Origin of the sequence: Brachybacterium muris (genome assembly GCF_016907455.1) — a bacterium.
GTDB classification, from domain to species: Bacteria; Actinomycetota; Actinomycetes; order Actinomycetales; family Dermabacteraceae; genus Brachybacterium; species Brachybacterium muris.
In genome coordinates, this window is the sequence record NZ_JAFBCB010000001.1 from 2343634 (window position 1) to 2400249 (window position 56616).

Annotated in this window: 54 protein-coding genes and 3 tRNA genes (2 of these 57 cut by a window edge); 19 read left to right on the forward strand and 38 right to left on the reverse strand. The window is 69.6% G+C overall.

Annotated features, from left to right (window positions below; translation table 11 throughout):
* The 7 genes from JOD52_RS10870 to JOD52_RS10900 form a co-directional block, all read left to right on the forward strand.
* On the forward strand, positions 1–262 hold the 3' end of the coding sequence (locus JOD52_RS10870; protein WP_204409946.1) for a TenA family protein. Its footprint begins 395 nt before the window's first position; 262 of the gene's 657 nt are visible here — the last part of the coding sequence; the start codon falls outside the window, past its left edge; it ends in the stop codon at positions 260–262.
* Between the two features lie 28 nt (positions 263–290).
* The gene (thiM, locus tag JOD52_RS10875; protein WP_204409948.1) at positions 291–1097 is read left to right on the forward strand and encodes a hydroxyethylthiazole kinase; all 807 of its coding nucleotides are present in this window, start codon (positions 291–293) and stop codon (positions 1095–1097) included.
* Positions 1094–1816 (forward strand): thiamine phosphate synthase, encoded by a 723-nt coding sequence (locus tag JOD52_RS10880; RefSeq protein ID WP_204409950.1) that lies wholly within the window; start codon positions 1094–1096, stop codon positions 1814–1816. The genes thiM and JOD52_RS10880 overlap by 4 nt, the downstream gene beginning before the upstream one ends.
* Positions 1813–2715, forward strand: coding sequence for a bifunctional hydroxymethylpyrimidine kinase/phosphomethylpyrimidine kinase (thiD, locus tag JOD52_RS10885; protein ID WP_204409952.1), 903 nt, complete (start codon positions 1813–1815; stop codon positions 2713–2715). The genes JOD52_RS10880 and thiD overlap by 4 nt, the downstream gene beginning before the upstream one ends.
* A 30-nt stretch (positions 2716–2745) precedes the next feature.
* The gene (locus JOD52_RS10890; RefSeq protein ID WP_204409954.1) at positions 2746–4500 is read left to right on the forward strand and encodes a DUF885 domain-containing protein; all 1755 of its coding nucleotides are present in this window, start codon (positions 2746–2748) and stop codon (positions 4498–4500) included.
* Positions 4497–5258, forward strand: a complete 762-nt coding sequence (locus JOD52_RS10895) for a Maf family protein (protein ID WP_204409956.1) — start codon at positions 4497–4499, stop codon at positions 5256–5258. Before JOD52_RS10890 ends, JOD52_RS10895 begins: the two co-directional genes overlap by 4 nt.
* An 80-nt stretch (positions 5259–5338) precedes the next feature.
* Positions 5339–7120: an acetyl/propionyl/methylcrotonyl-CoA carboxylase subunit alpha gene (locus tag JOD52_RS10900; RefSeq protein ID WP_204409958.1), complete on the forward strand. Its 1782-nt coding sequence runs from the start codon at positions 5339–5341 to the stop codon at positions 7118–7120.
* Between the two features lie 23 nt (positions 7121–7143).
* Here JOD52_RS10900 and JOD52_RS10905 read toward each other — a convergent pair whose 3' ends face one another.
* Positions 7144–8616, reverse strand: coding sequence for an NAD(P)H-quinone dehydrogenase (locus JOD52_RS10905; RefSeq protein ID WP_338124083.1), 1473 nt, complete (start codon positions 8614–8616; stop codon positions 7144–7146).
* 89 nt (positions 8617–8705) lie between these two features.
* Between JOD52_RS10905 and JOD52_RS10910 the strand changes: the two genes are divergently transcribed.
* Both JOD52_RS10910 and JOD52_RS10915 read left to right on the forward strand, forming a co-directional pair.
* On the forward strand, positions 8706–9572 hold the full coding sequence (locus tag JOD52_RS10910; protein ID WP_204409960.1) for a purine-nucleoside phosphorylase: 867 nt from the start codon (positions 8706–8708) through the stop codon (positions 9570–9572).
* Positions 9569–11278: a phospho-sugar mutase gene (locus JOD52_RS10915; RefSeq protein WP_204409962.1), complete on the forward strand. Its 1710-nt coding sequence runs from the start codon at positions 9569–9571 to the stop codon at positions 11276–11278. The genes JOD52_RS10910 and JOD52_RS10915 overlap by 4 nt, the downstream gene beginning before the upstream one ends.
* 95 nt (positions 11279–11373) lie before the next feature.
* Here the strand turns inward: JOD52_RS10915 and deoC are convergent, their stop codons facing one another.
* Positions 11374–12042: a deoxyribose-phosphate aldolase gene (deoC, locus tag JOD52_RS10920; RefSeq protein WP_017823796.1), complete on the reverse strand. Its 669-nt coding sequence runs from the start codon at positions 12040–12042 to the stop codon at positions 11374–11376.
* Positions 12043–12165: 123 nt separating this feature from the next.
* Here deoC and JOD52_RS10925 point away from each other — a divergent pair, with 123 nt between their 5' ends.
* A complete protein-coding gene (locus JOD52_RS10925; protein WP_338124084.1) occupies positions 12166–13242 on the forward strand; it encodes an NUDIX domain-containing protein in 1077 nt (358 codons plus the stop codon).
* A gap of 101 nt (positions 13243–13343) precedes the next feature.
* On the opposite strand, the gene JOD52_RS10930 is transcribed toward JOD52_RS10925, so the two are convergent.
* The 8 genes from JOD52_RS10930 to JOD52_RS10965 all read right to left on the reverse strand — a co-directional run bounded on the left by JOD52_RS10930 (position 13344) and on the right by JOD52_RS10965 (position 23802).
* Complete coding sequence (locus JOD52_RS10930; protein ID WP_204409964.1) at positions 13344–14654, reverse strand: thymidine phosphorylase; 1311 nt, start codon at positions 14652–14654, stop codon at positions 13344–13346.
* Positions 14655–14747: 93 nt separating this feature from the next.
* Complete coding sequence (locus tag JOD52_RS10935; RefSeq protein WP_204409966.1) at positions 14748–15170, reverse strand: cytidine deaminase; 423 nt, start codon at positions 15168–15170, stop codon at positions 14748–14750.
* Positions 15171–15196: 26 nt separating this feature from the next.
* Positions 15197–16573: an ABC transporter permease gene (locus JOD52_RS10940; protein ID WP_204409968.1), complete on the reverse strand. Its 1377-nt coding sequence runs from the start codon at positions 16571–16573 to the stop codon at positions 15197–15199.
* On the reverse strand, positions 16570–18108 hold the full coding sequence (locus tag JOD52_RS10945) for an ABC transporter permease (protein WP_204409970.1): 1539 nt from the start codon (positions 18106–18108) through the stop codon (positions 16570–16572). The genes JOD52_RS10940 and JOD52_RS10945 overlap by 4 nt, the downstream gene beginning before the upstream one ends.
* Entirely contained in the window at positions 18105–19676 is a 1572-nt protein-coding gene (locus JOD52_RS10950) for an ATP-binding cassette domain-containing protein (protein ID WP_204409972.1), read from the reverse strand. Before JOD52_RS10950 ends, JOD52_RS10945 begins: the two co-directional genes overlap by 4 nt.
* A 129-nt stretch (positions 19677–19805) precedes the next feature.
* A complete protein-coding gene (locus tag JOD52_RS10955) occupies positions 19806–20930 on the reverse strand; it encodes a BMP family lipoprotein (RefSeq protein WP_204409974.1) in 1125 nt (374 codons plus the stop codon).
* 297 nt (positions 20931–21227) lie between these two features.
* The gene (locus JOD52_RS10960; protein WP_259804033.1) at positions 21228–22499 is read right to left on the reverse strand and encodes a M20 family metallopeptidase; all 1272 of its coding nucleotides are present in this window, start codon (positions 22497–22499) and stop codon (positions 21228–21230) included.
* A gap of 109 nt (positions 22500–22608) precedes the next feature.
* A complete protein-coding gene (locus JOD52_RS10965) occupies positions 22609–23802 on the reverse strand; it encodes a mannose-1-phosphate guanylyltransferase (protein WP_204409975.1) in 1194 nt (397 codons plus the stop codon).
* Positions 23803–24146: 344 nt separating this feature from the next.
* Between JOD52_RS10965 and sdhC the strand changes: the two genes are divergently transcribed.
* The 4 genes from sdhC to JOD52_RS10985 all read left to right on the forward strand — a co-directional run bounded on the left by sdhC (position 24147) and on the right by JOD52_RS10985 (position 27644).
* Positions 24147–24524 (forward strand): succinate dehydrogenase, cytochrome b556 subunit, encoded by a 378-nt coding sequence (gene sdhC, locus JOD52_RS10970; RefSeq protein ID WP_204409977.1) that lies wholly within the window; start codon positions 24147–24149, stop codon positions 24522–24524.
* Positions 24525–24526: 2 nt separating this feature from the next.
* Entirely contained in the window at positions 24527–24979 is a 453-nt protein-coding gene (sdhD, locus tag JOD52_RS10975) for a succinate dehydrogenase, hydrophobic membrane anchor protein (protein ID WP_204409979.1), read from the forward strand.
* Between the two features lie 119 nt (positions 24980–25098).
* On the forward strand, positions 25099–26874 hold the full coding sequence (sdhA, locus tag JOD52_RS10980; protein ID WP_204409980.1) for a succinate dehydrogenase flavoprotein subunit: 1776 nt from the start codon (positions 25099–25101) through the stop codon (positions 26872–26874).
* The gene (locus JOD52_RS10985; protein ID WP_204409982.1) at positions 26874–27644 is read left to right on the forward strand and encodes a succinate dehydrogenase iron-sulfur subunit; all 771 of its coding nucleotides are present in this window, start codon (positions 26874–26876) and stop codon (positions 27642–27644) included. Before sdhA ends, JOD52_RS10985 begins: the two co-directional genes overlap by 1 nt.
* Before the next feature lie 494 nt (positions 27645–28138).
* On the opposite strand, the gene JOD52_RS10990 is transcribed toward JOD52_RS10985, so the two are convergent.
* Genes JOD52_RS10990 through istA (JOD52_RS11000) form a run of 3 tightly spaced genes read right to left on the reverse strand, consistent with a single transcriptional unit; the run spans position 28139 to position 30820 of the window.
* A complete protein-coding gene (locus tag JOD52_RS10990; RefSeq protein ID WP_204409983.1) occupies positions 28139–28510 on the reverse strand; it encodes a hypothetical protein in 372 nt (123 codons plus the stop codon).
* 4 nt (positions 28511–28514) lie between these two features.
* Complete coding sequence (locus JOD52_RS10995) at positions 28515–29261, reverse strand: ATP-binding protein (RefSeq protein ID WP_338124028.1); 747 nt, start codon at positions 29259–29261, stop codon at positions 28515–28517.
* Complete coding sequence (istA, locus tag JOD52_RS11000; RefSeq protein ID WP_204408388.1) at positions 29258–30820, reverse strand: IS21 family transposase; 1563 nt, start codon at positions 30818–30820, stop codon at positions 29258–29260. The genes JOD52_RS10995 and istA (JOD52_RS11000) overlap by 4 nt, the downstream gene beginning before the upstream one ends.
* Positions 30821–30899: 79 nt before the next feature.
* Between istA (JOD52_RS11000) and JOD52_RS11005 the strand changes: the two genes are divergently transcribed.
* Complete coding sequence (locus tag JOD52_RS11005) at positions 30900–31790, forward strand: hypothetical protein (RefSeq protein WP_204409985.1); 891 nt, start codon at positions 30900–30902, stop codon at positions 31788–31790.
* Positions 31791–31937: 147 nt separating this feature from the next.
* On the opposite strand, the gene JOD52_RS11010 is transcribed toward JOD52_RS11005, so the two are convergent.
* The 10 genes from JOD52_RS11010 to JOD52_RS11055 all read right to left on the reverse strand — a co-directional run bounded on the left by JOD52_RS11010 (position 31938) and on the right by JOD52_RS11055 (position 38035).
* Entirely contained in the window at positions 31938–32759 is an 822-nt protein-coding gene (locus JOD52_RS11010) for an exodeoxyribonuclease III (protein ID WP_204409987.1), read from the reverse strand.
* Between the two features lie 90 nt (positions 32760–32849).
* The gene (locus JOD52_RS11015; protein ID WP_204409989.1) at positions 32850–33755 is read right to left on the reverse strand and encodes a bifunctional methylenetetrahydrofolate dehydrogenase/methenyltetrahydrofolate cyclohydrolase; all 906 of its coding nucleotides are present in this window, start codon (positions 33753–33755) and stop codon (positions 32850–32852) included.
* 93 nt (positions 33756–33848) lie between these two features.
* Entirely contained in the window at positions 33849–35135 is a 1287-nt protein-coding gene (gene glyA, locus JOD52_RS11020; protein ID WP_204409990.1) for a serine hydroxymethyltransferase, read from the reverse strand.
* A 48-nt stretch (positions 35136–35183) separates the two neighbouring features.
* Entirely contained in the window at positions 35184–36317 is a 1134-nt protein-coding gene (locus tag JOD52_RS11025) for a UDP-N-acetylmuramate dehydrogenase (RefSeq protein WP_017823815.1), read from the reverse strand.
* On the reverse strand, positions 36314–36838 hold the full coding sequence (locus JOD52_RS11030; protein ID WP_204409992.1) for a MaoC/PaaZ C-terminal domain-containing protein: 525 nt from the start codon (positions 36836–36838) through the stop codon (positions 36314–36316). The genes JOD52_RS11025 and JOD52_RS11030 overlap by 4 nt, the downstream gene beginning before the upstream one ends.
* A gap of 14 nt (positions 36839–36852) precedes the next feature.
* Positions 36853–37305 (reverse strand): FAS1-like dehydratase domain-containing protein, encoded by a 453-nt coding sequence (locus tag JOD52_RS11035; RefSeq protein ID WP_017823817.1) that lies wholly within the window; start codon positions 37303–37305, stop codon positions 36853–36855.
* Between the two features lie 94 nt (positions 37306–37399).
* Positions 37400–37570: a 50S ribosomal protein L33 gene (rpmG, locus tag JOD52_RS11040; protein ID WP_017823818.1), complete on the reverse strand. Its 171-nt coding sequence runs from the start codon at positions 37568–37570 to the stop codon at positions 37400–37402.
* A 94-nt stretch (positions 37571–37664) separates the two neighbouring features.
* Positions 37665–37741, reverse strand: a tRNA-Met gene (locus JOD52_RS11045).
* A 54-nt stretch (positions 37742–37795) separates the two neighbouring features.
* Positions 37796–37868: transfer RNA gene (locus tag JOD52_RS11050), tRNA-Thr, on the reverse strand.
* Positions 37869–37953: 85 nt separating this feature from the next.
* Positions 37954–38035 (reverse strand) — tRNA-Tyr (locus JOD52_RS11055).
* A 250-nt stretch (positions 38036–38285) separates the two neighbouring features.
* Here JOD52_RS11055 and JOD52_RS11060 point away from each other — a divergent pair.
* The gene (locus JOD52_RS11060) at positions 38286–38774 is read left to right on the forward strand and encodes a YajQ family cyclic di-GMP-binding protein (protein WP_017823819.1); all 489 of its coding nucleotides are present in this window, start codon (positions 38286–38288) and stop codon (positions 38772–38774) included.
* Positions 38775–38896: 122 nt separating this feature from the next.
* On the opposite strand, the gene JOD52_RS11065 is transcribed toward JOD52_RS11060, so the two are convergent.
* The 12 genes from JOD52_RS11065 to JOD52_RS11115 all read right to left on the reverse strand — a co-directional run bounded on the left by JOD52_RS11065 (position 38897) and on the right by JOD52_RS11115 (position 49668).
* The gene (locus JOD52_RS11065; protein ID WP_239551871.1) at positions 38897–39166 is read right to left on the reverse strand and encodes a WXG100 family type VII secretion target; all 270 of its coding nucleotides are present in this window, start codon (positions 39164–39166) and stop codon (positions 38897–38899) included.
* Positions 39167–39241: 75 nt separating this feature from the next.
* Positions 39242–39490 carry a hypothetical protein gene (locus tag JOD52_RS11070; protein ID WP_239551872.1) on the reverse strand — a complete coding sequence of 83 codons (249 nt, stop codon included), beginning with the start codon at positions 39488–39490 and terminating at the stop codon, positions 39242–39244.
* Positions 39491–39845: 355 nt separating this feature from the next.
* Positions 39846–40115 carry a hypothetical protein gene (locus JOD52_RS11075; RefSeq protein WP_150108477.1) on the reverse strand — a complete coding sequence of 90 codons (270 nt, stop codon included), beginning with the start codon at positions 40113–40115 and terminating at the stop codon, positions 39846–39848.
* Positions 40116–40162: 47 nt separating this feature from the next.
* Complete coding sequence (locus JOD52_RS11080; protein ID WP_017824318.1) at positions 40163–40426, reverse strand: WXG100 family type VII secretion target; 264 nt, start codon at positions 40424–40426, stop codon at positions 40163–40165.
* Positions 40427–40854: 428 nt separating this feature from the next.
* Positions 40855–41124 carry a hypothetical protein gene (locus JOD52_RS11085; RefSeq protein WP_150108477.1) on the reverse strand — a complete coding sequence of 90 codons (270 nt, stop codon included), beginning with the start codon at positions 41122–41124 and terminating at the stop codon, positions 40855–40857.
* Positions 41125–41171: 47 nt separating this feature from the next.
* Entirely contained in the window at positions 41172–41423 is a 252-nt protein-coding gene (locus JOD52_RS11090; RefSeq protein WP_239551873.1) for a WXG100 family type VII secretion target, read from the reverse strand.
* Between the two features lie 384 nt (positions 41424–41807).
* Positions 41808–42290, reverse strand: coding sequence for a hypothetical protein (locus JOD52_RS11095; RefSeq protein WP_204409994.1), 483 nt, complete (start codon positions 42288–42290; stop codon positions 41808–41810).
* Positions 42291–42404: 114 nt separating this feature from the next.
* Positions 42405–42674, reverse strand: coding sequence for a WXG100 family type VII secretion target (locus JOD52_RS11100; protein WP_259785654.1), 270 nt, complete (start codon positions 42672–42674; stop codon positions 42405–42407).
* A gap of 199 nt (positions 42675–42873) precedes the next feature.
* Entirely contained in the window at positions 42874–47337 is a 4464-nt protein-coding gene (locus JOD52_RS11105; protein WP_204409996.1) for an FtsK/SpoIIIE domain-containing protein, read from the reverse strand.
* 3 nt (positions 47338–47340) lie between these two features.
* Entirely contained in the window at positions 47341–48051 is a 711-nt protein-coding gene (locus JOD52_RS11110; RefSeq protein WP_017824187.1) for an FHA domain-containing protein, read from the reverse strand.
* 82 nt (positions 48052–48133) lie between these two features.
* A complete protein-coding gene (locus tag JOD52_RS17090; RefSeq protein ID WP_239551874.1) occupies positions 48134–48574 on the reverse strand; it encodes a hypothetical protein in 441 nt (146 codons plus the stop codon).
* Positions 48571–49668: a serine/threonine-protein kinase gene (locus JOD52_RS11115; RefSeq protein WP_338124085.1), complete on the reverse strand. Its 1098-nt coding sequence runs from the start codon at positions 49666–49668 to the stop codon at positions 48571–48573. The genes JOD52_RS17090 and JOD52_RS11115 overlap by 4 nt, the downstream gene beginning before the upstream one ends.
* A gap of 114 nt (positions 49669–49782) precedes the next feature.
* On the opposite strand from JOD52_RS11115, the gene istA (JOD52_RS11120) reads away from it, so the two are divergent.
* The 3 genes from istA (JOD52_RS11120) to JOD52_RS11130 are packed head-to-tail and all read left to right on the forward strand — an operon-like array spanning position 49783 to position 52365.
* Positions 49783–51345: an IS21 family transposase gene (gene istA, locus JOD52_RS11120; protein WP_204408388.1), complete on the forward strand. Its 1563-nt coding sequence runs from the start codon at positions 49783–49785 to the stop codon at positions 51343–51345.
* Positions 51342–52088, forward strand: coding sequence for an ATP-binding protein (locus JOD52_RS11125; protein WP_338124028.1), 747 nt, complete (start codon positions 51342–51344; stop codon positions 52086–52088). The genes istA (JOD52_RS11120) and JOD52_RS11125 overlap by 4 nt, the downstream gene beginning before the upstream one ends.
* Before the next feature lie 4 nt (positions 52089–52092).
* Positions 52093–52365 carry an LCP family protein gene (locus tag JOD52_RS11130; RefSeq protein WP_204409998.1) on the forward strand — a complete coding sequence of 91 codons (273 nt, stop codon included), beginning with the start codon at positions 52093–52095 and terminating at the stop codon, positions 52363–52365.
* A 14-nt stretch (positions 52366–52379) separates the two neighbouring features.
* Here JOD52_RS11130 and JOD52_RS17095 read toward each other — a convergent pair whose 3' ends face one another.
* The 3 genes in view from JOD52_RS17095 to JOD52_RS11145 are tightly spaced (at most 47 nt apart) and all read right to left on the reverse strand, a layout consistent with a single transcriptional unit that may run on beyond the window.
* Positions 52380–55136 (reverse strand): FHA domain-containing protein, encoded by a 2757-nt coding sequence (locus tag JOD52_RS17095; RefSeq protein WP_239551875.1) that lies wholly within the window; start codon positions 55134–55136, stop codon positions 52380–52382.
* Positions 55136–55960, reverse strand: coding sequence for a PP2C family protein-serine/threonine phosphatase (locus JOD52_RS11140; protein ID WP_338124086.1), 825 nt, complete (start codon positions 55958–55960; stop codon positions 55136–55138). The genes JOD52_RS17095 and JOD52_RS11140 overlap by 1 nt, the downstream gene beginning before the upstream one ends.
* A 47-nt stretch (positions 55961–56007) precedes the next feature.
* Positions 56008–56616: the final stretch of an RDD family protein gene (locus JOD52_RS11145; protein ID WP_237738728.1), read on the reverse strand. The gene runs 972 nt beyond the window's last position; the window shows 609 of its 1581 coding nt (coding positions 973–1581); its start codon lies off the right edge, out of view; it ends in the stop codon at positions 56008–56010.

Sequence of the window (56616 nt, forward strand, 5' to 3'; positions counted from 1 at the left end):
CCCGTGCACCATCGGCTACGCGGAGATCGGCACGGCGCTCGCTCCGGCCCTCCGCACCGACCCGGAGCACCCCTACCGCGACTGGATAGCCGAATACGCGGGCGAGGACTTCCAGCGGGCCGCGCGCGAGGCCACCGCCCACCTGGACGCGCTGTGCCCGCAGCCTCCGAGCCCGCAGCGCTTCGCCGAGCTCACCGGGATCTTCCATACGGCGTCCCGGCTCGAAGCAGATTTCTGGCAGCAGGCGCTCGACGCCGCCTGAGCCCACCGCACCCAGGAAAGGACGCCTCATGCCCCCCGTATCCCTCGACGCCCGCACCGTGATCGAGCAGATGGAGGCCGTGCGCGAGCGGCAGCCGCTGATCCAGTGCCTGACCAACCACGTCACCACCGGTTTCGTCGCCAACGTGCTGCTGGCTGTCGGGGCCGCCCCCGCCATGGTCGACAGCGCGGGCGAGTCCGAGATCTTCGCCCGCGAGGCCGCCGACGGCGTACTGGTCAACCTGGGCACCCCCCACCCGGCACAGTGCGACGGCATCCGCGCGATCGACTACGGCGCGGACACCATGCCGCCGTGGGTGCTCGATCCGGTGGCCGTGGGCAGTCTGCCGGTGCGCACCGCCCTGGCCCAGGAACTGCTGTCCCACTCCCCCACGGTGATCCGGGGCAACGCCTCCGAGATCGTGGCCCTGGCCGGATCCGGACGGGGCGGCCGGGGCGTCGACTCGACTCTCGGCACCGACGAGGCCGCCGCGGCGGCCCGCGACCTGGCCGCCCGCACGCACGGGGCCGTCGCCGTCTCCGGGCCGGTGGACCTGATCGCCGATGCCTCATCGACGGTGCGCATCGCCAACGGGGACCCAATGTTCACCGAGATCACCGGGGGCGGGTGCGCCCTCGGTGCGGTCACCGCCGCGTTCGTCGCGGTCTCGCCGTCGCCGCTGGTCGGTGCGGCCTCCGCCGCGGCGGTGTACGCCATCGCGGGCGAGAAGGCCGCAGGTGATGCGGCTGGCCCCGGCACCTTCGCCGTGCACCTGCTGGATGCACTGCGATCCCTCTCGGCCGCCGACATCATGAGCCGGGCGGACATCTCATGACGACCCCCGCGAACGATCACGCGAGACCGGACCCGAGCCCGGACTGGCGACCGTTGGATCTGTCCCTGTACCTGGTGGCCGATCATGCCGTGTGCCAGCAGGCCGGAGTGGATCTGCCCGAGGTGGTCGCCCGATCCGTCGCGGCAGGCGCCACGGTGGTCCAGGTACGGGCCAAGGAGCTTCCCGGCGGTGCGTTCACCGATCTGGCCGCGCAGGTGTGCGCGGTGCTCCCGCCCTCCGTTCCGCTCCTGATCAACGACCGCATCGACGTGGTGCTGGCCCTGCGCAGACGCGACCTGGCCTGCGCTGGCGCCCACGTTGGCCAGGCCGACCTGGACGTCCGGGATGTGCGCGCACTGCTGGGGGACGAGGCCGTGATCGGTCTGAGCGCCGCCAGCCCCCAGCAGCTGCGCGCCGCGCACACCTCCGCCGCCCGCATCGACTACGTCGGCATCGGCCCACTGCACAGCACCCGCACCAAACGGGACGCACCGGCCGGGCTCGGCATCGACACCGTGATCGAACGCGCCCGGGGCTGCACCCTGCCCGCGGTCGCCATCGGCGGCATCACTCCGGCGGATATGCCGGCCCTGCGGTCGGGAGGGCTCGCCGGGGCCGCCGTCGTCTCCTACATCTGCGCCTCGGCCGACCCCGGGGCGGCCACCGAACGCCTCGCGGCCGCCTGGAACGCGGCACCCACCTGGAAGCAGCAGCGATGACCACGACCCAGCCCACCGGCCCCTCCCACCCGCACACGCCGATCCCCGAGGGGCGGTGTGCCAGTCCCGGCACGGCAGGCGGCATCCCGCCCCGGGTGCTGTCCATCGCGGGCACGGACCCCACCGGGGGCGCCGGCATCCACGCCGACCTGAAGGCAATCGCGGCCTGCGGCGGTTACGGGATGGCCGCGGTCACCGCCCTGGTTGCGCAGAACACCCGGGGGGTGCGCGATGTGCATATCCCACCGCCCGCCTTCCTGCGAGAACAGCTTGAGGCCGTCAGCGACGACGTCACCGTCGATGCGGTCAAGACCGGGATGCTCTTCGACGTCGACACCATCGGCGTGGTCGCGGACTGGCTTCGGCGCACCAGCCCGCCGGTGGTGGTGATGGACCCGGTGATGGTGGCCACCAGCGGCGACCGCCTGCTGGAGGAGGACGCCGAACGCGCCATGCGCGACCTGCTCCCGCAGGTGCATCTGGTCACCCCCAACGTGGATGAACTCGCCGTACTGCTCATGGACGAGCCGGCTGCCACCTGGGACCACCTGGTCTCCCAGGCCCAGCGCCTGGCCGCCAGCGCCGACGTGCTGGTGCTCGCCAAGGGCGGCCATCTCAGCGAACGCGAGGTGCGCGATGCGCTGGTCGATGCCGACGGCGTGCGGCACGTGGTCAGTTCACCGCGCATCCGCACCTCCAGCACCCACGGCACCGGATGCTCGCTGTCCGCCGCAATGGCGACGCTGAGGGTCCGCCACGGGGCCTGGGAGCCCGCTCTGAGCGCTGCCAAGCCGTGGCTGGCGCGGGCGATCGAGGACGGTCAGCACCTCCAGGTGGGGTCCGGGAACGGGCCGATCTCGCATTTCTGGGAACTGTGGGAGGCCGCGGCCCGGCGCTGACGCGCTCCGGCCCCGCCTAGACTGCGGACCATGGCCGAACACCTGTCAGCATCGGAGTCCTCGCCCTCCCGCCCCACCCGTTCCCCGTCCCCGCTGGACGCCCTGGCCGATGACTACGTCGAGCAGGTGGTGCAGGCCGACCCCTTCACCGCCACCAGCATCGGCGTGCCCGGGCACGACCATGAGGTCACTGACTACTCTCCCGCTGCCGAGGCCGCACGCACCGACGCGGCCCGCACCATGCTGGAGCGCATCGCACAGGTCGCCGATGCGGACGCCACCGATGCCGTGACCCGCGCCGCGATGACCGAGCGACTGGGCCTGCAGATCGAGCGGGCCGAGCAGCACCTGGACATCGCTGCGGTCAACAACCTCGCCTCGACGCTGCAGGTGCGCGACGTGCTGGACCTGATGCCCGCCGAGACCGCCGAGGACTGGGAGGTGCTCAGCTCCCGGATGGAGCAGATGCCCCATTCGCTGCACACCTGGGCGCAGTCCTTGCGCGAGGCCGCCTCGGCGGGCACCGTCTCGGCACGCCGGCAACTCCTGCTGGGCGCCGAGCAGGCCCGCTCCTACGCGGCGCGGGACGGTTTCTTCACCCGCTTCGCCCAGCAGGCGGTCGGCGATGAGTCCCAGCGCGAGCGCGCCGCGGCGGCGGCCCGCACCGCCGCTGAGGGATACGTGCGGATCGCGGAGGTGCTGGAGGAACTGGCGTCGGCCGCCCCGGACCGCGACGCCGTGGGCAGGGAGGCCTATCCCCTGCATTCCCGCACCTTCCTGGGCACCGAGATCGACATCGACGACACCTACGCCTGGGGCATCGAGGAGCTGCGCTCGATCGTCGCCGAGCAGGAGCAGGTGGCCGAGCGGATCAACAGCCGCTACGGCACCGGCGGTGGACGCTCGGTGACCGCGGCCAAGGAGGCCCTGCGCAAGGACCCCGCCCGGGTCCTGCACGACACCGAGGCGCTGCGCCAGTGGATGCAGCAGCTCAGCGACAAGGCGATCAAGGATCTCGCCGGCACCCACTTCGACGTGCCCGCTCCCCTGCGGCGCCTGGAGTGCCGCATCGCGCAGACCGGCTCCGGCGGCATCTACTACACCGGCCCCAGCGAGGACCTCACCCGTCCGGGCCGCATGTGGTGGGACGTCCCGGCCGGTACCACCGAGTTCCACACCTGGGCCGAGACCACCACCGTGTACCACGAGGGCGTTCCCGGTCATCATCTGCAGGTGGGCACTCAGACCATGCAGGCCGCGTCCCTGAACCGCTGGCGCGCCCTGCTGTGCTGGGTCTCCGGCCACGGCGAGGGCTGGGCCCTGTACGCCGAGCGGCTGATGGACCAGCTGGGCTACCTCTCCGACGACGGCGACCGCCTGGGCATGCTGGATGCGCAGCGGATGCGCGCCGGCCGCGTGGTACTGGACATCGGCCTGCACTGCGAACTGCCGATGCCGAAGGACCTTGCCGGTTCCGCCGGCGGCAGGTGGACCTATGAGAAGGCCTGGGACTTCATGAGCGAGCACTGGGGCATGTCCGAGGCGGAGCAGCGCTTCGAGCTGCACCGCTACCTGGGCTGGCCCGGCCAGGCTCCCTCCTACAAGGTGGGCCAGCGTGAATGGGAGCGCCTACGCGAGCGCGCCCTGGCCCCCGCCGCCCAGGTCGCCTCCGGGGCTGAGGGCCCTGGTTCCGAGCGGGCCGCGGCGGTGCTGCGCGACTTCCACCGCCGGGCCCTCGAACTGGGCAGCGTGCCGCTGTCCGTCCTGGACGGAGCGCTGGCATGAGCGACAGCACACCGGCCGTCGAGCACACCCAACACATCACCGAGCCGGCCACGGAGCCGCTGCCGTACACCGGCGGCGGTCCCCTGCTGCTGCTGGCCTCGGCCTCCGCGGGCAGGCGCGCCACCCTGACAGCTGCCCGCATCGAGCACGACACACTGCCGGTGGATCTCGACGAGGACGCGATCCTGGAGCGTGCCCGCACCGCTGCCACCCAGAACGGTGCCGCACTGGCCGCAGGCGAGGAGGTGCTGCTGCTGGCCCGCGAGAAGGCGCAGGCGGCCACCGAGCTCAGCGACGGCGGCTACGTGGTGCTGGGCTGCGACTCGATGCTGGAGCTGGACGGCACCGTGCTCGGCAAGCCGCACACCGTCGAGGCAGCGACCACGCGCTGGCGCACCCAGCGCGGTCGCACCGCCGTCCTCCACTCCGGTCACTGGCTGATCGACGACCGCGACCCCGAGGACGGAGGCACCGGCGCCACCTTCGGTGCCACCTCCAGCTGCGAGGTCACCTTCGCGGACCTCTCCGACGAGGAGATCGACGCCTACGTCGCCACCGGTGAGCCCCTCGGTGTGGCCGGAGGGTTCACGATCGACGGCATCGGCGGACCGTTCATCACCGCGGTGGACGGGGACCCCCACGCGGTGGTGGGCCTGTCGTTGCCGCTGCTGCGCTCCCTGCTGGGCGAGATCGGGCTGGGCATCCACGAGCTCTGGGCCGATGCCGTCCCGGAGGATGGGGGCACGGACCTCGACTGAGGGCCGGACACCATGCCCCCAGGTCGCACCCACCGGTACTAGACTCGGCCTCTGTCCGCCACCGGAAGGAACTTCTGCCCATGGCCTCCCGTCACTCCAAGCCCCGCTCGCTGTCCACGGTGCTGATCGCCAACCGTGGTGAGATCGCGGTGCGCGTGGCTCGAGCCTGCCGGGATGCGGGCCTGCGTTCCGTGGCCGTGTACGCCGACCCGGATCGCGACGCCCTGCACACCGTGATCGCCGACGAGGCCTACGCACTGGGTGGCACCACAGCTGCCAGCAGCTATCTTGTCGTTGACAAGATCCTGGACATCGCCCAGCGCTCCGGCGCGGACGCCGTCCACCCCGGGTACGGCTTCCTCTCCGAGCGGGCCGATTTCGCGCAGGCCGTGATCGATGCCGGGCTCACCTGGATCGGTCCGCCCCCGGAGGCGATCGAGAAGCTGGGCGACAAGGTCTCCGCCCGCCACATCGCCCAGAAGGCCGGCGCCCCCCTGGTGGCCGGCACCAAGGACCCGGTCGCCTCGAGCGACGAGGTCGTCGCCTTCGCCCGCGAGCACGGCCTCCCGATCGCGATCAAGGCCGCCTTCGGTGGCGGCGGCCGCGGCCTGAAGGTCGCCCGTGAGGAGTCCGAGGTGCGTGAGCTGTTCGACTCGGCCGTCCGTGAGGCCACCGCCGCCTTCGGTCGCGGCGAGTGCTTCGTGGAGCGCTACCTGGACTCCCCCCGCCACGTCGAGACCCAGTGCCTGGCCGATGCCCACGGCAACGTACAGGTGGTCTCCACCCGCGACTGCTCCCTGCAGCGCCGTCACCAGAAGCTGGTGGAGGAGGCCCCCGCGCCGTTCCTCAGTGCCCAGCAGAACGCCCAGCTGGTCAGCTCCTCCAAGGCGATCCTGCGGGAGGCCGGATACGTGGGCGCGGGCACCTGCGAGTTCCTGGTGGGGGCCGACGGCACCATCTCCTTCCTCGAGGTCAACACCCGACTGCAGGTGGAGCACCCGGTCTCCGAGGAGGTCGCCGGGATCGACCTGGTGCGCGAGCAGCTGCGGATCGCCGCCGGTGGCCGGGTCAGCGAGGAGGACCCGGAGGTGCGTGGCCACTCAATCGAGTTCCGCATCAACGGGGAGGACGCGGGCCGCGGGTTCATGCCCGCTCCCGGCCGGATCCAGCGCTTCGAGCCTCCGGCAGGCCCGGGTGTACGGGTCGACACCGGGGTGCGTCCTGGTGATGAGGTCTCCGGGGCCTTCGACTCCATGCTGGGCAAGCTGATCGTCACGGGAGCCACCCGCACGGAGGCCCTGGAGCGATCCCGCCGGGCCCTGGCGGAGTTCCGCATCGACGGGGTGCCCACGGTGCTGCCGTTCCACCGTCAGGTGGTGGAGCACCCTGCCTTCGCCCCGCAGGACCCCTCGGAGCCCTTCACCGTGCACACCCGGTGGATCGAGACCGGCTTCGACGGCGAGATCCCCCCGGCCCCGCTGCCTGCGCAGCCCGAGGAGCCGGAGGACCGTGAGGCCGTGGTGGTCGAGGTCGACGGGCGCCGGGTGGAGATCAGCCTGCCGGCATCCCTGCGGGCCCCGCAGGCCGCGGTGCGGCAGCGCCGCAAGCGTGCCCACCGTGAGGTGGGCGGGGCGGCGGCGGCCGGTGGCGGCACCGTGACCGCCCCGATGCAGGGGACGATCGTGAAGATCGTCGCCGAGGAGGGCCGCACGGTGGCCGACGGTGACCTGCTGCTGGTGCTCGAGGCGATGAAGATGGAGCAGCCCATCACCGCGCATCGCTCGGGGGTGGTGACGGGGCTGACCGCTGAGATCGGCGCCACCGTCTCCGCCGGTGCCGTGCTCTGCACCATCGAGGATTGAGACGGCGGTAGGTCGGCTCTGCGTCAGTCGGCTCCGCGCAGCTGCCGGGCGGCCTCGGCCATGGACCCGGTCAGCGAGGGGTACACGGTGAACGTGCCGGCCACCTGCTCGGCGGTGAGGCGGTGGGTGACGGCCATCGCGTAGGGCAGGATCAGTTCGCTGGCGCGCGGTGCCACCACGACCGCGCCCACCACGGTGTGGGAGCCGGGGCGCACGATCAGCTTCACGAAGCCCTCGGTGATGCCCTGCATCTTGGCCCGGGGGTTCGTGGCCAGGGGCAGCATCCGCACCTCCCCGGAGACCTCGCCGTCCAGGATCTCCTTCTCGGTCACGCCCACCACCGCGATCTCGGGGCTGGTGAACACCGCCGAGGAGACGTGAGCGGAGATCAGCGGCGAGACGGCGTCGCCGAGGGCGTGGTACATGGCGATGCGGCCCTGCATGGCGGCCACCGAGGCCAACGGGAACACTCCCGTGCAGTCGCCGGCGGCGTAGATGCCGCGCACGGAGGTGCGGGAGACCCGGTCGGTGTCGATGTGGCCGCTGTCCTTGAGCCGCACCCCGGCCTGCTCCAGTCCGAGGCCGGCGGTGTTGGGGATCCCTCCGAGCGCCATCAGCACGTGACTGCCGCGCACCTCTTCACCGGTGGTCAGTTCCACCACCACGTGCTCGTCGGTCCCGGCGCCCTCGACTCGGGCGGCCGCTGCACGGGAGCGGGAGCGCAGGGTGACGCCGCGGCGGGCGAAGGCCTTCTCCAGCACGTCGGCGGCGTCGGCGTCGGTGCCGGGCAGCACCTGGTCCCGGGAGGAGACCAGGGTGACCTCGCTGCCGAGGGCCCGGTAGGCGCTGGCGAACTCGGCACCGGTCACGCCGGAGCCCACCACGATCAGGTGCTCGGGCAGTTCGGTGAGGGTGTACAGCTGGGTCCAGTTCAGGATGCGGCGGCCGTCCGCCGGGGAGTCGGTGAGCTCGCGGGGTGTGGCACCCACGGCCACCAGCAGCACGTCGCCCTCGCCCTCGTCGATCACGGTGCCCTCCCGGTCGAGCACCTCGACGCGGTGAGGACCCGCCAGGCGGCCGCGGCCGTCGATGATCGTGACGCCCGCCTCGAGCAGGCTGTCGCGGATGTCGGAGGACTGCTTGTCGGCCAGGCGCCGCACACGCTGGTTGACGGCGGCGAGGTCCACGCCGAGGGTGCGGGAGGTGGGGGTGGCGGCCGAGTCGGCGTCGCGGATGCCCAGGTCCTGCGAATCGGCCACCAGGTCCAGCACGTCGGCGGTGGCGATGAGGGTCTTGGAGGGCACCACGTCGGTGAGCACGGCGGCGCCGCCGATGCCGCGCTCCTCGATGAGCACGGTCTCCACACCGTGCCGGGCGGCAGTGAGGGCTGCTTCGTAGCCGCCGGGCCCGCCACCGATGATCACCACTCGGGGGTGCTCACCGACCTTGGTGACGCGATCGGGATCTGAGGGGAGCGAAGTGCTGGGATCTCTCACACCACCATTGTGTCCCACGAATGTGTCTCACGATGCGATCGGGCGCAACGACTGCGCCGGCATCAGTCCACTGCGCTAGGTTCTGTTCCATGAACGACACCATGACTGCCCCGGACCCGTACTCACTGGCGAGCGAGGCCGCCGCTGCGATCGCGAAGGCCAGCGGGATCCCCTCCCACGATCTGGCCCTGGTGTTGGGCTCCGGCTGGTCCGGCGCCGCGGACCTGCTGGGCGAGACCGTGTGGCAGGCCGACGCCACCACCATCCCCGGATTCCGTCCCCCGGCGGTCCCCGGTCACGTGGGCACCCTGCGCTCGATCCGCATCGAGGGCAGCGGCGCACACGCCCTGGTGCTGGGTGCCCGCACCCACCTGTACGAGGGCGCCGGCGTGGGACCGGTGGTGCACGGCGTGCGCACCGCGGCCGCAGCGGGTTGCCGCACCATGGTGCTGACCAACGGCTGCGGCGGCATTGACCCGTCCTGGACGCCCGGCACCCCGGTGCTGATCGCCGACCAGATCAACTTCACCGGCACCACCCCCCTGGCCGGCGCGAACTTCGTGGATCTCACCGACGTGTACACCCCCTCGCTGCGGGACGTGGCCCGGCAGGTGGACCCCTCGCTGGACGAGGGCGTGTACATGCAGTTCCGCGGCCCCAGCTACGAGACCCCGGCCGAGGTGGGGATGGCCCGTTCCATGGGCGCCACCCTGGTGGGCATGTCCACGGCGCTGGAGGCGATCGCCGCCCGTGAGGCGGGCATGGACGTGCTGGGCATCTCCCTGGTCACCAACCTCGCCGCGGGGATCAGCGCCGAGGCGCTCAGCCACGAGGAGGTGCTGGAGGCCGGACGCGAGGCCGGGCCGCGCATCTCCCGCCTGCTGGCCGAGACCGTTCGCCGCATCACTGCCGGCCCCGCCGGCTCCACCGTCGAGGACGAGGAGTCCGCACGATGACCCAGGATCTGCGCGCTCGCGCCACCGCCTGGATCGAGGACGACCCCGATCCGATCACCCGCGCCGCCCTGACCTCCCTGGTGGAGCAGGCGACTGCCGGCGACGAGACTGCTCGCGCCGAACTGGCCGATGCCTTCGCCGGCACCCTCCAGTTCGGCACCGCCGGCCTGCGAGGACGGATGGGACCGGGGCCGAACCGAATGAACCTGGCCGTGGTCTCCCGCGCCGCCCGGGGGCTTGCCGACCACCTCACCGGTGACCTGGGTCTGGACGAGCCCCTGGTGGTGATCGGCTACGACGCCCGCCACAACTCCCGCGCCTTCGCCGAGCGCTCCGCCGCGATCATGACAGCGGCCGGCTGCCGGGTGAAGCTGTTCGACCGGTACCAGCCCACCCCCTTGGCTGCGTTCGCTGTGCGCCATCTGGATGCCGATGCCGGCATCGTGGTGACCGCCTCCCACAACCCGCCGGCCGACAACGGGTACAAGGTGTACCTGGGCGGCCGCGCCGCCGCCCCCGACGGCCGCGGCGTGCAGATCGTCCCGCCGTCGGACTCGCAGATCGCGGCCCGCATCGCCGCGGTGGGCCCGGTGCTGGACATCCCCGTGGCGGCCTCCGGCTGGGAGCTGCTGGGCGGTCAGGTCGAGGAGCACTATCTCGAGGCCATCTGCGCCCTGCCGGATCCGGAGGCACCGCGTGAGGCACGTATCGTGCACACCGCGATGCACGGGGTGGGCACCCGGATCGCCCTGGCGGCGCTGCACCGGGTGGGCTTCACCGATGTCCATTCCGTGGCCAAGCAGGCCGATCCGGATCCGGACTTCCCCACCGTGTCGTTCCCGAACCCGGAGGAGCCCGGTGCGATCGACCTGGCCCTCGAGCTGGCCGCGACGGTGGAGGCCGACGTGGTGATCGCCAACGATCCCGATGCGGATCGCTGTGCGGCCGCTGTGCTGGATCCCCACCGGGGCGCGTGGCGGATGCTCACCGGTGACGAGCTGGGGGTGCTGCTGGGCGACCACCTGGTGCGCCGGCACGGCTATCGAGGCACCCTGGCCCGCTCCCTGGTCTCCAGCCGCTGGCTGGACCGGGTGGCGGCGAGCGCCGGGGTGGAGGCTGCGACCACCCTGACCGGCTTCAAGTGGATCTCCCGCGCGCCGGGCATCGCATTCGGCTACGAGGAGGCGATCGGGTACTGCGTGCTGCCGGAGGTGGTGCGGGACAAGGACGGCCTGTCCGCAGCGCTGATGGTGGCGGAGATGGCTGCGCTGGCGAAGTCCGAGGGCACCACCCTGGTGGGGCGTCTGGACGAGCTGGCCCTCGAGCACGGGCTGTACGCCACCTCGCAGCTGTCGCTGCGCGTGGAGGACCTGTCCCTGATCGGGCAGATGATGCAGCGGATCCGCACCGCTCCCCCGGCGCAGCTGGCGGGCTCCCCCGTGGCTCTGACCCAGGACCTCGCCGAGGGATCCGTGGAGACCACCGGGCTGCCGCCCACCGACGGGGTGCTGCTGCTGAGTGAGGACGACACCCGTGTGGTGGTGCGCCCCTCCGGCACCGAGCCGAAGCTCAAGTGCTACCTCGAGGTGGTCGAGCCCGTCGCGCAGGATGCCTCCGAGGAGGAGATGGGCCAGGCACGCAGGCAGGCCGCTGAGCGTCTGGAGCGCGTCACCGCGGATCTGCGTCAGGCCCTCGGTCAGGCCTGACGCGGGAGGAGAACGCAGCGTCCAGAGACAGGGCAAGGGGCGGTATGACCTGGTCATACCGCCCCCTCCTCATGTGTGGGGCCCGCCGGCCGGGTTCAGTACCCGGAGCCTGCGGTGCCGCCCTCGAGCACGGCGCGGGAGGAGGACAGTCCCAGGCGGCTGGCTCCGGCGGCCACCATGGCCTCGGCGGCGGCGCGGTCACGGATCCCACCGGAGGCCTTGACACCGAGGCGGTCGCCGACGGTGCGGCGCATCAGGGCCACTGCGTGCTCGCTGGCGCCCCCGGCGGGGTGGAAGCCGGTGGAGGTCTTCACGAAGTCGGCTCCGGCCTGCTCAGCGGCCTCGCACACCGCGACGATCTGCTCATCGGTCAGGGCGGCGGACTCGATGATCACCTTCAGCACGGTTGGCTTCGGGGCTGCGTCGCGCACGGCGGCGATCTCCTCGCGCACGGCGTCGTACTTTCCGGCGCGGGCCAGGCCCACGTTGATCACCATGTCCACCTCGTCGGCGCCCTTGGACACGGAGTCGGCGGCCTCGGCGGCCTTCACGGAGGCGGCGTGCTGGCCGGAGGGGAAGCCGCACACGGTGGCGACCTTCACCGTGGTCTCCACGGGCAGCATCGACGGGGAGACGCACACGGAGTAGGTGCCGAGCTCCTCGGCCTCACGCAGCAGCTTCTCGACGTCGTCCCTGGTGGACTCGGGCTTGAGCAGCGTGTGGTCGATGAGTGCGGCGAGGTCGTGGTTCTCGATGGAGTTCATGGGGTGATCCTCCCAGACCGGGAGGGCCCTTGTCGCGCTGGGCAGGCACGGCGCAGCGACGGTGCGGGCGCGGGGGCCGGGCGAGCACCGGGGCGGCATGGGGCTGACCTAGAATGGCTGTCCGTGACCCCACCCCGCTCCCGCCTCGCCGCACCTCGTCGCATCGTGCTGGTCGCCGGCCCCTCGGGCAGCGGGAAGGGTGAGATGGCCCGGCGCTGCGGGCTCCCCACAGTGGGGCTGGACGAGTTCTACCGTGACCTGGACGACCCGGGCCTTCCTCACCGTTTCGGGATCGTGGACTGGGACGACCCGGTCTCCTGGGACTCCGGTGCCGCACTGCAGGCCCTCACCGCGCTCGCCCATGACGGGTCTGCGGAGATCCCCGTGTACTCGATCTCCGAATCACGGCGCAAGGGCAGTCAGGTCCTCGATGCGGGTGACGCCCCCCTGATCGTCGCCGAGGGCATCTTCGCCGCCGAGCTGATCGGGCCGCTGGCATCGGCCGGCCTGCTCGCTGATGCGCTCGTGCTGGACCGGCCCACCCCGGTGGTGTTCGGCCTGCGCCTGGCGCGTGACCTGGCCGAGAGCCGCAAGCCTCCGCTGACGCTGCTGCGGCGGGGCTGGGCGCTGGCCGGGGAGCAGCAGGCGTACGTGAGCCGCTGGCGTGAGGCGGGGATGCGTCCGCTGGGACTGCGCGCCGGCACCACGCGGCTGCGGCGCCTGACCTCGATGGCCGAGGCCGAGCGGAACATCACGGCGCCGCACCTGCGCACGGACCAGCTGCGGATCACCGCAGTGTGCTTCCTGCGGGAGGGAGCGGCGGGCCCGGAGGTCCTCGCGGTGCGCAAGCACGGCACCGGTTCCTACATGCAGGTGGGCGGGAAGCTCGAGGGCAGCGAGGAGTCGTGGCAGGCGGCGATCCGCGAGGTGCACGAAGAACTCGGTGTGATGCTGGAGCCCGGCCATCTGGAGCTGCTGGGCGAGTACGAGGCCCCTGCTGCGAACGAGCCCGACACCGTCGTGCACTCCACTGTGTTCGTCACGCGCCATGCCCTGCCGGAACCACTCGCGGTCCAGGCGGAGCTTGCCGAGCACCGCTGGATCCCCCTGGACACCACCGGCACAGGCGCCGGCACGGGCAGCATCAGGCTGGCACCGCTGATGGTGCACCACATCCTGCCCGCGCTGCGCGCATGCTGAGCTGAGGGCACACCCGCACGCAGAAGGGCCGGGGCGTTCCCGCGGGAACGCCCCGGCCCTTCTGCGTCAGGCTATGAGCGGCCTCGTGGGCCGCACCGCTCTCAGGCGATGCGGTCGATGACGATGCGCCGCTGGGGCAACACGGTCCCGGCCGGGGCGAAGGACCAGGAGCCCTGGATGGCCTCGGTGGCGCGGCCGATGCGCTCGGGGGTGTCGGTGTGCAGGCGAGCCAGCACGTCACCGGCGCGCACCTCGTCGCCCAGGTGCGCGAGGATCTCCACACCGGCGGCGGCCTGCACGGCCTCACCGGGGCGGGAACGGCCCGCGCCCAGGCGCCAGGCGGCCACGCCCACGCCCATCGCGTCCAGTCCCTCCACCACGCCGTCCTGCTCGGCGCGGACCTCCTCGGTGTGCTTCGCGACCGGCAACGGGGCATCCACGTCGCCGCCCTGGGCGGCGATCATGGCCCGCCAGGAGTCCATCGCGCGGCCGTCGGCCAAGGCCTTCTCGACATCCGCATCGTGCACCCCGGCGGCCTCGAGCATCTCGCGGGCCAGGGCGCAGGTCAGCTCGACCACGTCGGCAGGTCCGCCTCCGGCCAGCACCTCGAGGGACTCACGCACCTCCAGGCCGTTGCCGGCGGTGCGACCCAGCGGGGCGGACATGTCGGTGAGCAGGGCAACGGTTCGCACCCCTGCATCGGTGCCCAGGTCCACCATGGTGCGGGCCAGCTCGCGGGCGTCGGACTCCTCGCGCATGAACGCGCCGGCGCCCGTCTTGACGTCCAGCGTGAGCGCGGCGGTGCCCTCCGCGATCTTCTTGGACATGATGGAGCTGGCGATCAGGGGGATCGCCTCCACGGTGGCGGTCACGTCGCGCAGGGCGTACAGCTTCTTGTCCGCAGGGGCCAGGCCCGAGCCGGCGGCGCAGATCACCGCACCCACCTCCTCGAGCTGGCGCATCATCTGCTCGTTGGTGAGGTCTGCGCGCCACCCGGGGACCGCCTCGAGCTTGTCCAGGGTGCCACCGGTGTGGCCGAGGCCGCGGCCGGACAGCTGCGGCACGGCGACCCCGAAGGAGGCGACCAGGGGCGCCAGCGGCAGGGTGATCTTGTCACCCACGCCTCCGGTGGAGTGCTTGTCGGTGGTGGGCTTGGAGAGCTGGTCGAAGTCCATCCGCTCGCCGCTGGCGATCATCGCGGCGGTCCAGCGGGCGATCTCGTCCCGCTCCATGCCGTTGAGGAAGATCGCCATGGCCAGCGCCGACATCTGCTGCTCGGCGACCACGCCGCGGGTGTAGGCGTCGATCACCCAGTCGATCTGCTCCGGCGAGAGGCGGTGCCCGTCGCGCTTGGTGCGGATCACCTCGACGGCGTCGAAGGGCTCCACGGCTGCGGTGCGGTTCTCGTTCACTGGTCTCCCATCGGGGATCGGTTCAGGTGGTTCGTCATCGGCGGATCGGGCCGCCCGCAGCCCAGGGTGGACGGACTGCCTCGGTGCACAGGGTCAGATCCCTGCCATGTCCTGGGGGCCGAAGGCCTGCGGCAGGATCTCGTCCAGGTCCCGCACCCCCAGGGGAGTGAGGATGGTGAAGTCACGTGCCGCATGCTCGGACAGCAGCTGGCGGCAGCGACCGCACGGCATGATCACATCGCCCTGGCCGTTGACGCACACGAAAGCGGTGAGCTTCCCTCCGCCCCCGGCGATCAGCTCGCTGACCATGCCGCACTCGGCGCACAGGGTGACGCCGTAGCCGGCGTTCTCCACGTTGCAGCCGCGCACGGTGCGGCCGTCGTCCACCAGTGCGGCCGCGCCCACCCGGTACCGGGAGTACGGGGCGTAGGCGCGGGCGGCCATCTCACGGGCGACGGCCAGCAGATCGGCGAAATGCTCCGGCACCTGACCGGTACCGGGATCGTCCTCGGTCATCGAAGGGTCCTCACTGCTCGTCCTGGTCACTGCTTCACGTACGGCACGCCGTCGGCGGCGGGCACGCGCACGCGGCCCACCACGCCGGCCACCGCGAACAGGGCCACCACGTAGGGGAGCATCAGCAGGAAGTCGCCGGGGATGCTCACGCCGCCCTCGGCGGCGCTCATGGTGCCCAGGCGCAGCTGCAGGGAGTCGGCGAAGGCGAAGGTCAGTGCGGCGAGCAGGGCGCCCACGGGGTGGTACCGGCCCAGGATCATGGCGGCCAGGGCGATGTAGCCCTTGCCGGCGGACATGTCCTCGCCGAAGGCGACGCCGGTGCCGATGGTGAGCATCGCACCGCCCAGGCCGGCGACGGCCGAGCCCAGCAGCACGTTGGACCAGCGGGTGGGGTTGACCTTGATGCCCACGGTGTCGGCGGCGCGGGGATGCTCGCCGACCGCCCGCACGCGCAGGCCCCAACGGGTGCGGAACAGGGCGATGGTCAGCACGATCACGATCAGCCACATCAGGTACACCAGGATGTTCTGGTCGAAGATCATCCGGCCGATCACCGGGATGTCCAGGAGAAAGCGCAGCACGGCACCGATGACCGGGATGTCGACCAGCCCGGAGCTGCCCAGGGTGGGCAGGCGCATCGGGGTGTTGAACATGCCGGGGTTCTGGCTCATCACCGAACCGAAGAAGAACGAGGTGATGCCGACGGCGAAAACGTTCAGCACCACACCGACGATGATCTGCTGGACCTGGTAGCCCACGGCGAACAGTGCCAGCATCACACCGATCAGCACGGCCACCAGCGGCGCGGCGATCAGGCCGGCCCACACGCTGCCCAGCAGGGATCCCACCAGGGCTGCACCGAAGGCGCCGAACAGCAGCTGCCCCTCGATGGCGATATTGATGACGCCGGCCCGCTCGGAGAGCACACCGGAGAGGGCGCCGAAGGCCAGCGGGACGCACAGGATGATGGTTGCCTGCAGCAGGGAGCCCACATCGAGCGCCCGTTCGGAGATCACCCAGGTCATGAAGGCCAGCACCCAGGCCACGGCGAACACCGCGACGATTGGGTTGCGGACGACCGGGCGGATGCGGTGCGGGCGGGACTGGAGGGCCCACAGGGCCGCGGAGGCCAGCAGGGCGATCACCGACAGGGCGATCGCCGCCCCCATGGAGGGCACGGTGATCTGCTGGGGGACGATCCCGAGGGGGTTGACGTCGTTCTCCCGTGCGATGCCGTAGGTGCTGTCGGCGCCGGGGATGCCCCGCAGGCCGAAGAACACCAGGGCGATCAGGCCCAGCACGGTGGTGGTCACCGGCAGGTGCCACCAGGAGGAGGGGCGTTCGTCGACGACGGCCTTCTGGACGACGGTGTCGTTCGAGGCGAGGCGCGGTGCGGCGCTCATCGGTCCTCTCCCTTCGTCTCGGTGCGGGCATCGGTGGTGGGTTCATCGGGCCCGGATCGGGACCGGCCACCGGGGATGTCACCCGTTGCGTCCGATCCGGCGGGGGTCGCATCCGTCGAGGCGGCGGTGGAGGTGCTCGCGGGCACGGCGGTGCTCCCCGATCCGGGGGTGCTCGTCGCGGCCCGGGCGCGGCGGCGCCGCTCCCCTGCCCCGGGGTTGTCGACGCGGCGCAGACCGATCAGGGTGCGCACCAGGGGCGGGGCGGCGATGAACAGCACCACCAGCGCCTGGATCACGGAGACGAGGTCCAGCGGGACGCCCTGGTTGGTCTCCATGTAGCGGCCGCCGGTGGACAGGCCCGCGAACAGCAGGCCGGCCAGCACGATGCCCACGGGGCCGGAGCGTCCCAGCAGGGCCACGGTGATCGCGTCGAAGCCGAGCGATCCGGCGATGCCCTCGGTGAGGCGCTTCTCGGTGCCCAGGATGTGCACCGCTCCGGCCAGGCCCACCAGGGCGCCGGCCACGGCCATCACCGCGAAGGATGCCTTGGCCGGGGAGATGCCGGCCACGCGGGCCGCACGCGGGTTCGAGCCCACGGCGCGGAACTGGAACCCGAGCGTCGAGCGGTTCATCAGCCACCACAGGAACACGACCACGGCGATCGCGATCAGGATGCCGAGGTGGAGGCGGTACTGGGGGCCCAGCAGCTGCGGCAGGGCGGCGGTGGACTTCACCGACGGGGAGGTGGGCTGGGCCTGGTTCGCCCCGGTGAAGGCGCTGGTCTTCAGGGCGAAGAACAGCAGGTAGGTGGCGATCCAGTTCAGCATGATGGTGCTGATCACCTCGTTGGCGCCGAAGCGCGCCTTGAGGAAACCGGCGATGCCGCCCCAGATGCCACCGGCGAGGACACCGGCGACCAGGGCCACCAGCAGGTGCAGCACGATCGGCAGCTCGAAGGTGAAGCCCACGTAGCCGGCGAACATGGCGCCAACGATCAGCTGGCCGGTGCCACCGATGTTGAACAGGCCGGCACGGAAGCCCACGGCCATGCCGCAGGCGGCGATGATCAGCGGGGTAGCGATGGTGAGGGTCTCGGTGAGCGGACGCAGGCCGCTCATCAGTGCCGGGCCCCACACGTAGGTGCCGGTGCCGCCGTCGGCCCGCAGCGACTCGAGCGTGCGGGTGAAGGCGGGGACGTCGAACACGGCGCCGCGGAACATCGCCAGGTAGGCCTGGGAGATGGACTGCCAGGCGGCGGTGAGGGTGTCGGAGGGCCGGGCGAAGAAGTAGCCGGCGGCCTCCCGCACCTCCTCGTCGGCGATGAGGATCAGGATCGAGCCGATGATGAAGGCGAACACGAAGCTCGCCACCACCACCAGCAGGTTTCCGCGGGCGATGTTCTGGACCAGCTGACCCCAGCGGCCCTCGCCGCGCTCGGCGGGGAGCGGGGCCTCGGGGCCACCGGCACCGGTGCCGCCGGCGCCCACGCCGGGTGCGCTGCCCTGGTCGGCGGCAGACGGGGTGACGGCGCTCATGCGAGCTCTCCTTCGTCAGCGAGCTGGGAGTCGGTGGTGCGGGCTCCGGCGGCGACGGCCTCGCGGGCCGCCTCGGCGGTGTACCCGGCCATCATCAGGCCCAGCACGTCGCGGTCGGTGTCGCCGGGGACGATGCCCAGGATGGTGCCGCGGTACATCACGGCGATGCGGTCGGCCAGCTGGGTGACCTCGTCCAGTTCGGTGGACACGATGATCACGGGGGTGCCGCGGTCGCGCTCGTCCAGGATCCGGCGGTGGAGGAATTCGATGGAGCCCACGTCCACGCCACGGGTGGGCTGGGAGGCGATCAGCAGTGAAAGCTCACGGTTCAGGGCGCGGGCCATCACCACCTTCTGCTGGTTGCCGCCGGAGAGCGTGGACACGGCGTTCTGCGCGGAGGAGGTGCGCACGTCGAAATCCTCGACCAGGGTCTCTGCGTTGGTGCGCACCGCGGCGGGACGCATCGCCAGGGCGGAGCCGTAGGGCGGGCGGTTGAACTGGTCCAGCACCAGGTTCTCGGCGACGGAGAAGTCCGGCACCAGGGCGTCGTGGGTGCGGTCCTCGGGGACGAAGCCGATCCCGGCGTCGAGGATCTGCTTGGTGGTGCGGCCCACCAGCTCGGCGCCGTCCAGCTTCGCGGATCCCTGCACGTTGTCCTGCAGGCCCAGCAGGGCCTCGGTGAGCTCGGTCTGCCCGTTGCCCTGCACACCGGCGACGGCCAGCACCTCGCCGCGGTGGACGTCGAAGCTCACGCCGTCCAGGGTGCGCACTCCGGATTCGTCGGTCACCCGCAGGTCGTCGACCTCCAGTGCCACCTCACCGGGTGCGGCGGGGGCCTTGTCCAGTGCGAGGGACACCTGGCGGCCCACCATCAGGGAAGCCAGGTCCGCCTGGTCCGCGGACGGGTCCGCACTGCCGACGACCTTGCCGCGACGGATCACGGTGATGCGGTCGGAGACGGCCTTGACCTCGCGCAGCTTGTGCGTGATGAACACGATGGAGGTGCCCTCGTCGCGCAGCTGGCGCATGATCGCCATCAGCTCGTCGGTCTCGTGCGGGGTGAGCACGGCGGTGGGCTCGTCCAGCACCAGCACCTCGGCGTGGCGGCTGAGGGCCTTGACGATCTCGACGCGCTGCTGGGCGCCCACGGGGAGGTCCTCGATGAGCGCGTCGGGGTCCAGGTCGAAGCCGAACCGGGCGGAGATCTCCCGCACCAGCTTCCTCGCGGCGCCGAGGTCCAGCATGCCGCCGCGGGTGGGCTCATGGCCCAGCACCACGTTCTCGGCCACCGTGAACACCGGGACCAGCATGAAGTGCTGGTGCACCATGCCGATGCCCGCCGCCATGGCGTCACCGGGTCCGGTGAAGCGCACGGGCTGACCGTCGATGAGGATCTGGCCGCCGTCGGGCCGGTACAGCCCGTACAGCACGTTCATCAAGGTGGACTTGCCGGCCCCGTTCTCGCCCAGCAGGGAGTGGATCTCCCCGGGCTCGATCACCAGGTCGATGGCGTCATTGGCGACGAAGGACCCGAAGGTCTTCGTGATCTCACGCAGTTCGAGCTTCACAGCACTCGCTTCCGTCGGCGCCGACCCCGCATGTGAGGTGCGGGGCGGGTGGGCGCGACCGTCCGGGGTCCCGGACGGCGCGGTGACGCGGCTCCTCCCGAAGGTGGAGCCGCGTCACAGGGGTGAAGGTCAGGACTCCGGGGCGGGAGCTGCCTCGGACTCGACGGTCACGGTGCCGTCGATGATCTCCTGCTTGAGGGTGTCCAGCTCGCTCTTCAGGTCGTCGGAGACCTTGTCCTCGAAGTCGTGGAAGGGGGCCAGGCCCACGCCACCGTTCTCGAGGGTGCCCACGTACGGGGAGTTGTCGAAGGAGTCGTTGGAGCCCTCTTCGGCGACGTCCTGGACGGCCTCGCCCATCAGCTTCATGACGGAGGTGAGGATCACGCCCTGCGCCTCGGCGTCGGAGGAGTTGGTCTCGTAGCCGTCGGCGTCGACCCAGATCACCATGCGGCCCTCGCCCTCCTTGGCGGAGGCCAGGGTGCCGGCGCCCACGGGGCCGGCCACGGGCATCACGATGTCGGCACCCGCGTTGTAGAACTCGTCCGAGACGGCCTTGCCCTTGGACTGGTCCTCGAAGGAGCCGATGATCGAGCCGGACTGGGAGTCCTTGTTCCAGCCCAGCACCTCGACGTCGGTGCCGTTCTTCTCGTTGTAGTGGGCCACGCCGTCGGCGTAGCCGTCCATGAAGATGGTGACGGTGGGGATGTCCATGCCGCCGTAGGTGGCGACCTTGCCGGTCTCGCTCATGCCGGCGGCGAGGTAGCCGGCCAGGAACGCGGCCTCGGCGGTGTTGAACTCGATGGGCTTGACGTTGTCCAGCTCGATCGGGTTGCCGTCGGCGTCCTGGGCGGTGGAGTCCACGATCGCGAAGTTCACGTCGGGGTTGGCCTGGGCGGCGTTGCCGGTGGCGGGTGCCAGCAGGAAGCCGACGGTGAAGACCAGGTTGCAGTCGGCCGAGACGAGGTTGTTGATGTTCGGCTCGAAGTCGGAGACGGCGGTGGACTCGGCGGTCTGGGTCTGGATGCCCAGCTCGGACTCGGCGGCCTCGAGGCCGTTGTGGCTGGACTCGTTGAAGGACTTGTCGTCCCAGCCGCCGGAGTCGGAGACCATGCAGGCCTTGTAGTCGGTGCCGCCGCTGCCGCCGTCGCTGCCGGCGTTGCCGCCGTCGCCGCCGGTCTCGGGAGCGGTACCGCAAGCGGCGAGGGTGAGGATGCCGGCGCCGGTCAGTGCGAGCGCGCGCGAGATGTTCTTCATGAAGGCAACTCCGGTGGAGACGTTTCGGTGAGGTCAGCGACCGGACGGGTCCGCATGGTGAACGGACTGAGCGTCAGTGGTCACCTGCAGGGTATCCGGGACCGGCGTCCCGTGTACGGCCCCAGGGCCCTTCCCCATGAACTGTTATGAAATCGACGCGCACGTGACCTGCGGGTGAACACCAGGAGAAGGCTGGTCAGAGCCTCGAAAAGGTGTGCAAATGGGAGGACGATCACACCCGTCGGTGGGCCCGCCCCCTGCCCATGCCCCGACTGTCCTGCCGCGGGGCGGGCCCGGTCAGGTCGGATAGGGGTCCCGCAGCACGCAGGCGGTGGCCAGCACCTCGGCACCGATGCCGATCGCGCGCTCGTCGATCATCAGGTCCCCCATGTGCAGGTCGTAGGTGCGACCTCCGGGAGTGCGGGTGCCCAGGCGCGCCAGAGCCCCGGGGACCTTCTCGAGGTACCAGGCGAAGTCCTCCCCGCCCAGGGACTGCGCGGTGGGGTCGAGGTTCTGTCGGCCCAACACGCTGGTGACCGCAGCGGAGAGCACCTCCACGCTGTGCGGGGAGTTGGAGACCGGGGGGACGCCGCGGTCGTGGGTCACGCGGGCCTCCACACCCCAGGGGCGCACCAGGTCGGCCAGCACCTCCTCCAGCAGGTCCTCGGCCCGGTCCCAGGCGTCGTGGTCCAGGCACCGCAGGGTGCCCTCGAGCGTGCCGGAGCTGGGGATCGCGTTGAAGGCGGAGCCCGCGTGGATGCTGCCCCAGGTGAGGTTCACGCCGGAACGGGGATCCATGCGGCGGCTGAGCGCTGCGGGCAGCTGGGTGGCGATCGATCCCAGTGCGTACACCAGGTCCTGGGTGAGGTGCGGGCGGGAGGTGTGTCCACCCGCGCCCCGTACCTGGATCTTCACCGGGTCGGTGGCTGAGGTGATGGGGCCGGACTTCAGGCCCACGTGCCCCACGTCCACCCCGGGGTCGCAGTGCAGGGCCAGGATCGAGTCGACGTCATCGACCACGCCCTCTCCGATCAGCTCGAGCGCCCCGCAGGGGTGCTTCTCCTCGGAGGGCTGGAAGACGAGCCGCACCCCGCGCCGCAGAGCTCCCTCCTCGGCCACCCGCACCAGGGCGTGGGCGGCACCGAGCACCGCGCTCATGTGCACGTCGTGACCGCAGGCATGGGAGACCCCGTCCACCGTGGAGCGGAACGACACGGTGGACAGCTCCGGGATGCCCAGGGCGTCCATGTCCGCACGCAGCGCCACCGGCTTCAGCCCGGGATCGGAGCCGGGGATGTCGCAGATCGCTCCGGTGCGGGGCATCCGCTGCGGTGAGAGGCCCAGGGCTTGCAGCTGGTCGACCACGTAGTCGGTGGTGCCGTGCTCCTCATGGGAGAGCTCCGGGTGACGGTGCAGGTGCCGACGGATGTCACGCAGGCGCGATGAACGCTCGGCGATCGTGCGGTGCAGAAGGCCATCGGCCCCCAGTAGGCCGTGGCCCGCCCAGCCCTGCGGGGCCGGCCCCTGCTCGGTCGATCCGGGCGTCGTCGTCCCCAGCAGTTGATCCACCTGTCGTGACCTCTATCCGTCCTGTGTTCCTGTGCGTCGCCTCGTCACCGTGGCACCGTTCGTCCCTCCGCTCGTCGCCGCTCGCGCGGGCGGCGACGAGGCGCAGGGCTCAGCGCAGATGGTCGAGCCCGGCCTCGGGGAGCCTGCCCACCAGGGTCGCTAAATCCTGGGCGTGCTCATCGGCGAGGACCAGCAGCACGTCATCGGTCTCGACGATGCTGACCCCGTCCAGCCCTACCAGGGCGACGTGACGATGGGTGGCACCGTACACCGTGGCCCTCGAGCCCACGGCATCGACGTGGGCTGTTCCCAGCACCCGGACATCGCAGTCCGGCCCGTCGACCCGGTTAACGCCCGCGACCGTCCCGTCGGATGCCCCGTCCGCCCCGGTCAGGTCGGTGCCCGCCCTGAGCTGCCGGGCGAGGGCTCGGAAGTCACCCACGTCGTCCCAGTCGAAGCCGGCGGGCACCACGGCCACCCTCCCCGCTGCAGCCAGCGGCTCTGCCAGGGCGTGGTCGATGGCGATGCTGGTGAGTGCGGGCCAGGTGCCGGCCATCGCTTCCTCCTCGCGATCGGTCCCGAGGGCCGCGGCGATGCTCCGCGCCCCTTCCGCGAGGGACGGGATCTGCTGGGACAGCGCGTCCAGCAGCACCGTCGCGCCGACGACGAACATCCCGGCGTTCCACAGGAAGTCACCGGAGGCCAGGAACTCCTCGGCGCGAGCGCGGTCGGGCTTCTCCACGAAGCGCACCACGGGCCGGGCGCCCGTGGACCGCAGTGCCGCTGCATCGTGCCCGTCCATGGCGTTCGCAGCAGTGCGCTGCTCGATGTACCCGAAGCCCGTGGCTGGATGGGTGGGCTCGACACCCAGGGTCACGAGGTAACCCAGTTCAGCCGCCCGCCGGGCAGCCGTGACGCTGCGGGCGAAGCCCTCGGTGTCGACGATCAGGTGATCGGCAGCGAAGGAGCCGATCACGGCGTCGGGCTGCTCGCGTTCGACCACGGCGGCGGCGAGAGCGATGGCCGGCATGGAGTTGCGGGGCGAGGGCTCGGCAAGGACCCGGGCCTCGAACCCCGAGGCCGCGATCTGGTCCTCGACTGCTGCAGCGTGCGAGGTGCCGGTGACGACGATCGGCGCAAGGTCGGAGAGCGGCGCCAGGCGGGCGAGGGTCTGCTGGAGGAGCGAGGATCCGCTGCCGGTGAGGTCCAGGAGGAACTTCGGGTGTGAACGGCGCGAGAGCGGCCACAGCCGGGTGCCGGCACCGCCGGCGGGGATCACGGGGACGAAGGGCATTTCGGGCATGGCGCCAGCGTACCGACCCGCGCACGCTCCCCGCCCGCGCATCCGCGCCGGGCTCTGCTCGTCGCCGGTGTGTCTGCGCCGGGCCTGTGCTGAGCCGTCGTCGAATCCCCGGTCAGGCTCCGGGGAGGCGTACTCGGACCTGCACTCCCAGGTGCTAGGCTGGCCGGGCCCCTGTCGGGGGCGATGATGATGTCGCCGTGTCGTGACGTGCTCGTCCATCCGGGCGTGCGCAGGCCGCGCGGGCCGGGCGCCGACACTCTCTGGCACACCGGTGCTCGCGAGGCTCTCGCCGCGGCAGCGCATCCTTCCCCTCCGGCCCCACCCCGTCGTTTCTGGAGGACCTTGTGGCATCAGCCCAGTCCGGGACGCTCTATCGCGGCCGCGAGGGCATGTGGTCCTGGGTCGCGCACCGCATCTCGGGAATGCTCATCTTCCTGTTCCTGCTCGTGCATGTCCTGGACACAGCACTGGTGCGGGTCTCCCCCGAGGCCTACAACGAGGTCATCGGCCACTACAAGTCCGTGGTGTTCGGCATCGGTGAGATCGGCCTGGTGGGCGCTGTCGCCTTCCATGCCCTCAACGGCCTGCGGATCATCCTGGTGGACTTCTGGTCCCAGGGCACCCGCCGTCAGCGGGCGTTGTTCTGGGGAGTCGTCGTGGTGTGGACGCTGCTGATGATCGGCTTCGTCCCCCGCCACCTGATGCACATGTTCGGAGGCTGACGATGACCACCGCTACCTCGATCCCGGATCCCTCGACCCGCTACCGCCGCACCGGCCAGCGCGGGATTAACTCCGAGATGCTGTCCTGGCTGTTCATGCGGATCTCCGGCGTGCTGCTGGTGATCCTGGTGTTCGGCCACCTGTTCGTGAACCTGTGGCTGGGCGAGGGTGTCAAGGGCATCGACTTCGCCTTCGTCGCCGGCAAGTGGGCCTCCCCCTTCTGGCAGGTCTGGGACCTGCTGATGCTGTGGCTGGGCCTGATCCACGGCGGCAACGGCGTGCGCACGATCATCAACGACTACGCGCGCGGCTCCACGCTGCGCCTGGTCCTCAAGGGGCTGCTGTACTTCGCGGTGGTGATCACGATCGTGCTGGGCACCCTGGTGGTCTTCACCTTCGATCCGTGCCCCGTGGGCGCCGATCCGTCCCTGCTGCCCTCCATCTGCGAGGGCTGACAGGGGGCGACGGCTACCTGTACCGGCTCCCCCGGCTCCCCCGGATCCCGGCGCCACCGTCACCCTTCCTCCCTCTGCCTCCCACCTCCCGCCGTGATCGAAACGGAGCACTGACACCCATGCAGACCCATAGCTACGACGTGGTGATCGTCGGCGCCGGCGGCGCAGGAATGCGCGCCGCCCTGGAGTCCTCCAAGCGCGCGCGCACCGCCGTGGTCACCAAGCTGTACCCCACCCGCTCCCACACCGGCGCGGCCCAGGGCGGCATGTGCGCTGCCCTCGCCAACGTCGAGGAGGACAACTGGGAGTGGCACACCTACGACACCGTCAAGGGCGGTGACTACCTGGTGGACCAGGACGCCGCCGAGGTGATGGCCAAGGAGGCCATCGACGCGGTGCTGGACCTGGAGAAGATGGGCCTGCCCTTCAACCGCACCCCCGAGGGCCGCATCGACCAGCGCCGCTTCGGCGGGCACACCCGTGAGCACGGTGAGGCACCCGTGCGCCGCGCCTGCTACGCCGCGGACCGCACCGGCCACATGATCCTGCAGACCCTCTACCAGAACTGCGTCAAGCAGCAGGTGGAGTTCTTCAACGAGTACTACGTGCTGGACATCCTGATGACCGGCGACCCCCGCACCGACGAGGGCGTGCGCGCCGCCGGCGTGGTCACCTACGAGCTGGCCACCGGTGAGATCCACGTGTTCCGCGCCAAGTCCGTGGTGTTCGCCTCCGGCGGCTTCGGCAAGATCTTCAAGACCACCTCCAACGCCCACACCCTCACCGGTGACGGCCCCGCCATGGCGCTGCGCCGGGGCATCCCCCTGGAGGACATGGAGTTCTTCCAGTTCCACCCCACGGGCCTGGCGGGCCTCGGGATCCTGCTGTCCGAGGCGGCCCGTGGTGAGGGCGGCATCCTGCGCAACAGCGAGATGGAGCGCTTCATGGAGCGCTACGCCCCCACGCTGAAGGACCTCGCCCCGCGTGACGTGGTGGCCCGCGCCATGGCCAACGAGGTGCGCGAGGGCCGCGGTGCCGGCCCCAACAAGGACTACGTGTACCTGGACCTCACCCACCTCGAGCCCGCGCACATCGACGCCAAGCTGCCGGACATCACCGAGTTCGCCCGCACCTACCTGGGTGTGGAGCCGTACACGGAGCCGGTGCCGGTGTTCCCCACCGCCCACTACGCGATGGGCGGCATCCCCACCAACATCCGCGGCGAGGTGCTGCGCAACGCGGTCGACACCATCCCGGGCCTGTACGCAGCCGGTGAGGTGGCCTGCGTGTCCGTGCACGGCGGCAACCGCCTGGGCACCAACTCCCTGCTGGACATCAACGTGTTCGGCCGCCGCGCCGGGATCGCCGCCGCGGAGCACGCCGCCACGGTGGAGCTGCCGGAACTGGCCGAGGGCGTCGAGGTCCCCACGGTGGAGCTGCTGGAGCGTCTACGCGACCGCCCCGCCACCGATGACCGCATCGCCGACATCCGCCGTGACCTGCAGGAGACCATGGACGCCAATGTCCAGGTGTTCCGCACCGACGAGACCTGCCGCCAGGCCCTCGCCGACATCGCCGCCCTGAAGAAGCGCTACGAGACCGTCGCGGTGCAGGACAAGGGCAAGCGCTACAACCTGGACCTGCTGGAGGCCGTGGAGCTCGGCTTCCTGCTGGACCTGGCCGAGGTCGTGGCCCTGGGCGCGCTGTACCGCAAGGAGTCCCGCGGTGGTCACTTCCGCGAGGACTTCGAGAAGCGCGACGACGCCAACTTCCTGCACCACACGATGGCCTACCGCACCCTGGAGGGTGAGCAGGGCAGTGAGGGCACCTCGATCCGCCTGGGCACCAAGCCCGTGGTGATCACCCGTTACGAGCCGAAGGAGCGCACGTTCTGATGACCGCTGTCGCCGAGAAGCCCGAGGCCACCTCCTCCGAACAGGGAGCAGCCGAGATCCCCTCCTTCGAGGTCACCCTGCGGATCGCCCGCTTCGACCCGGATTCGGAGCAGGGCACCCACTGGCAGGACTTCACCATCACCATGCACGGCACGGACCGTGTGCTGGACGCCCTGCACGAGATCAAGTGGCACCTGGACGGCTCGCTGTCCTTCCGTCGCTCCTGCGCGCACGGCATCTGCGGATCCGATGCGATGCGGATCAACGGCCGCAACCGTCTGGCCTGCAAGACCCTGCTGAAGGACATGGACATCGACAAGCCCATCACCATCGAGCCCATCAAGGGGCTGCCGGTGGAGAAGGACCTGATCGTGGACATGGAGCCCTTCTTCCAGTCCTACCGCGAGGTGATGCCGTTCCTGGTCGCCAAGGGGCAGGAGCCCAGCCGGGAGCGCCTGCAGTCCGCTGAGCAGCGCGAGCGGTTCGACGACACCACCAAGTGCATCCTGTGCGCGGCGTGCACCTCGTCCTGCCCGGTGTTCTGGACCGACGGCCAGTACTTCGGTCCTGCCGCGATCGTGAACGCCCACCGCTTCATCTTCGACTCCCGCGACGACGCCGGGGAGCAGCGCCTGGAGATCCTCAACTCCCGTGAGGGCGTGTGGCGCTGCCGCACCACCTTCAACTGCACCGAGGCCTGCCCCCGCGGCATCGAGGTCACCAAGGCCATCGCCGAGGTCAAGCAGGCGGTCATCCGCGGTCGCGTCTGAGCGTCGACCCGCCGGTCCGGGTCGCGGCTCCGGGGCGCGCCTCCGGGCGCGCCTTCACCGGGTACGCGCTCCCACTGCCTCCACCGGCCGCCCCTGGTCACCCACGGCTCCGGGTCGCGGCTCCACCGGCCACCCGACTCCGGCCCTGAACAAGAGGGCGTTCCCGTACCAGGATTCACCGATCCTGGTACGGGAACGCCCTTTCGATTAGTTCCTGGTCCGTGACCGCTCTGAATCGTTGTAGTTCCTTGACGGCGTCGACCGCTGTCCGGTGCGGTTGCCTGGTCGGCCCAAACGTTCCTCCCCACCCTCCTGGCATCCACAATCTCCGACGTGGGGGGAGCTCTGGGAGTCCGCCGATCTATGGTCGGCACCATGCCGGCATCCACACCCGTGACACCTCATGCGCTGCTTCACAGAGTTCACTGGATCGACACCGGGATGAATCCACGCCGGCTCTCCAGTGAGGAGTTCACGAGAGTTTTCTCCGGGTTCTACACCCCGACCTGTGCACCGGCCAGTGTGGAGGCGATGGCCTGGGTGCTCCAGAACAAGGTCGTACCGGGCGCTGTCATCAGCCACAGCACAGCAGCTCTGCTCCGTGGTATCCCGCTACCGCCACAGCTGGAAGATGGTGTAGGCCTGCTCTCCGGGGTGAGGTACCTCGGCGGGGGCTCCGTCCTCACGTCGCCGTTCATCCCCGAGGACGGGGAGCTCGATGATCGTCCGCGGTCCACAGCCCCCACTCGTTCGCCGGTGAGTATTCGTAGTCGTGGGAGCCACCGAATCTTGCTCTTGGGGACCGCCGATCGTGCCGACGGGGGCCAGTAGCCGCCGCGGTGGGGACCACTGGCTCCCGCCGGCATCGGGTCACTGGGGCAGTGCGGTGTGTTCTCGCATGTTCCTGTCGCCGGTGTCGATCCAGATTGTGTTGTGCACGATGCGGTCCATGATCGCATCGGCGTGGACTGCTCCACCGAGCCGGGCGTGCCAGTCCTTCTTCGGGTACTGGGTGCAGAACACGGTCGAGCCGGTGTCATAGCGGCGCTCGAGCAGTTCCAGCAGCATCGAACGCATTCCCTCGTCAGGATGGTCCAGCAGCCACTCGTCGATCACCAGCAGCGAGAACGTGGAGTACTTCCGCAGGAACTTCGTCTGGCCCTGCGGCTTGTCCTTTGCCAGGGCCCAGGCCTCTTCGAGGTCGGGCATTCGGATGTAGTGGGCTCGGAGCCGGTGCTGGCAGGCCTGCTTCGCCAGCGCGCAGCCGAGGTAGGACTTCCCTGAGCCGGTGAAGCCCTGGAAGACCACGTTCTGTTGCCGCTGGATGAAGGAGCAGGTTGCCAGTTGCGCGATCACGTTCCGGTTCAGTCCCCGTTCCTCGACCAGATCCAGCCGCCGCAGGTCCGCTCCGGGATAACGCAGCCCCGCCCGGCGGATCAGACCCTCGACCTTTCCATGATTGAAGATGGAATGCGCCTCGTCCACGATCAGCTGGAGCCGTTCCTGGAACGACATCCCCAGCACGTGAGCCTCATCCTGGGCATCGATCGCGTCCAGCAGCGCGGTCGCGCCCATCTCGCGCAGCTTCCGCTTCGTGTCGTTATCGATCACGCTCACCGGACACCTCCGGCGTAGTAGTCGGCGCCACGGACGTATCCGCCGTCTTCCGCGGGTTCCTCGCGGGGTGGACGCAGGGCGGCGACCTTGTCCTGCCCGGTGGCCAAGATCGGGTGCAGATGCGCATAGCGCGGTGAACGGACCCGTCCCGTCAGCGCGAGTGCGCAGGCCGCCTCGACCCGATCTACGGAGAAGCGGCGAGAGAGCCGTAGCACCGCCAACGCGGGATCCAGGCCCTGTTCCACGATCGGCACGGACTCGAAGATCCGCTGGATCACGATCACCGTGGCCGGCCCGACCCGATCTGCCCACGCCCGCACCCTCTGCGCGTCCCAGGCCTGGAAACGCTCGCCCGCAGGTAGGTCCGCGTCGTTGGTGCGGTACTCATTGCTCGCGGTCTCCGGGAGCAGCAGGTGACTGGTCAGTCGCTGGCTGCCCTGATAGATCTCCAGCGTCCGGGCCGTGATGCGCAGATCGACCTTCGCGCCGATGTGCGCGAACGGCGCGGAGTAGAAGTTCCGCGCGAACGTGACGTGCCCGTTCCTGCCCACTCGTCGTCCGTAGTGCCATGTCGAGATCTCGTAGGGCACCGCCGGCAGCGGCGTCAGCAGCGGCCGCTCCTCCGCGTCGAACACGCTGGCGCGGGATCCGGGCCGCTTCTGGAACGGCTCCGCGTTATAGGCCTCCATCCGCTGCCCGATGGCGGCTGCAAGTTCGGGCAGGGACGTGAATCGCTGATCCCGCAGCCCGGCGATGACCCAGGTCGCGACGTGCGCGACGGTGTTCTCCACGCTCGCCTTGTCTTTCGGTTTCCGCACCCTCCCCGGGAGCACCGCCGCCGAGTAATGCGCTGCCATCTCGCGATACGCATCGTTCAGGACGATCTCGCCCTCGCGGGGGTGCTTCACCACACCGGTCTTGAGGTTGTCCGGAACGATCCTCGGGACCGTCCCGCCCAGCGCCTCGAACATCGCTACGTGCGCTCGCAGCCAGGACTCCTGGCGCATATCCAGCGCCGGGAAGCAGAACGCGTAACGAGAAAAAGGCAGGCAGGCAACGAACAAGAACACCTTCGAGACCTCGCCGGTGACCGGATCGGCCAGCTCCATCGTGGGGCCGGACCAGTCGACCTCCACGCTCTGGCCGGCCTTGTGACCGACTCTCGAAGCGGCACCGGTGACCATGACGTGGTGCTGGTAGGTGCGGCAAAACCGGTCATACCCCATCGCCGGATCCCCAGCCGCCGTGGTCGCGTCGAAGTACTCGCCGTGCAACAGCTTCAGCGTCACGCCGACCCTGGCCATCTCTCGATGGACCTGTTCCCAGTCCGGCTGTGCGAACACGCTCTCGTGCTCGCCCCGGCCCGGGAACAACCGGGCATACACCTGCTCATCGGCGACGTCCGCGATATCGCCCCACCCGATCCCTGCAGCGTCAGCGGCCTCGAACACCGCCCTCACGGACTTGCGGGACATGCCCTGCGAGGACGAAATCGCTCGCCCCGACAGACCTTCTGCGCGCAGCTGGAGCACCAGCTTCGCCCTGATCTTCCGTACCATTCCAGATTGCTCCTTCCGCCGCGTGCCCTATACACACGGCGGAAGGAGCGTAGACAGAGCGGCCCCAACGACACCACTGGTGGTCCCGAACGACGCCACCGCTACGGCAGCGACGTGGCACCCGAACCCTCGATCAGCGGACCCCAGCGAGGCGAATATTCAGCCGGATCAACCGTTGAAGCTCCCCCTCATCCATGCAACGGCCCACCCCCGCGGCACCTCTCGCGTGGCCCATGGCGCCCAACTGCATCGGAGGGAACTGCCCGTACCCGCCACCGTGCTGGGTCGTCTCCTGGTCTCCCCTCCCCTCGAGATCCTGCTGGAACTGGCCACTCTCCTGCCGGTCTGGGACCTGGTCGCAGCGGTGGACGCAGTGGTCGGCCCAGCCAGCAGGACTCCGAGCCTCTCGTTGGCGGACGTCCGTGCGTTCGCCTCGAACACCACCGGTCGCCCGGGAGTCGCCATCTTGCGCAAGGCCGCCTCGCTCGCCCGAGAACGCGTGGAGTCCCCCGGTGAGACGTACGTCCGACTGTTGGTGACAGCCGCCGGCTTCCCGGAGCCGACTCCGAACCTCCCCACCATTCATCCCGACACCGGCCAGGAACGGAGGATCGACAACGCCTACGAGCACATCCGACTCGGCCTCGAGTACGACGGCAGCTGGCGGAGCAAGTCGAAACAACAGTGGCAGTCCGACGAGGAACGCAGGAACGAGCTCGCTTCGTACGGCTGGACCCTTAGCCGACAGACAGGACAGGACGTCCGTCAGCCGCTCAGCTTCCTGCTGCGACTGCGAACAGTCTTCGACATGTTGGGGGTGGGCCGTGCGGCGCCGGCGGTGGACCATATCAGGTCATTCGCGAACTCGCTGTCCACGGCGGATCTGTCGCTCCAGTGGTCGACCCGCCGACCTGCCTCCACGTCCCGCCGGCTCGAGAAGAAGACTGGCCGTTTCCGTACCAGGATCTAGGACTTCTGGTACGAAAACGGCCTTTCGATGGGCCGGGGCCGGGGACGGGGCCCGGGACCTGGCAAACGGGAGCTCGAAGCCGGGCCGGGGCCAGGGCCGGGGCCGGGGACCTGGCAAACGGGAGCTCGAAGCCGGGGCCGGGCGCGCTCAGGAATAGGTGACCACCAGCGGTGCGTGGTCGGACCAGCGGGTGTCATAGCTGGGGGCCCGGTCCACCTGCGCACCGGTGGCGCGGGCAGCGAGCTCCGGGGAGGCGATCTGGTAGTCGATGCGCCAGCCGGAGTCCTTGTCGTACGCCTTGCCGCGCTGCGACCACCAGGTGTACGGGCCGGGGCCCTCTCCGGCCAGGGTGCGGTGCACGTCCACCCAGTCACCCTCGACCAGGAGTCGGTCCAGGTAGGCGCGCTCCTCGGGCAGGAACCCGGCGGACTTCAGGTTGCCCTTCCAGTTCTTGATGTCCACCTCGCGGTGGGCGATGTTGATGTCACCGGTGAGCACCGCGTGGCGGCCGTCGGCCCGCAGCTGCGCCAAGCGTTCCATCATCGCGTCCAGGAAGGCGTACTTGTCGGTCATGGTCTGGGGCTTCTCGGTGTTGCCTGAGTGCATGTAGCAGGAGATCACGGTGAGCTCCTTGCCGTCGCCGAGGGGATCCTCGAGGTCCGCTTCCAGCCAGCGACCGGTGTGGGAGTCACCCTCGACGCCGGGCAGCCCACGACGCATCCCGTCCAGGTCGATCCGTTCCAGCTCGGTGCGGGCGGCGATCGCCACGCCGGCGCGACCCTTCAGCTGTGAGGCCTCTCCGACGATGCTCCACCCCTCCCCCACGAGGTCTGCGATCAGCTCGTCGGGTGCGCGCACCTCCTGCAGGGTGATCACATCGGCGGTGGTGGCTGCGAGCCAGTCGGCCATGCCCTTGCGGGCGGCCGCGCGCAGTCCGTTGACATTGACGGTGGCGAGGGTGAAGGTCATGCCCCCAGTATCACCGCGGGGCCGCTCCGGGGTCGAACCGGGGCGGCGGCCCGACGGGGCTGGATGCCACCGCCCGTCGGGCCGTGCCGCTCAGATCGCCTCGTCCTTCACGATCCCGGCAGCGTGCTCGGCCATCTCCACCACGTTCTTGACCAGCAGGGCGCGGGTCATGGGTCCGACGCCCCCCGGGTTCGGGGAGATCCAGGAGGCCACCTCGGCCACGCCCGGGTCGACGTCGCCGACCAGCTGTGCCTTGCCGGTCTCCTCGTCCTCCTCGCGGGACACCCCGACGTCCAGCACGATCGCCCCGGGCTTGACGTCCTCGGGGCGCACCAGGTGTGCAGAGCCCGCGGCAGCGACGATCACGTCGGCCCGGCGGAGGTGCTCGGCCAGGTCCACGGTGCCGGTGTGGGTGAGGGTGACGGTGGCGTTGATGGCGCGGCGGGTCATCAGCGCGCCGATGGAGCGGCCCACGGTCACGCCGCGGCCCACGACGACCACGTCCTTGCCCCGCAGGTCGATGTCGTGGCGCTCCAGCAGCTCGATCACGGCGCGGGGTGTGCACGGCAGCGGGGTGTGGATCGGCCGGTTGGCGTTCAGGACCAGCCTGCCCAGGTTCATCGGGTGCAGACCGTCGGCGTCCTTGGCGGGATCCACCCGCTCCAGGATCGCGTCGGTGTCCAGGTGCTTGGGCAGGGGCAGCTGGACGATGTAACCGGTGCAGGCAGGGTCGGCGTTCAGCTCGTCGATGACGGCCTCGAGCTCCCCCTGCGTGGTGTCGGCGTCGAGCTGCTTCTGGATCGAGTTCAGGCCGATCTGCTCACTGTCGCGGTGCTTGCCGCGCACGTAGGCGGCGCTGCCGGGGTCATCCCCCACCAGCACGGTGGCGAGGCCCGGCTGGGGGTGCCCGGCCTCCACCAGCGCGGCGACGCGCTCGGCGAGCTCGGACTTGATGGCCTTGGCGGTGGCCTTGCCGTCGAGGATCTGTGCGGTCATGGATCTGCTTCGTCTCCTAGGTGGCGTGCGGGGCTCAGATGGCGCAGGGCGGGCGGGATGCCCCGGTCCCGTGGGAGACCGGGGCACCTCGACTCAGTACTGCTTCAGGTCCGCGTACAGGGGCTTGGCGTCGGCTAGAGCGGCGGTGCGCTTGCGCAAGGACTCCAGGTCCGCCCCGCCGTTCAGCGCCAGTGCGATCACATCGGCGATCTCGGTGAACTCCTCGGCCCCGAAGCCGCGGGTCGCGAGAGCCGGGGTGCCCAGGCGCAAGCCAGAGGTGATGCGCGGGGGGCGGGGGTCGTTCGGGACGGCGTTGCGGTTGACGGTGATGCCCACCTCGTGCAGGCGGTCCTCGGCCTGCTGGCCGTCCAGCTCGGAGCGGACCAGGTCCACCAGCACCAGGTGCACATCGGTGCCTCCGGTGGCGATCGCGATCCCGGCCTCCTGGGCATCGGCGGCCTGGAGGCGCTCCGCGATGATCTGCGCGCCCTCGATGGTGCGGCGCTGCCGCTCGGCGAAGCCCTCCGTGGCTGCGACCTTCAGGGCGACGGCCTTGGCGGCGATCACGTGCATGAGGGGGCCGCCCTGCTGTCCGGGGAACACGGCGGAGTCGATCTTCTTGGCCCACTCCTCCTTGCACAGGATGAGACCGGAGCGGGGGCCGGCGAGGGTCTTGTGGACGGTGGTGGAGACAACGTCGGCATACGGCACGGGACTGGGGTGCAGGCCCGCCGCGACGAGGCCGGCGAAATGCGCCATGTCCACCCACAGGGCCGCGCCCACCTCGTCGGCGATGGCCCGGAAAGCAGCGAAGTCCAGCTGGCGCGGGTAGGCGGACCAGCCGGCGACGATCACCTTGGGCCGCTCCGCCAGTGCCAGCTCGCGCACCCTGTCCATGTCGATCAGGCCGGTGGTGGGGTCCACCTCGTAGGCGACGATGTCGTACAGCCGGCCGGAGAAGTTGATCTTCATGCCGTGGGTGAGGTGGCCGCCGTGGGCCAGGGACAGGCCCATCAGCTTGTCGCCTGCGCGGGCCAGGGCGTGCATCACCGCGGCGTTGGCGGTGGCACCGGAGTGCGGCTGGACGTTGGCGTGCTCCGCCCCGAACAGTTCCTTCGCGCGGTCGATAGCGATCTGCTCGGCGACATCGACCTCCTCGCAGCCCCCGTAGTAGCGCTTGCCGGGGTACCCCTCGGCGTACTTGTTGGTGAGCACCGAGCCCTGGGCCTGCAGCACCGCGCGCGGTACGAAGTTCTCGCTGGCGATCATCTCCAGCGTGCGCTGCTGGCGGGCGAGCTCGCGGTCGAGCACCCGGGCGATGTCCGGGTCGAGCTCGGAGATGGACTGGTCGAGGACGTTCACAGAGCCTCCTGTGGGCATCGGGATGGGGCGGGCATCGTTGCCACCGTGCCCCATCCTAGAGCGCGCTCAGAGGTCGAGGCCCAGGCGTACCGGTTCCGGGACGAGCTCGATGCCGAAGGCGCCGCGCACCCGCGCTTGCACGTCGTGGGCGAGCGCCACCAGGTCGTCGCTGCCGGCCCCGCCACGGTTGGTCAGGGCCAGGGAGTGCTTGGTGGAGACCGATGCCGGTGCGCCAGGATCGATGCGGTGCCCCAGCTCGATGCCGGCCTGGCTGATCAGCCAGGCGGCGCTGGTCTTCACGCGCCCTTCCCCCGCGGCGTAGCGGGGTGCTCCCTCGGGCAACCGGTCGGCGGTGGCCTGGTCGAGGATGGGGTTGGTGAAGAAGGAACCGGCGCTCCAGGTGTCGTGGTCGGCGGCATCCAGCACCATGCCCTTGGCGCCGCGGATCCGCAGCACGGCCTCCCGCACCTGCGCCATGGGTACCCGGGCGCCGACGTCCACGCCGAGCGCGGTGGCGAGCTGGGCGTAGCGCACGGGGGCCGAGAGGCTGCCGATGGTGTGCTGGAAGGTCACGGCGAGCACCACGTAGCGGCCGGTGGCCGACGGCACGGGACCGCTGTACGGGGTGCGCTTGAAGACGCTGTCGCGGTAGGAGAAGCCGCAGTCGGCGGCGAAGAAGGTGCGCACGGCCCGCTTCTCGCGGTCCCAGGTGCGCACCCGGATGATGGTGCTGGCGACCTCCTGGCCGTAGGCGCCGACGTTCTGGATCGGGGTGGCGCCCACGGTTCCGGGGATCCCGGAGAGGGCCTCGATGCCGACCATCTCGCGGGCGATGGCGTAGCGCACGGCACGGTCCCAGTTCACCCCGGCGAAGTACTCCACGATCGCCCCGCCGCAGGTGGCGTCCAGCGGGGTGAGCTGGGCGGGGTCCACAGCAATGCCGTCGGGCTCCCCGGAGGGGCTGATCTCGCAGGTGGCGTCCAGCAGCGGCGGGTCCTCCGGGTCACGCAACAGCACCACGGTGCCCTCGAAGGGCTCGTCGGAGGCGACCAGATTGGAGCCCCCGCCCAGCACCAGCAGCGGTTCACCGGCGTCGTCCGCGGCGCGGACCGCTTCGATCACCTCGGCCTCGGTGCGGGCCTCCACCAGTGTGCGGATCTGGCCGCCGATGCGCAGGGTGGTCAGGTCGGAGAACCTCATGCAACACCCCCGGCCGGGGTCGCGGTGCCGGTGGAGGCGGGCAGGGCGATGGTGGCGCGGGCCCGACCCAGCACCTTGGTCTCGTCCACCTGGGCGGTGAGATCGATGCGGGCGGTGCCGTGCTCCTCGTCGATCGCGCCGACGACCGCGGTGACCTGGAGCGTCACGGATCCGGTGGCGGGGACCTCAACGGGGCTGGTGAACCGCACCGAGTACTCCCGCACGGCGGCGGGGTCGCCGATCGCTTCGACGAGACCGTTGATGGCGGTGCCCATGGTGAGCATGCCGTGGGCGATGACGCCGGGAAGCCCCGCCTCGGTGGCGACGGTGTCGTTGTAGTGGATGGGGTTGAAGTCGCCGGAGGCGCCGGCGTAGCGCACCAGGGTGTCTCGGGTGATCTCATGCCGGGTGCGGGCGATCTCCTGCCCCTTCTCGAGCGCGGTGAGATCAAGTGGGGTGGTCCCGGGCGCGGGCTGCTGCGAGGCGGGGGTGTTCGCGACGATGTTCGCGTCAGTGTTCATGGTTCCTCCTGAGGTCATTCGCCACGGACGACGAGCATGCTGCGCACACTGGCGACGTCCTGACCGGACTCATCGGTCAGGTCGACGCGTGTGGCGACCATGCTGTGGCCGCCTGCGGAGCGGATCGACTCGACGGTGAGGGTGGGCACCAGCCGGTCCCCGGCGACGACGGGGCGGTGCAGTGTGAAGGATTCCTCGCCGTGGACCACCCGGGAGAAGTCGATGCCGGCGTCAGGGTCCTCGATGTACTGGGCCTCGGTGGCCTGCGCGAGGGAGACCAGGAAGGTGGGCGGGGCGATCACGTCGCGGTGCCCTGCGGCCCTGGCCGCCGCGGGGTCGGTGTGCAACGGGGAGGCGGCACCGGTGGCCCTCGCGAACTCGGCGATCTTCTGCGCGGAGACGGTATGGGTGGGGCCCGCCGGGTAGGTGCGACCGGCGTAGGACGGGTCAGGGGCAGTGACTGTCATGTTCTCTCCCGATGGGGCGGGCGGTTGGTACAGGATGCACGAGAGGCCATCCGGGATGAACCCGAATGGCCTCTGGTGAACGCTTGCGGCCCGGTCAGCGGGTCTCGCGGTGCGCGGTCTGCTTGCCGCAGGTGGGGCAGAACTTCGACAGCTCCAGCCGGTCCGGCGTATTGCGGCGGTTCTTCTTGGTGATGTAGTTGCGCGCCTTGCACTCGGTGCAGGCCATGGTGATCTTGGGACGCACGTCAGAGCTCTTGCTCGCCACGGTTCGCCTCTTTCGTTCCGGGTGGCGCACTGTTATCCCGCGCGCCGCGTGGGTTCCCGTAAGGGATGGATCTGCACTACCGGCGTGACCGGCGTGGTACCGAGGGCGGGGATCGAACCCGCGACCTCACGATTATGAGTCGTGCGCTCTAACCGTCTGAGCTACCCCGGCGTGATCGACGCGACGGCCCGACCTCTTACGAGATCGGGCCGGCACATCCATCAGAGCCCTGAAAGGGAATCGAACCCTTGACCTTCTCCTTACCATGGAGATGCTCTGCCGACTGAGCTATCAGGGCAACCCGGTGGACTCTACACATTCCTTGCCTCAGCGGCAATTCCAGCGCGAGCCCCGGTGCGCCGGATCACAAGGATCCTCGGCGGTGGCAGGTGAGGGATTCGAACCCCCGTAGGCAATGCCAGCTGATTTACAGTCAGCTCCCTTTGGCCACTCGGGTAACCTGCCGGGCCTGCATCCTCCCCACCGGACCCTTCGGTGACGACTGCGTGAGCCGCACTCCCGGGCCGCCGTGAAGCGGACCCGGAACAGCATACCGGGGCGCGGGCGTCGGTGCGAACCCGAGAAGGCACCTGCGTGCATGAAGGTGGTCACAGTAAGGTCGAACGACCCCCAAGGACCCCCGACTACAGTGGGACCACCGAGGATCCGGGCCGCGGCCCGGTGTCCCCAGAGCAGAAGCAGAGGGAGGAGCCCCATGGCCGATTCGTCGTTCGACATCGTCAGCAAGCTCGATCGCCAGGAGATCGACAACGCCGTCAACCAGGCGATCAAGGAGGTCGGGCAGCGCTACGACTTCCGCAACACCGGTGCCTCGATCAATCTTAGTGGCGACGAGATCGTGATGACGGCCAATGCCGAGGAGCGGGTGCTCGCCGTCCTGGACGTGCTGCAGTCCAAGCTGATCCGCCGCGGCATCTCGCTGAAGTCGCTGGACGTGGGCGAGCCGAAGCAGTCGGGCAAGGAGGTGCGCCTCGCAGCCGGCCTGAAGGAGGGGATCTCCTCGGAGGACGCCAAGAAGATCTCCAAGATCATCCGCGACGAGGGCCCCAAGGGCGTGAAGGCGCAGATCCAGGGTGACGAGCTGCGGGTCTCCTCCAAGAGCCGCGACGACCTGCAGGGCGTCATCGCGCTGCTGAAGGGCAAGGACCTCGACGTCGCGCTGCAGTTCATCAACTACCGCTGAGTGCAAGCCCGTACATCCATCGTGCGGGCACCTGCAGTCGGGCATCGACGCATGCAGAAGGCCCCGATCCCATCCGGGATCGGGGCCTTCGTGCTTCGCACCCACGACGGGCGGCGATGTGGTCAGACAGCGTTCGAGGTGGAGTCCTGCTGATCGGCGTGGGACTTCAGCTCGTTGCTCTTGGCGGTCAGCGCCTCGACCAGACCGTTGAGGGCCCCGGAGACGAAGCCGTTCCAGTCATCGACGTAGGCGTCGTAGTCAGGGCCGATCCACTCCACCGAGGTGACGGTGCTGGTGGCCTGATCGAAGAACTCGAGAATCTTCTCGCCGGCCTGCTGGATCTCCGAGGCGACCTCGCGTCCCTCGTCCGGATCCATTCCCTTGAAAGCCATGATGTACCCCTTCTCCTGAAATCCTTGGTTCGTGTGCGGCGCTGCTCAGCGCCCCGGTTGTTCGGTGCCCGATGATCAGGCGGAGGCCTCGCGCTGCTCTGCAGCGTTGCGGCTGGCGCGCTCGGCGAACTGATCGGCCTGCTGCTTGACCTGCTGCACCAGCTGACCGATGGTGCTGTCGAACTCGGAGACGTAGCGGTCGCGGTCCTCGCCGGTCCAGTCGAAATCGGTGACGCGGCCCTGGATGGTGGTGTACGCGGCGTTGGCATCATCGCCGGCGCCGCGGATCAGCTCGGCCATCTGCTCGACCGCTTCAGGGGTCATGCCCTTTTTCATGGTGGTCCTCCCAGTCGTGGTTGCGGGTGTACCACCCGAGGTCCGACTCCGCTGCCGATGGCCGCTTCCTCGTCCGGTTGCCCTGGGTGGTGTACTCACAGTAGACGGGCTCGGCGGTGATGGCGATGGGGACAACTCCCCATGTTCCTCCCCACCCCCACTGCTCATTGAATGCGCTGGTCACAGCGCGGTTCTAGCAGCATCTGGGGGGCTCTGGGATGTGGATGGAGCCGGCTTGGCGGCGGGCTGTCGTGCACGCCCCGTCATGCCGAACGCCCCACCTCCCGGAAGGAGATGGGGCGCTCGTGACGATCGCGCTCGGCAACGTGGCCGAGAGACCGGATCAGACAGCGTTCGAGGTCGCATCCTGAGCATCAGCATGCTGAGTCAGCTCATCAGCCTTGGCGCTGTACGCATCCGACAGAGCCGTCAGCAGACCCGACAGGAAAGCATTCCAGTCCTGAGTGAAGGTGTCGTAGTCCGGACCCACCCACTCAACACTCATGACCTGCGAGGTCACGGTGTCGGTGGTGTCGTTGACGACCGAAGCCGCCTCCTTGACGAGCGATGCGGTCTCGCGACCCTCATCCGGATTCATACCCTTGAAAGCCATGATTGTTCCCCTTCGTGAAGTGTGTAGTCAGTCAGTACAGCAGCGGATCAGGAGTTGGACGTATCGCGCTGAGCAGCAGCATTGGCGCGCAGACGCTCCGCCAGCTCCGTCAGCTTCTCGCACACCGCACGGTTCGCGTTGCCCACCTGGTCCTCGAACTCCGGCACGTAACGATCGCGGTCCTCACCGGTCCAGTCCAGATCAGTCACGTACCCCAGACGACCCGTGTACACACTGTTCATGTTGTCCACCAGACCATCGACCTGCTGAGCAAGCTGCTCCACAGCCTCCGGATTCATGCCCTTCTTCATAACGTTCCTTCCATCGAGGTGTTCGGTTCTGCACCCTGGGTTCGATCCGAACCGCACATCGGCTATCTCACCGATCGAGCTCCCAGGTGATGTTCACAACCCTAGACGGGCTTGGCGATGATGGCGATGGGGACAACTCCCCATGTTCCTCCCCACCCCCATGAAGGAGCGTTGTTGCAGGCCACGCCCCGGAACACCCGTCGGCTCCGCTGTGGAGAACCTATCGGCGGCGCCTGGTGGGCGTGGGCCCAGAGCCTCCGGCCCGGCCGGCGGGCTGCGGCCCGGCCGGCGGGCTGCGGCCCGGCCGGCGGGCTGCGGCCCGGCCGGCGGGCTGTCGTGCACGCCCCGGCATACCGAACGCCCCACCTCCCGGAAGGAGATGGGGCGCTCGTGACGATCGCGCTCGGCAACGTGGCCGAGAGACCGGATCAGACAGCGTTCGAGGTCGCATCCTGAGCATCAGCATGCTGAGTCAGCTCATCAGCCTTGGCGCTGTACGCATCCGACAGAGCCGTCAGCAGACCCGACAGGAAAGCATTCCAGTCCTGAGTGAAGGTGTCGTAGTCCGGACCCACCCACTCAACACTCATGACCTGCGAGGTCACGGTGTCGGTGGTGTCGTTGACGACCGAAGCCGCCTCCTTGACGAGCGATGCGGTCTCGCGACCCTCATCCGGATTCATACCCTTGAAAGCCATGATTGTTCCCCTTCGTGAAGTGTGTAGTCAGTCAGTACAGCAGCGGATCAGGAGTTGGACGTATCGCGCTGAGCAGCAGCATTGGCGCGCAGACGCTCCGCCAGCTCCGTCAGCTTCTCGCACACCGCACGGTTCGCGTTGCCCACCTGGTCCTCGAACTCCGGCACGTAACGATCGCGGTCCTCACCGGTCCAGTCCAGATCAGTCACGTACCCCAGACGACCCGTGTACACACTGTTCATGTTGTCCACCAGACCATCGACCTGCTGAGCAAGCTGCTCCACAGCCTCCGGATTCATGCCCTTCTTCATAACGTTCCCCTTTGCTCGACGCTTCCGTGGCATCATCCCCGGGCTGGATCTCCGCGGCTCCGTGCCGCTTCCTCGATCCGTTCCCGTCGTGATGCCATCACTCTAAGGATCCCGTCCCGGTGCGTCGATGGGGAGAACTCCCCAGGTACCTCTCCCCTGCCCCGGGGCCGGCGACCGGCGAGAACGGGGCCCCGGCGCCCGTCACTGCTGGTCATGCGCCCCTTTGATGCGGACAAGCAGGAACTCTGCCCATGCCGCGACGGGCAATGGGCGGTTCTGAACGCCAGGGATGGGAGCTGATCGAACAGTCCGAGCAGCCGATCCAGGTGGACGGCCCCCGGGACGATCGCGGGTCGGTCCAGAGGGCGAGGATCAATCGATGGTCAGGTGAACCGAGTCCTGAATGGAGCGGACCAGTTCGATCTCATCCTCGGCATGTTCGGCGCCGCAGCTGCCCACGATCTCGACGACGTCGGTGGCCACGCCGGCTCGATCGATGACGGCATAGCGTGCAGCCTGCACCACGGTGGGCCGGCCGGGCTGGGTGTAGCCGTACTCGCTGGCGATCCAGGCGATCTCGTCGATCGTGATCTCCCCGGTCCCGAGCTCCTCCAGCTCCGGCAGCCCCGCCTTGCGCTGCTCCAGGCCGGCCCGGGCTGCCTCAAGACTGAACTCGGGGCCGAACCTCTGCACCGTCACCACGACATTCGCACGGAAGCGCCCCTCCACCCGTGGCTGTGCCACAGCCACCTGCACTCCGGGGACCGTGAGGGTCTCCCAGTCGTCCGGCACATCGAGGCTGAGCCGCGGCGGGCCAGGGAAGTCCACGCTCGGGTACGAGATCGTCTTGGACATGTAAGGGCTCCGTTTTCTCCCACCGATGACGGCGTCAACCTATCAGCACAGCGCGAGGCCCGGCCGGACTTTCAACCCGGGCCCCGCGCTCAGTGGTCCCTAGTGCCGGACAGGTCAGGAACCCGACGTGGATTCCTGCTCCGCGGCGTTGCGATCAGCGGTCTCACCCAGGTCGTTGACCGAGTTCATCACCTGCTGCAGCGCGGGGACCATCTCCCCGGACCACTGCCCGCGGAAGCGGTCGGCATCGGGACCGGTCCAGTCCACGCCGTCCAGACCGCTGGTGAGCTCCTGTTCGATGCGGGTGATCTCCTCCGCGGCCTCGCGCAGCTGCCGCGCCATGCCCCGGACCTCTTCGACGTTCATACCCTTCAAGGCATTCACCGTGGGGTTCCCCTTCCTCCGTTACTGGTGCCTCGCGGCCGCTCCCGTGACCGGTGCACCCGCTGCTGCCGACTGTTCGACAGCCCCACTGTAGAGCGGCTCACGATTGTCGGCCATGGGGAGGACTCCCCATGGGGACGGCCTGGGGAGGAACCAGGATCTGCTCATCTCCCACCGGCTGTGCCGAAGACCACCCGGCTCACGTCGTGATCTGCGCGACCTGCAGTTTGACGGCCCTACCGCTGTACACGAGGAACCCTCGACCGGTGGGGAAGTCTGCGCGCCGCACACGGCCCAGCCCGGTGCCCAGCAGCGCGTCGCCGTCCATCTCGCTGGGCTGCAGCAGCAGTCCCCGGCGCCCGGCCTTGAACGGCTGTGCGAGCACGTAGGCCTGCGACCAGGACGCCGACTCGTTCTCACCCACCACGAACTGCCCCTCACGGGTGCAGGCGCGGATCAGCTTGTCCAGGTCGTTCTCCACACCGGTGCCGGTGAAGTCGGCGACGCCGTCGATGAACAGTGCCAGCTTCCCCTCGCCCACCGAGCCGGACTCGATGGTCTGGCGCAGCTGCGCAGCCAGGTCCTTGACGGTGTCGGGATCGGATCCTTCCACGTCCCAGACGGGCAGCCCCGTCAGCGGTGTGCGACGCGAGGAGAAGCGCACCAGTCGCATCGGCGAGGGCAGCGCCTTCAGGCCGCTGGCGATCGTGAGCATCGCGGTGGTGCGCCCCGACCCCATGGGGCCGGTGACCATGAACGCGCCGCGCGGCTCATAGGTGATCTCGGAGAGGGTCTCGTCGGCCAGGCCCAGCACGGGCTGCCCGTCGATGACGGGGCGCAGCTCGGAGAACTCCACGCGCTCCGGGAGTCGCTTGATCTCCGGGGCCTCCGGCACGCCGGCCCTGCGCATCGCCTGGGCGAGCTTGCTGACCTCGCGCGACTGGATGGCCACGTTGGAGTCACCACCGTGCACGGCGACCTGCACCTCATGGCCATCGAGGATGGCGCGTCCCGGGGGCGAGTTGCCGTCCAGGACGTCCTTGGCCTCGCCGAATGCCATGTAGTCATCAGGGCTGGCCATGCGATGGATCAGGCGGCGCTGGATGGACGAACCCAGCGAGGTGGGGATCGCGTTGGGGCGGTCACCGGTGACGATCACGTGGACACCCACCTGACGACCGTCGGTGGCGATCTGCACGAAGGTGGTGAACCACTTGGAGAGGTTGGAGAAGTCGTACGCCTCGCGGAACGAGGCCATGCCGTCCACCAGCAACAGGATTCTCGGGGTGTCCGGGGCATTCGCCAGCTCCCGGTACTCCGCCACCGAGCCTGCCCGGATCGCGGAGAAGGCTCGCGCCCGCTCGTCGATCAGCTCGCGCAGCGTGCGCAGCAGGCGGATCACGCGCTCCTCGTCGTCGCCGGGGACGATGGCGCCCACGTGAGGGAGCTCCTCGAGCATCGTCAGGCCGGATGCACCGAAGTCCAGGCCGTACACCTGCACGGGGCCGCCCCGCACCGTGGAGGCCGCAGAGATCGCGATGGTGCGCAGAGTGGTGGACTTGCCGGAGCCGCCGGTGCCGTAGATGGCCATGTTGCCGTCGCGGTCCGGGTAGTAGGACACGGTGGGCTGGGACTGGTTCTCGGGCATGTCCATCACGCCCATGAGCAGGTCCTCGTCGGTGCGCCGACTGGGGAGCCGTGCCAGGTCGTACGCCTCGGCGAGCTCCGAGAGCCACGGCTTGCGGGGCGTGGGCACACCGGCCTTCTCCGCGGCAGCGGTGATCGTCTGGACCATGCGGCTGATGTCGTTGGGGCCGGGGTCCTTGACCTCCTTGGTCGGCGGTGCGGGAATGTCCCACTGCTCCCCGGTGCCGAAGTCCATCTCCGTGATGTCGATGCGGGCACGTTCGGGTTCGTCGGTGGTCCAGCCGCCGGCGTAACCGGTCTGGAATGTCGCGATACGACCGGGACCTGTCTTGGCGGCAGCACGACCGGGGATCCCCGGGTCGAAGTGCGCGGCCATCTTGTCGCCCAGGATGTCCTTGGAGTCCGCCTCGTCGGCCATGCGAAGGGCGATGCGCAGGTTGGTGTTGGCGCGCAGGTTGTCCTTGATGACACCGGCGGGGCGCTGGGTGGCCAGGATCAGGTGCAGGCCCAAGGAGCGGCCTCGGGCGGCCACGTCCACCACGCCGTCGACGAACTCGGGGATCTCCTTGGCCAGCGCGGCGAACTCGTCGACGATGATGATCAGGCTGGGCGGGGCCTCCGGGTCACCGGTGCGCTCCAGGGACACCAGGTCCTTGGCCTTCTTCCGGTTCAGCAGGTGCTCGCGGTAGTGCAGCTCGGCCCGCAGCGACATCAGCGCGCGCCGCACCAGGTGCGGGGACAGGTCGGTGACCAGGCCCACGGCGTGCGGCAGTGTGATGGCGTCCGCGAAGGCGGCGCCGCCCTTGTAGTCCACGAACAGGAAGGTGATCCGGTCGGGGCTGTGGGCACTTGCCATGCCCATCACCCACGCCTGCAGGAACTCCGACTTGCCGGCGCCGGTGGTACCGCCCACCAGAGCGTGAGGGCCCTGTGTGCGCAGATCCAGGTGGAAGGCGTCCTGGCCGTTGTGGCCGATGAGACCGCGCAGGTTCGCGTCGTGCTTGCGGCGCTGCGGTGGGGAGCCGTCGCGCGGGGTGAGGGAATTGTTCTCCTTCCACCGCTCGATCACGTACTCCGGGTCCTCGGCGAGCGCCATCCCGCCCAGCTTGAGGTACGAGATCGCGCGGGGCAGGTCGGAGTCGTCGTCGATGGGCACGCCGGCATCCACCACCGGGGACAGATGCCGGGCCACGCCCGCCGCGACCTCCACGGACACGGTCTCCACCGTCACGGGGTAGAAGCGCTCGCCCAGTCGCACGTGGCCGGCGCTCGCTCCCTCGACGGACTCCTCGACGGATACGTAGGTGCGGCAGGCCGCCGGGAGGGCCGCCACGTTCGAGGCCGACCAGATGACGTGCACGCCCACGTCGGGGCCGCGCTCGGCGATGCGCACCAGACGAGCACGGTCCACCGGGGCGTCGTCCTCGATGATCACCACCAGGTTGGGGGTGATCGGCTCCGGTGGGATCTCCGGCTCCGCGGTGACATCGGTGGTCATCGGGGTGCGCAGCTGCGCGGCAGCTCCTTCGCCGCGCTGCTCGATCAGCTCCTCGATGCGGGAGAGCAGGGCCGTTCCCCGACCCGGGGTGTCGGCCAGGTGATCACCGGGCAGTGGCGAGTGGGGGCTGGAGGTGTGCGGGAGCCACTTGAGCCACTGCCACATGTCCCGGCTGGAGCGCGAGGTGATCGCGGCAATCGCCATCTCGGCCGGGGAGTGCAGGGAGAACAGCTGGGTGACGATGCCGCGGGCCACGCCGTCGGCCTCGTCACCGCCGCCGGCCACACCGATGTTCCCTGCGTAGCGGAGTTCTGCGACCACCGGCACGCCGGCGATCATCTTGTACTCCTCGTTCATGTCGTCGAGCATGTCGTAGAACGTGGGGATGGCGTCGTTCTCCCCGGGCATGTCGATGCCCACGCGCGATTCGGCGATCCCCAGGCCCAGCCGCACGGTGGCGAACGCGTTGTGCTCGGGGCGGTGGGTCCACAGCAGTCGTCCCAGGCGGAACGCAGCATCCACGGTGTCCGCTGCCGATGGGGTCTCCACCAGGCGCACCGCTCGTTCGAGGTCCTGCGCGGCGGTCACGCGGCGCTTCAGGGAGGCCAGGCCCTCCTCGAAGTTCTCGATCTGCCTCTCCAGCACCTTCTTCTGCTGGAACTTGCGGTTGAGGTACCCGGCGGTGGCCATCATCGGCATCATGAACACGAACATCAGCGAGAACGGGCTGCGTGTCATCGAGAACATGAAGCCGCCCATCAGGATGGGCGCGAACAGCATGAAGATGGGGAAGAACTGCGGAGCCGGTTCCTTGGGCGGTGTGGGGGCCTTCAGCGGCCGGTAGGGGAAGCGGGGCACCACGCGCGGGGAACGATTGAACTCCACCACCGGGGAGCTCGGGGCAGTGCCGCCCAAGCGGTGCAGCGCGATCACCGAGAAGGTGGTCTGCCCGATCAGCACGGTGTCGGCCGGGCCGATCACAGCGCGCTGCACCTGCTCGCCGCCGATCACGACACCGTTGGAGGAGTGCATGTCCACGATCTCGATCGAGTCGCCCACGTTGATGCGCGCATGGCGCTTGGACAGCATCGGATCAGCGATGCGAATGTCCAGGTCGCCCTCACGGCCCACCACGCTGGAACCCGAGGGCAGCGGGAACTCCCTGCCTGCTTCAGGGCCGGAGAGCACCCGCATCAGTGCCACGGCCGCACCGCGGGACTCGGACCTGGTGGCGTACTCGGTCGAGGAGCGTGCGATGGAGACGATGCTGCCCGAACGCAGCCCGGCCTGGATCAGGTCGATCTCGCGGTCCAGGGAGCGCACGCCGCTTGCCCCGGGGCCCGCGCCGGGGTCCTGCACCTGCAGGGTGAGCCCCTCGGGCGGTTCCGTCTCCGAGCGCAGCGGATCGGCCAGGTACAGGGCGTTGGCGACATCCGCCACCGACGCCGTGGCGTCCGCGGTGACCTCGAGGTCCGTGAGTCGGTCCTCAGGTCTGCGCAGCGTGAGCTTGATGCGCATCTATCAGTCCTCGTCGTCGTCGTGGGCCTGGTCCAGCAGCGGCAGGTCCTCGGAGCTGACCAACCGGGAGAAGACGGCATGCTCCACCAGGCGGGCACGCCGGTTGCTGGCCAGCTTGCCGGGGCCCCCGCGCAGTCCCCGCACGCCCATGCGGTCCAGCTTGTCGCACACGTTGTCGAGCTTGCGGTTGAACTTGGTCAGCTGCCAGCCCAGTCGCTTCGCGGCCTGTGCGGACGTGGGGACGGAGCTCATGCCGCTGCCCTCCCGGGAGAGCATCGGCTCGGCGAGAGCGAGTATCAGCAGCTTCTGACTGGCGGTCAGCTGCACCGATCCCATGGTGGTCTCCCCCGCCGGGTCGTCCGGACTGGGACTGCGCTCGAACTGCGGCGAGTCGGCGTGGATCTCGAGATCGTAGGTGGTGGGGCCGGCGGTGAACACCACCTTGGTCACGTCGAACACCAGTGGGATGCGGGCCCCGGGCGCCAGCCATGCCTGCATGGTGCCGGTGCCGTCGGTGATGGTGGCCGAGAGCCGTGAACCGATGTTGACCAGCCACCACATGGTCTCCACCTGCACGATGGACAGGAACCGGCGGTGGAGGTACGGGTTGTCGTCGTCGACGTTGAGGTCGGCATCGCGACCGATGGTAAGCTCCTCGCCCTCCGCCACGCGGAACCACTCCCCGCAGAACTCCACTGAGATCGTCGACGTCATCGTCCGTGCTCCTTCGTCTCCAGTGCTGTCGTTCGCGACCTCGGAAGGTTCGCGGTCACCGCGCGGCCGGCGGTCATGTCCGTCATCCGGGATTGAGGCATGCGGGATCGCTCCAGGGGCTTACCTGTCCATCGGGGTCCACGGTGCGCACATGCGCACAGACCTCCGGCAGGTTGGGCGGGATGAGGAGTACGCGGGAGTCCCGGCCATGCACCTCGAACGTGGCCCTGTACTGGGAGTAGTTCTCCGGCAGGTCGACCCACTCCACCTGGTAGTGGTAGTCCTCCTGGAAGCCCTCGGGCATCTTCCACGCCACCTGGGCCCTGCCGACGTCATCTCCCGTGCCCCCGGCGGTGATCACGGTGATGGTGACATCGGTGGGGGTATTCGGCACCGGCCCTTTCGTGACCGGAGCGTTGATCGGCGAAGTCGAGACCTTGTCCTCGGGCGGTGTCAGGTAGGTGCGAGCCGCGAAGGTCGCCCCCACTCCGAGGAGGATCACCAGCGCTGCAGCGAGGGTCACGAACGGCCATGCCGGAGTGCGACGCTCCGCTGCCGGGTCCGGTGCGGAAGCGGTCGATGGCGGTGCGGAGGCAGGAGACGCCGCGGACAGCGCGGAGACCGGGGCCCCGGCGGGACGGAGCATGGTCGACTCCACCGGTGAAGCAGAGGCCGAGGACGCCGATGCCGGGGACCCGAAGCCACCGGAGGACGGTGCCCCCAGGGGCGGGGCCACCCCGGAGAACGGGTCGAGGCGACGGCTGCCGGTGCCCCTCCCCCGGTCTCCGGGTCGACGGTGGAGACCTTCCGAATCCTGGTGTGGCTGTCGAGCTCGTCCTCGTCCGCGAGGGGGGCGGCGGGAGCCCCGCGATCGTCGAGGACGTCCATCTGAGTCACCGGCAGCGAGAGCGCCAGCTCGACCTGCTGGAGGCTGCGTCCGAATGCCAGGGCGGTGTCGTAGCGTCCCGCGGGGTCCTTCGCCATCGCGATCGACAGCACCCGGTTCAGTTCCGGCGGGACATCGGGACGGTTCAGCGGCCGCAGTGGCTCGGTGGTAATCCGATGGATCAGGTCCGATGCGGTGTTGCGCTGCCCCACTCGTTCGAAGGGCGTGTGGGAGGCCAGCAGTGAGTAGACCGTGGCGGCCAGGGCGAACACGTCGCTGCGCACGTCGGCTCGGACCGGGTCCGCGAAGAACTCCGGGGGCGACCAGGGGATCGACATGCCCTGCGAATCCTCCACGTCCTCACTCTGGCCGGCGACGATCGAGATGCCGAAGTCGGTGAGGGCGGGCCGGTTGTACTCCGTGACCAGGATGTTCGCCGGCTTGATGTCGCGGTGCAGGATACCGGCCCGGTGGGCGGTCTCCACGGCACCGGCGATCTGGACGCCCACGCGGAGCGCCTCGGCCACCGTGATCCGCTCCTTGCGGAAGCGCACACCGTAGTTGGGCCGGGGGCAGTACTCCATCACGATGAACGGACGGTGATCGCTGGAGGCGTCTGCCGTGTGGATGGTGACGATCGAGGGGTGCGTGGACATCGTGGCCATCACGTTGGCCTCGGCATCTGAATATTCGCCTCGCTGGGGTCCGCTGATCGAGGGTTCGGGTGCCACGTCGCTGCCGTAGCGGTGGCGTCGTTCGGGACCACCAGTGGTGTCGTTGGGGCCGCTCTGTCTACGCTCCTTCCGCCGTGTGTATAGGGCACGCGGCGGAAGGAGCAATCTGGAATGGTACGGAAGATCAGGGCGAAGCTGGTGCTCCAGCTGCGCGCAGAAGGTCTGTCGGGGCGAGCGATTTCGTCCTCGCAGGGCATGTCCCGCAAGTCCGTGAGGGCGGTGTTCGAGGCCGCTGACGCTGCAGGGATCGGGTGGGGCGATATCGCGGACGTCGCCGATGAGCAGGTGTATGCCCGGTTGTTCCCGGGCCGGGGCGAGCACGAGAGCGTGTTCGCACAGCCGGACTGGGAACAGGTCCATCGAGAGATGGCCAGGGTCGGCGTGACGCTGAAGCTGTTGCACGGCGAGTACTTCGACGCGACCACGGCGGCTGGGGATCCGGCGATGGGGTATGACCGGTTTTGCCGCACCTACCAGCACCACGTCATGGTCACCGGTGCCGCTTCGAGAGTCGGTCACAAGGCCGGCCAGAGCGTGGAGGTCGACTGGTCCGGCCCCACGATGGAGCTGGCCGATCCGGTCACCGGCGAGGTCTCGAAGGTGTTCTTGTTCGTTGCCTGCCTGCCTTTTTCTCGTTACGCGTTCTGCTTCCCGGCGCTGGATATGCGCCAGGAGTCCTGGCTGCGAGCGCACGTAGCGATGTTCGAGGCGCTGGGCGGGACGGTCCCGAGGATCGTTCCGGACAACCTCAAGACCGGTGTGGTGAAGCACCCCCGCGAGGGCGAGATCGTCCTGAACGATGCGTATCGCGAGATGGCAGCGCATTACTCGGCGGCGGTGCTCCCGGGGAGGGTGCGGAAACCGAAAGACAAGGCGAGCGTGGAGAACACCGTCGCGCACGTCGCGACCTGGGTCATCGCCGGGCTGCGGGATCAGCGATTCACGTCCCTGCCCGAACTTGCAGCCGCCATCGGGCAGCGGATGGAGGCCTATAACGCGGAGCCGTTCCAGAAGCGGCCCGGATCCCGCGCCAGCGTGTTCGACGCGGAGGAGCGGCCGCTGCTGACGCCGCTGCCGGCGGTGCCCTACGAGATCTCGACATGGCACTACGGACGACGAGTGGGCAGGAACGGGCACGTCACGTTCGCGCGGAACTTCTACTCCGCGCCGTTCGCGCACATCGGCGCGAAGGTCGATCTGCGCATCACGGCCCGGACGCTGGAGATCTATCAGGGCAGCCAGCGACTGACCAGTCACCTGCTGCTCCCGGAGACCGCGAGCAATGAGTACCGCACCAACGACGCGGACCTACCTGCGGGCGAGCGTTTCCAGGCCTGGGACGCGCAGAGGGTGCGGGCGTGGGCAGATCGGGTCGGGCCGGCCACGGTGATCGTGATCCAGCGGATCTTCGAGTCCGTGCCGATCGTGGAACAGGGCCTGGATCCCGCGTTGGCGGTGCTACGGCTCTCTCGCCGCTTCTCCGTAGATCGGGTCGAGGCGGCCTGCGCACTCGCGCTGACGGGACGGGTCCGTTCACCGCGCTATGCGCATCTGCACCCGATCTTGGCCACCGGGCAGGACAAGGTCGCCGCCCTGCGTCCACCCCGCGAGGAACCCGCGGAAGACGGCGGATACGTCCGTGGCGCCGACTACTACGCCGGAGGTGTCCGGTGAGCGTGATCGATAACGACACGAAGCGGAAGCTGCGCGAGATGGGCGCGACCGCGCTGCTGGACGCGATCGATGCCCAGGATGAGGCTCACGTGCTGGGGATGTCGTTCCAGGAACGGCTCCAGCTGATCGTGGACGAGGCGCATTCCATCTTCAATCATGGAAAGGTCGAGGGTCTGATCCGCCGGGCGGGGCTGCGTTATCCCGGAGCGGACCTGCGGCGGCTGGATCTGGTCGAGGAACGGGGACTGAACCGGAACGTGATCGCGCAACTGGCAACCTGCTCCTTCATCCAGCGGCAACAGAACGTGGTCTTCCAGGGCTTCACCGGCTCAGGGAAGTCCTACCTCGGCTGCGCGCTGGCGAAGCAGGCCTGCCAGCACCGGCTCCGAGCCCACTACATCCGAATGCCCGACCTCGAAGAGGCCTGGGCCCTGGCAAAGGACAAGCCGCAGGGCCAGACGAAGTTCCTGCGGAAGTACTCCACGTTCTCGCTGCTGGTGATCGACGAGTGGCTGCTGGACCATCCTGACGAGGGAATGCGTTCGATGCTGCTGGAACTGCTCGAGCGCCGCTATGACACCGGCTCGACCGTGTTCTGCACCCAGTACCCGAAGAAGGACTGGCACGCCCGGCTCGGTGGAGCAGTCCACGCCGATGCGATCATGGACCGCATCGTGCACAACACAATCTGGATCGACACCGGCGACAGGAACATGCGAGAACACACCGCACTGCCCCAGTGACCCGATGCCGGCGGGAGCCAGTGGTCCCCACCGCGGCGGCTACTGGCCCCCGTCGGCACGATCGGCGGTCCCCAAGAGCAAGATTCGGTGGCTCCCACGACTACGAATACTCAGCATCGAACTGCCGGCGCACGTTCTCGTCGAGCACGCTGGACAGCAGCACCTTGATGGCCACCCGGCGCTGTGGCCGGAACTGCCGGTACAGGAAGACGTCGGCGAATCCTCCCGACCCCAGCAGCTTCTCGAACTCGTAGCCGGGAAGCTGCGGCGGCTGTGACGGCGGCCTGGAGCTCATGCCATCCCCCTCATCATCAGTCGGACCCCATCTCCCAGGTCGAGCTGGTCGCCCTCCCCCAGCACGACGCCTTCACCGGCGCGCAGGCGCACGGGTTCGGTCCCCGGCCGTATCAGCGTGGTCCCGTTGGTGGTGCCGAGGTCGGTGGCCACCACATGCCATCCCTCGAGGCGCAGCTCGACGTGGGAACGGGAGATGTCCTGCTGCGGGCTGGGAACGGTGACCAGCTGGGGGACGTCATCGGCACTGACCCGGGACGCCCGCGGGCGTCGACCGATCACCGCTGACCGATCCAGGACGACACGGTTCCCGGTGGAGATCTCGACGTATCCCAGCGGGGGCCGGGGCACGGATCTGGTGCTGTGCTCGAGCGGGCCCCCGCAGGTGCGGCACTGGTGGCGCTCGGGGGAGTTCGCATGACCGTTCGGGCAGATGACCCCGGGGATCATGACCGCACGGGACGGGGCCTGCGGTGCCGGGGCAGCGGAACCGCCGGTGGGCGGGTGGGGGTGTGCCGGGCCGTTCGGCCTCGCTGCGGCCATCGGCGGAGGCCCGGACGGTGCCACCGGGTGGGGGGCGCTGGCAGCGCGCCCGGAGTGAGGCGGAGCTTGGGGTGCCCGAGATCCGGGGAAGGGCGCCCCGTACTGCTGGGGGCCCGCCTGCTGACCGGGTTGCGCCTGCATCGATGGAGTGCCCGGCTGCTGGCCGAAGCCCAGGCCCTCCCTGGGCACGGGGGCGGATCCGTAGTCGGGTGGTACGGCGCGGGGCGGTCCGGTGACGGGAGCCGGGGGGCGCTCGGCCAGGTGGACCTGCGGGTATGCGGGCTGGCCCGGGGCGGGCTGGGAGGCCCGTCGGGCTGCCGTCTGTGCTATCTCCGGTGCGGAGCGGCCCACGCCGGGTACCCAGTCGATGAACTCCCCGCCGATGGCGGACGAGGCGGCATCGGCGGTGGGGAGCTCTGCCTGGCCGAGTGTCTCGGGCTGGTCGCTCCGGTCCTCATCGATGTCCTCGCTGGAGTCGTCCTGTGCTCCGTCGGCCTGTTCGGGTGAGTCCCCGGCCGCCTCGGTGGATGCCTCGTCCTCATCGTGCTCGTCCACCTCCGTGCGGCGCACGGCGGCATCCTCGATGCTGCGGAACACGGTCTTGCCGAAGAGGTCGTCGTAGGCGCCCGTGGCGTCGAGGTCCGTGCCGAACCCGAGAGTGGCCGCCGGTGTCGACGAACTCGCAGCCTGGTCCTTCGCCCCTGCCGAATCCGGTGACGGATCCGGCGTGGACGTCCCCTCGGCCGCGTCGTCCTGGTCGATCGGCGCGACCAGGGTGACCGGGGAGCTGTCGTCCTCGTCCGGCGGGGGCGGGGTCGGCATGGAGGCTGCAGACGACGGCCTGCGGGTGGCAGAAGGCCGCTGCTGGTCCGTCCCGGGTGCTATCGAGGGCTCCTCCACAACCGGGGCAGGCTGCGGGGGCGCAGCAGGCCCGCTCGAGGGCTCCGGCTCCGGGGCGGGCTCCGGCGAAGGCTGGGACTCGGGGGCCGGGGCGGGGGCAGACCCTGCGGTCCGTGCATCTGTGTTCGAGGCGGAGGCAGGGCCAGCGGCGGCCGGGTCCGCTGTGGACGTGCGGGCCTCATCGCCACCGGCCGCTGGGCGGCGCTTCCGATCGAAGAGCGAGGTGCTCACCAGTCGGCGCTTGCCCGCAGGCGGCGTGGCCGCAGGTGTCTCCTTGGCGGGGGCCTGGACCGCGTCATCCTCCGGCGCGGTGCCGGCATCGCGCTGGGACGAGGGAACGGCGTTGGTACTGGGCGCTGGACTGGAGGGAGAACCGCCTGAAGTCGCAGCAGAATCCGGCCCCTCAGCAGCCGGTTCCGGTGTCGGAGCGGGTGCGGGCTCCGGTGGAGTGGGAGCCTGCGTGGCAGGCGCGGCAGCAGGGGTTGGCGGGGCGGGAGCCGGCGTGGCAGGCGCGGCAGCAGGCGTCGCGGTGGCAGCGGGTGCCTGGGCAGCAGCAGGCTCCGGCTTCTTGTCCCCGAAAAGATCGTCGAAGACGCTGGGGCCAGCGGACTCCGCAGGTTTTGCGGGGGTCGAGGCCGACCTCGAAGTGGGCATGGCACCCGAGGGCCGGGTCGCCATCATCGGCTTGCGCACGGACTCACTCGTCGCGGCCGGCTTCGGTGCCGGAGGCGGCGGCTTCTCGGCGCGGCGCTTCTTCGCCTCCGGATCCTCGATGGACCGGCCGTGCTGCTCCACCTGCTCGGCCAGAGCCGTGCGCGCGTCGTCAGCGAGGTCCGCGGGATCCACAATGGCCTGCACGAACCCGCGCACCCGAGACACCCCGGCCTCCAGCCTCAGGCCACCGAGCGGTTCCTCAGGCGGAAGGTCGCCGAAGGCGATGCGTCGCACCCCTTCCACGGTCAGCCGGGTGAACGGCTCCTCATCCGTCCCCGCGACGAGACGGGACCCCGTCTCGTCATACACCACCAGCGGGGACTTCCCCTTCACCCCGATGTGCGTGGTGGTGCCTTCCATCAGGGCATAGAGGATCGCCGGGAGCTTGTCGAGGCTCTCGAGCCCGCCTGCCTTCACCAGCTTGTCCGGGAAGTCATCGGCTGTCGGCCCGTCACCGAGCACGGTCCATGCAGCCTCGACGACCTCCTTCTTCATCCCGGGGACCAGCAGCACCCACCCCGCGTACCTCACCACCAGCGTGGCCGGTCCGGGCTGGATCCAGGTGCCGCGGTTCAGCAGCTGCGCGGCCTCGCTCATCAGTCACCGCCCTCAGCAGTGATGATGCTCCGAGGGAGGGTGTCCTCGTCGATCTCGAACTCATCGTCGCCTCGGCCTGGGCCATCGAGCGTGCTCTCCGCTGCGAGCCCCAGCCCCACCACTTCGACCGCCTCGACGACGACCACGCTCACGTTGTCCCGGCCACCGGCGTCCAGTGCCAGCTGGACCAGGTTCTCCGAGATCGTGCGCACGTCCTGCCGGCCGCGGAGCACCCGTTCGATGGTGGCGTCGTCCACTTCCCCGGTGAGACCGTCGGAGCACACCAGCATCCGGTCGTCCACCTCGGCAGGGATCAGCCAGTAGTCCGGGTCGGACTCGGGCCCGGCGCCCAGCGCGCGGGTGACCATGTGGCGGTAGGGGTGGACCTTGGCCTCGTCCTTGCTCAGCTCTCCGCGGTCCATCAGTTCCTGGACCACCGAATGGTCCACGCTGACCTGCTCGAAGATATCGCCTGAGAGTCGGTACACCCGGGAGTCACCCAGGTTCAGCACCACCCAGTAGCCCACCCCGTCCAGCACCATCGTGGCGACCACGGCCACCGTGGTGCCGGCGCCGAGCTGAGCCTCACCGCCCAGTTCGGCGATGCGGTCCGCTGCCGTGCGCAGCGCCTGCCCGAGCTGGTCGACGGTCACGTTCTCCTGGATCGTGAGCTTCTCGAACTCCTCCACGGCGATGGCACTGGCGACCTCACCGGCGTTGTGCCCGCCCATGCCGTCAGCGACGAGATAGATCGGCGGCACGTTGAGCAGACTGTCCTCGTTGGTGGCACGCACATGGCCGACATGCGTGGACGCAGCGGACACGGCACGAATCGTGCCGGGGATGTCCGGGTCCGACAGCGAGCGGTCGATCACGAGTCCCTCTCCACGGTCATGGACCGATCACCGAGGGTGAGTGAAGCTCCCTCCGGCAGGACGGTCGGGGTGTCCGGGACCAGGCTCTCGCGAGAGCCGTCGGCCCTCACTATTGCCGAGCCGTTGGTCGATCCCAGGTCTGTGACCGTGATGTCCGTGCCTGTCCCGTCCAGGCGCAGGTGGGTCTTGGACATGGATCGGGTCTCGTCCTTGAGGACGAATTGGACCTCGCCGTCGCCTGTGGCGGGGTTGCGGCCGATCACGACCGGGCTGCTGACCACTCGCTCCGTCCCGTCGTCGGCGCGCAGGGTGACCTTCGGGATCCTGGGGGCGACGGCGGAGACGCGGGTCTGCTCCAGATCCCCCAGGTCCTCCGACTCCGAGAGGACCACCCGGGTCTGCTCGTCGATGTCGCCACCGTCCCAGGCATCGGCCGTCTGCTCCGGCGGTACCTGCTGGGGAGCGTCGGTCGGGGCTGGGGAAGGCGCCTGCCACTGCTGCTGAGCGGGTGCGTCCTGCGCCGGCGCCTGCCACTGCTGATCCTGGGCAGGGGGAGCCCACTGCTGGGGCGGCTGCTGGATCGGGTCGGACTGCTCAGGTGCAGG

What these genes read in the sequence shown, in the direction of transcription:
- JOD52_RS10940 (WP_204409968.1), bottom strand. Translation starts at nt 16,573, where the DNA reads ATGAGCGCCGCACCGCGCCTCGCCTCGAACGACACCGTCGTCCAGAAG.
- glyA (WP_204409990.1), bottom strand. Translation starts at nt 35,135, where the DNA reads ATGCCCACAGGAGGCTCTGTGAACGTCCTCGACCAGTCCATCTCCGAG.
- JOD52_RS10985 (WP_204409982.1), top strand. Translation starts at nt 26,874, where the DNA reads ATGACCGCTGTCGCCGAGAAGCCCGAGGCCACCTCCTCCGAACAGGGA.
- JOD52_RS10890 (WP_204409954.1), top strand. Translation starts at nt 2,746, where the DNA reads ATGGCCGAACACCTGTCAGCATCGGAGTCCTCGCCCTCCCGCCCCACC.
- JOD52_RS11085 (WP_150108477.1), bottom strand. Translation starts at nt 41,124, where the DNA reads ATGGCTTTCAAGGGTATGAATCCGGATGAGGGTCGCGAGACCGCATCG.
- JOD52_RS10965 (WP_204409975.1), bottom strand. Translation starts at nt 23,802, where the DNA reads ATGCCCGAAATGCCCTTCGTCCCCGTGATCCCCGCCGGCGGTGCCGGC.
- JOD52_RS11010 (WP_204409987.1), bottom strand. Translation starts at nt 32,759, where the DNA reads ATGACCTTCACCCTCGCCACCGTCAATGTCAACGGACTGCGCGCGGCC.
- istA (WP_204408388.1), bottom strand. Translation starts at nt 30,820, where the DNA reads ATGGTACGGAAGATCAGGGCGAAGCTGGTGCTCCAGCTGCGCGCAGAA.
- JOD52_RS10945 (WP_204409970.1), bottom strand. Translation starts at nt 18,108, where the DNA reads ATGAGCGCCGTCACCCCGTCTGCCGCCGACCAGGGCAGCGCACCCGGC.
- JOD52_RS11105 (WP_204409996.1), bottom strand. Translation starts at nt 47,337, where the DNA reads ATGCGCATCAAGCTCACGCTGCGCAGACCTGAGGACCGACTCACGGAC.
- JOD52_RS11060 (WP_017823819.1), top strand. Translation starts at nt 38,286, where the DNA reads ATGGCCGATTCGTCGTTCGACATCGTCAGCAAGCTCGATCGCCAGGAG.
- istA (WP_204408388.1), top strand. Translation starts at nt 49,783, where the DNA reads ATGGTACGGAAGATCAGGGCGAAGCTGGTGCTCCAGCTGCGCGCAGAA.
- thiM (WP_204409948.1), top strand. Translation starts at nt 291, where the DNA reads ATGCCCCCCGTATCCCTCGACGCCCGCACCGTGATCGAGCAGATGGAG.
- JOD52_RS10935 (WP_204409966.1), bottom strand. Translation starts at nt 15,170, where the DNA reads ATGACCGAGGACGATCCCGGTACCGGTCAGGTGCCGGAGCATTTCGCC.
- JOD52_RS10955 (WP_204409974.1), bottom strand. Translation starts at nt 20,930, where the DNA reads ATGAAGAACATCTCGCGCGCGCTCGCACTGACCGGCGCCGGCATCCTC.
- JOD52_RS11035 (WP_017823817.1), bottom strand. Translation starts at nt 37,305, where the DNA reads ATGACAGTCACTGCCCCTGACCCGTCCTACGCCGGTCGCACCTACCCG.
- JOD52_RS11095 (WP_204409994.1), bottom strand. Translation starts at nt 42,290, where the DNA reads ATGTCCAAGACGATCTCGTACCCGAGCGTGGACTTCCCTGGCCCGCCG.
- JOD52_RS11075 (WP_150108477.1), bottom strand. Translation starts at nt 40,115, where the DNA reads ATGGCTTTCAAGGGTATGAATCCGGATGAGGGTCGCGAGACCGCATCG.
- JOD52_RS11070 (WP_239551872.1), bottom strand. Translation starts at nt 39,490, where the DNA reads ATGACCCCTGAAGCGGTCGAGCAGATGGCCGAGCTGATCCGCGGCGCC.
- JOD52_RS11130 (WP_204409998.1), top strand. Translation starts at nt 52,093, where the DNA reads ATGCCGGCGGGAGCCAGTGGTCCCCACCGCGGCGGCTACTGGCCCCCG.
- JOD52_RS11030 (WP_204409992.1), bottom strand. Translation starts at nt 36,838, where the DNA reads ATGAACACTGACGCGAACATCGTCGCGAACACCCCCGCCTCGCAGCAG.
- JOD52_RS11025 (WP_017823815.1), bottom strand. Translation starts at nt 36,317, where the DNA reads ATGAGGTTCTCCGACCTGACCACCCTGCGCATCGGCGGCCAGATCCGC.
- JOD52_RS11110 (WP_017824187.1), bottom strand. Translation starts at nt 48,051, where the DNA reads ATGACGTCGACGATCTCAGTGGAGTTCTGCGGGGAGTGGTTCCGCGTG.
- JOD52_RS10915 (WP_204409962.1), top strand. Translation starts at nt 9,569, where the DNA reads ATGACCCAGGATCTGCGCGCTCGCGCCACCGCCTGGATCGAGGACGAC.
- JOD52_RS10895 (WP_204409956.1), top strand. Translation starts at nt 4,497, where the DNA reads ATGAGCGACAGCACACCGGCCGTCGAGCACACCCAACACATCACCGAG.
- JOD52_RS11015 (WP_204409989.1), bottom strand. Translation starts at nt 33,755, where the DNA reads ATGACCGCACAGATCCTCGACGGCAAGGCCACCGCCAAGGCCATCAAG.
- JOD52_RS10910 (WP_204409960.1), top strand. Translation starts at nt 8,706, where the DNA reads ATGAACGACACCATGACTGCCCCGGACCCGTACTCACTGGCGAGCGAG.
- JOD52_RS11090 (WP_239551873.1), bottom strand. Translation starts at nt 41,423, where the DNA reads ATGAATCCGGAGGCTGTGGAGCAGCTTGCTCAGCAGGTCGATGGTCTG.
- JOD52_RS11065 (WP_239551871.1), bottom strand. Translation starts at nt 39,166, where the DNA reads ATGGCTTTCAAGGGAATGGATCCGGACGAGGGACGCGAGGTCGCCTCG.
- sdhD (WP_204409979.1), top strand. Translation starts at nt 24,527, where the DNA reads ATGACCACCGCTACCTCGATCCCGGATCCCTCGACCCGCTACCGCCGC.
- thiD (WP_204409952.1), top strand. Translation starts at nt 1,813, where the DNA reads ATGACCACGACCCAGCCCACCGGCCCCTCCCACCCGCACACGCCGATC.
- deoC (WP_017823796.1), bottom strand. Translation starts at nt 12,042, where the DNA reads ATGAACTCCATCGAGAACCACGACCTCGCCGCACTCATCGACCACACG.
- JOD52_RS10880 (WP_204409950.1), top strand. Translation starts at nt 1,094, where the DNA reads ATGACGACCCCCGCGAACGATCACGCGAGACCGGACCCGAGCCCGGAC.
- sdhA (WP_204409980.1), top strand. Translation starts at nt 25,099, where the DNA reads ATGCAGACCCATAGCTACGACGTGGTGATCGTCGGCGCCGGCGGCGCA.
- JOD52_RS17095 (WP_239551875.1), bottom strand. Translation starts at nt 55,136, where the DNA reads ATGAGCGAGGCCGCGCAGCTGCTGAACCGCGGCACCTGGATCCAGCCC.
- JOD52_RS10900 (WP_204409958.1), top strand. Translation starts at nt 5,339, where the DNA reads ATGGCCTCCCGTCACTCCAAGCCCCGCTCGCTGTCCACGGTGCTGATC.
- JOD52_RS10990 (WP_204409983.1), bottom strand. Translation starts at nt 28,510, where the DNA reads ATGCCGGCGGGAGCCAGTGGTCCCCACCGCGGCGGCTACTGGCCCCCG.
- JOD52_RS11080 (WP_017824318.1), bottom strand. Translation starts at nt 40,426, where the DNA reads ATGAAGAAGGGCATGAATCCGGAGGCTGTGGAGCAGCTTGCTCAGCAG.